Source organism: Pseudomonas sp. MYb118, assembly GCF_040947875.1.
Classification (GTDB): domain Bacteria; phylum Pseudomonadota; class Gammaproteobacteria; order Pseudomonadales; family Pseudomonadaceae; genus Aquipseudomonas.
Genome location: NZ_JBFRXN010000002.1, coordinates 2,678,182 through 2,732,920, shown reverse-complemented (window position 1 = coordinate 2,732,920; position 54,739 = coordinate 2,678,182). Strand labels below are relative to the sequence as shown.

The 54,739-nt window shown below is 61.7% G+C and carries 58 protein-coding genes (2 of these 58 running past the window's edge); 26 read left to right on the top strand and 32 right to left on the bottom strand.

Annotated features, from left to right (window positions below; translation table 11 throughout):
- Positions 1-51, bottom strand: the 5' portion of a protein-coding gene (locus ABVN20_RS18290) for a Glu/Leu/Phe/Val dehydrogenase dimerization domain-containing protein (RefSeq protein WP_368557107.1). It extends 969 nt beyond the left edge of the window; 51 of the gene's 1,020 nt are visible here — the first part of the coding sequence; the start codon lies at positions 49-51; the stop codon falls past the left edge of the window.
- A gap of 173 nt (positions 52-224) precedes the next feature.
- Here ABVN20_RS18290 and ABVN20_RS18285 point away from each other — a divergent pair, with 173 nt between their 5' ends.
- A complete protein-coding gene (locus ABVN20_RS18285) occupies positions 225-1,028 on the top strand; it encodes a SirB1 family protein (RefSeq protein WP_368557106.1) in 804 nt (267 codons plus the stop codon).
- Positions 1,029-1,181: 153 nt separating this feature from the next.
- On the opposite strand, the gene maiA is transcribed toward ABVN20_RS18285, so the two are convergent.
- Genes maiA through hmgA form a run of 3 tightly spaced genes read right to left on the bottom strand, consistent with a single transcriptional unit; the run spans position 1,182 to position 4,442 of the window.
- On the bottom strand, positions 1,182-1,817 hold the full coding sequence (gene maiA / locus ABVN20_RS18280; RefSeq protein ID WP_368557105.1) for a maleylacetoacetate isomerase: 636 nt from the start codon (positions 1,815-1,817) through the stop codon (positions 1,182-1,184).
- 12 nt (positions 1,818-1,829) lie between these two features.
- A complete protein-coding gene (gene fahA / locus ABVN20_RS18275) occupies positions 1,830-3,134 on the bottom strand; it encodes a fumarylacetoacetase (protein ID WP_368557104.1) in 1,305 nt (434 codons plus the stop codon).
- 3 nt (positions 3,135-3,137) lie between these two features.
- Positions 3,138-4,442: a homogentisate 1,2-dioxygenase gene (gene hmgA / locus ABVN20_RS18270; RefSeq protein ID WP_368557103.1), complete on the bottom strand. Its 1,305-nt coding sequence runs from the start codon at positions 4,440-4,442 to the stop codon at positions 3,138-3,140.
- Positions 4,443-4,606: 164 nt separating this feature from the next.
- Here hmgA and ABVN20_RS18265 point away from each other — a divergent pair, with 164 nt between their 5' ends.
- Complete coding sequence (locus ABVN20_RS18265) at positions 4,607-5,416, top strand: IclR family transcriptional regulator (protein ID WP_368557102.1); 810 nt, start codon at positions 4,607-4,609, stop codon at positions 5,414-5,416.
- On the opposite strand, the gene ABVN20_RS18260 is transcribed toward ABVN20_RS18265, so the two are convergent.
- From ABVN20_RS18260 to ABVN20_RS18245, 4 genes are all read right to left on the bottom strand, one after another.
- Entirely contained in the window at positions 5,394-6,074 is a 681-nt protein-coding gene (locus ABVN20_RS18260) for a hypothetical protein (RefSeq protein ID WP_368557101.1), read from the bottom strand. The two genes, ABVN20_RS18265 and ABVN20_RS18260, sit on opposite strands and share 23 nt — an antisense overlap.
- Before the next feature lie 182 nt (positions 6,075-6,256).
- The gene (locus ABVN20_RS18255; protein WP_368557100.1) at positions 6,257-8,803 is read right to left on the bottom strand and encodes a LuxR C-terminal-related transcriptional regulator; all 2,547 of its coding nucleotides are present in this window, start codon (positions 8,801-8,803) and stop codon (positions 6,257-6,259) included.
- 140 nt (positions 8,804-8,943) lie between these two features.
- Complete coding sequence (locus tag ABVN20_RS18250; protein ID WP_368557099.1) at positions 8,944-10,311, bottom strand: DUF1329 domain-containing protein; 1,368 nt, start codon at positions 10,309-10,311, stop codon at positions 8,944-8,946.
- Positions 10,312-10,334: 23 nt separating this feature from the next.
- Positions 10,335-12,128: a DUF1302 domain-containing protein gene (locus ABVN20_RS18245; protein ID WP_368557098.1), complete on the bottom strand. Its 1,794-nt coding sequence runs from the start codon at positions 12,126-12,128 to the stop codon at positions 10,335-10,337.
- 82 nt (positions 12,129-12,210) lie between these two features.
- Here ABVN20_RS18245 and ABVN20_RS18240 point away from each other — a divergent pair, with 82 nt between their 5' ends.
- Complete coding sequence (locus ABVN20_RS18240) at positions 12,211-12,453, top strand: hypothetical protein (RefSeq protein WP_368557097.1); 243 nt, start codon at positions 12,211-12,213, stop codon at positions 12,451-12,453.
- Between the two features lie 296 nt (positions 12,454-12,749).
- Positions 12,750-13,517 (top strand): N-acetylmuramoyl-L-alanine amidase, encoded by a 768-nt coding sequence (locus tag ABVN20_RS18235; RefSeq protein ID WP_368557096.1) that lies wholly within the window; start codon positions 12,750-12,752, stop codon positions 13,515-13,517.
- Positions 13,518-13,653: 136 nt separating this feature from the next.
- On the opposite strand, the gene ABVN20_RS18230 is transcribed toward ABVN20_RS18235, so the two are convergent.
- The 5 genes from ABVN20_RS18230 to ABVN20_RS18210 form a co-directional block, all read right to left on the bottom strand.
- A complete protein-coding gene (locus ABVN20_RS18230; protein WP_368557095.1) occupies positions 13,654-14,565 on the bottom strand; it encodes an SDR family oxidoreductase in 912 nt (303 codons plus the stop codon).
- A gap of 234 nt (positions 14,566-14,799) precedes the next feature.
- A complete protein-coding gene (locus ABVN20_RS18225; protein ID WP_368557094.1) occupies positions 14,800-15,702 on the bottom strand; it encodes an alpha/beta fold hydrolase in 903 nt (300 codons plus the stop codon).
- Entirely contained in the window at positions 15,702-16,484 is a 783-nt protein-coding gene (locus tag ABVN20_RS18220; protein ID WP_368557093.1) for a class II aldolase/adducin family protein, read from the bottom strand. Before ABVN20_RS18220 ends, ABVN20_RS18225 begins: the two co-directional genes overlap by 1 nt.
- Positions 16,485-16,616: 132 nt before the next feature.
- Entirely contained in the window at positions 16,617-17,303 is a 687-nt protein-coding gene (locus tag ABVN20_RS18215) for an LrgB family protein (RefSeq protein ID WP_368557092.1), read from the bottom strand.
- Entirely contained in the window at positions 17,293-17,679 is a 387-nt protein-coding gene (locus ABVN20_RS18210) for a CidA/LrgA family protein (RefSeq protein WP_368557091.1), read from the bottom strand. The genes ABVN20_RS18215 and ABVN20_RS18210 overlap by 11 nt, the downstream gene beginning before the upstream one ends.
- 94 nt (positions 17,680-17,773) lie before the next feature.
- Here ABVN20_RS18210 and ABVN20_RS18205 point away from each other — a divergent pair, with 94 nt between their 5' ends.
- Positions 17,774-18,670: a LysR family transcriptional regulator gene (locus tag ABVN20_RS18205; RefSeq protein WP_368557090.1), complete on the top strand. Its 897-nt coding sequence runs from the start codon at positions 17,774-17,776 to the stop codon at positions 18,668-18,670.
- Here the strand turns inward: ABVN20_RS18205 and ABVN20_RS18200 are convergent.
- Positions 18,651-19,106, bottom strand: a complete 456-nt coding sequence (locus ABVN20_RS18200) for a flavodoxin (RefSeq protein ID WP_368557089.1) — start codon at positions 19,104-19,106, stop codon at positions 18,651-18,653. The genes ABVN20_RS18205 and ABVN20_RS18200 overlap by 20 nt on opposite strands.
- A 101-nt stretch (positions 19,107-19,207) precedes the next feature.
- Here ABVN20_RS18200 and ABVN20_RS18195 point away from each other — a divergent pair, with 101 nt between their 5' ends.
- Together ABVN20_RS18195 and ABVN20_RS18190 are read left to right on the top strand one after the other, a co-directional pair.
- On the top strand, positions 19,208-19,666 hold the full coding sequence (locus ABVN20_RS18195; RefSeq protein WP_368557088.1) for a PAS domain-containing protein: 459 nt from the start codon (positions 19,208-19,210) through the stop codon (positions 19,664-19,666).
- 76 nt (positions 19,667-19,742) lie between these two features.
- Positions 19,743-20,348 (top strand): hypothetical protein, encoded by a 606-nt coding sequence (locus ABVN20_RS18190; RefSeq protein WP_368557087.1) that lies wholly within the window; start codon positions 19,743-19,745, stop codon positions 20,346-20,348.
- A gap of 1 nt (position 20,349) precedes the next feature.
- Here ABVN20_RS18190 and ABVN20_RS18185 read toward each other — a convergent pair whose 3' ends face one another.
- On the bottom strand, positions 20,350-21,306 hold the full coding sequence (locus ABVN20_RS18185) for a MerR family transcriptional regulator (protein WP_368557086.1): 957 nt from the start codon (positions 21,304-21,306) through the stop codon (positions 20,350-20,352).
- 211 nt (positions 21,307-21,517) lie between these two features.
- On the opposite strand from ABVN20_RS18185, the gene ABVN20_RS18180 reads away from it, so the two are divergent.
- From ABVN20_RS18180 to ABVN20_RS18150, 7 genes are all read left to right on the top strand, one after another.
- Positions 21,518-22,075: an antibiotic biosynthesis monooxygenase gene (locus ABVN20_RS18180; protein ID WP_368557085.1), complete on the top strand. Its 558-nt coding sequence runs from the start codon at positions 21,518-21,520 to the stop codon at positions 22,073-22,075.
- Positions 22,076-22,266: 191 nt separating this feature from the next.
- Positions 22,267-22,977: a dihydromonapterin reductase gene (folM, locus tag ABVN20_RS18175; RefSeq protein WP_368557084.1), complete on the top strand. Its 711-nt coding sequence runs from the start codon at positions 22,267-22,269 to the stop codon at positions 22,975-22,977.
- 18 nt (positions 22,978-22,995) lie between these two features.
- A complete protein-coding gene (gene folE, locus ABVN20_RS18170) occupies positions 22,996-23,571 on the top strand; it encodes a GTP cyclohydrolase I FolE (RefSeq protein ID WP_368557083.1) in 576 nt (191 codons plus the stop codon).
- Between the two features lie 2 nt (positions 23,572-23,573).
- Positions 23,574-23,945: a dihydroneopterin triphosphate 2'-epimerase gene (gene folX, locus ABVN20_RS18165; protein ID WP_027924563.1), complete on the top strand. Its 372-nt coding sequence runs from the start codon at positions 23,574-23,576 to the stop codon at positions 23,943-23,945.
- Between the two features lie 68 nt (positions 23,946-24,013).
- Positions 24,014-24,310: a DUF1244 domain-containing protein gene (locus ABVN20_RS18160; protein ID WP_192309761.1), complete on the top strand. Its 297-nt coding sequence runs from the start codon at positions 24,014-24,016 to the stop codon at positions 24,308-24,310.
- Positions 24,303-24,641 (top strand): HopJ type III effector protein, encoded by a 339-nt coding sequence (locus ABVN20_RS18155; RefSeq protein ID WP_368557082.1) that lies wholly within the window; start codon positions 24,303-24,305, stop codon positions 24,639-24,641. Before ABVN20_RS18160 ends, ABVN20_RS18155 begins: the two co-directional genes overlap by 8 nt.
- 287 nt (positions 24,642-24,928) lie before the next feature.
- A complete protein-coding gene (locus ABVN20_RS18150) occupies positions 24,929-26,179 on the top strand; it encodes an aspartate aminotransferase family protein (RefSeq protein WP_368557081.1) in 1,251 nt (416 codons plus the stop codon).
- A gap of 165 nt (positions 26,180-26,344) precedes the next feature.
- Here the strand turns inward: ABVN20_RS18150 and trxB are convergent, their stop codons facing one another.
- Complete coding sequence (trxB, locus tag ABVN20_RS18145; RefSeq protein ID WP_368557080.1) at positions 26,345-27,307, bottom strand: thioredoxin-disulfide reductase; 963 nt, start codon at positions 27,305-27,307, stop codon at positions 26,345-26,347.
- 313 nt (positions 27,308-27,620) lie between these two features.
- Here trxB and cysZ point away from each other — a divergent pair, with 313 nt between their 5' ends.
- Complete coding sequence (gene cysZ / locus ABVN20_RS18140; RefSeq protein WP_368557079.1) at positions 27,621-28,373, top strand: sulfate transporter CysZ; 753 nt, start codon at positions 27,621-27,623, stop codon at positions 28,371-28,373.
- A gap of 40 nt (positions 28,374-28,413) precedes the next feature.
- Positions 28,414-29,613 (top strand): glycosyltransferase family 4 protein, encoded by a 1,200-nt coding sequence (locus tag ABVN20_RS18135; protein WP_368557078.1) that lies wholly within the window; start codon positions 28,414-28,416, stop codon positions 29,611-29,613.
- 99 nt (positions 29,614-29,712) lie between these two features.
- On the opposite strand, the gene ABVN20_RS18130 is transcribed toward ABVN20_RS18135, so the two are convergent.
- The 3 genes from ABVN20_RS18130 to ABVN20_RS18120 all read right to left on the bottom strand — a co-directional run bounded on the left by ABVN20_RS18130 (position 29,713) and on the right by ABVN20_RS18120 (position 32,140).
- Positions 29,713-30,816: an NADH:flavin oxidoreductase gene (locus tag ABVN20_RS18130; RefSeq protein ID WP_368557077.1), complete on the bottom strand. Its 1,104-nt coding sequence runs from the start codon at positions 30,814-30,816 to the stop codon at positions 29,713-29,715.
- 233 nt (positions 30,817-31,049) lie between these two features.
- Positions 31,050-31,532 (bottom strand): glutathione peroxidase, encoded by a 483-nt coding sequence (locus ABVN20_RS18125; RefSeq protein WP_368557076.1) that lies wholly within the window; start codon positions 31,530-31,532, stop codon positions 31,050-31,052.
- Positions 31,533-31,654: 122 nt separating this feature from the next.
- Positions 31,655-32,140: a peptidylprolyl isomerase gene (locus ABVN20_RS18120; RefSeq protein WP_368557075.1), complete on the bottom strand. Its 486-nt coding sequence runs from the start codon at positions 32,138-32,140 to the stop codon at positions 31,655-31,657.
- On the opposite strand from ABVN20_RS18120, the gene ABVN20_RS18115 reads away from it, so the two are divergent.
- The 3 genes from ABVN20_RS18115 to ABVN20_RS18105 all read left to right on the top strand — a co-directional run bounded on the left by ABVN20_RS18115 (position 32,109) and on the right by ABVN20_RS18105 (position 35,511).
- Positions 32,109-32,447 carry a DUF3565 domain-containing protein gene (locus ABVN20_RS18115; RefSeq protein WP_368557074.1) on the top strand — a complete coding sequence of 113 codons (339 nt, stop codon included), beginning with the start codon at positions 32,109-32,111 and terminating at the stop codon, positions 32,445-32,447. The genes ABVN20_RS18120 and ABVN20_RS18115 overlap by 32 nt on opposite strands.
- A 61-nt stretch (positions 32,448-32,508) precedes the next feature.
- A complete protein-coding gene (pta, locus tag ABVN20_RS18110) occupies positions 32,509-34,608 on the top strand; it encodes a phosphate acetyltransferase (RefSeq protein ID WP_368557073.1) in 2,100 nt (699 codons plus the stop codon).
- Positions 34,609-35,511, top strand: coding sequence for an acyltransferase (locus tag ABVN20_RS18105; RefSeq protein ID WP_368557072.1), 903 nt, complete (start codon positions 34,609-34,611; stop codon positions 35,509-35,511).
- A gap of 166 nt (positions 35,512-35,677) precedes the next feature.
- Here ABVN20_RS18105 and cysN read toward each other — a convergent pair whose 3' ends face one another.
- The 3 genes from cysN to ABVN20_RS18090 all read right to left on the bottom strand — a co-directional run bounded on the left by cysN (position 35,678) and on the right by ABVN20_RS18090 (position 39,955).
- On the bottom strand, positions 35,678-37,576 hold the full coding sequence (gene cysN / locus ABVN20_RS18100) for a sulfate adenylyltransferase subunit CysN (protein ID WP_368557071.1): 1,899 nt from the start codon (positions 37,574-37,576) through the stop codon (positions 35,678-35,680).
- 9 nt (positions 37,577-37,585) lie between these two features.
- Positions 37,586-38,503 carry a sulfate adenylyltransferase subunit CysD gene (gene cysD / locus ABVN20_RS18095; protein ID WP_368557070.1) on the bottom strand — a complete coding sequence of 306 codons (918 nt, stop codon included), beginning with the start codon at positions 38,501-38,503 and terminating at the stop codon, positions 37,586-37,588.
- 693 nt (positions 38,504-39,196) lie between these two features.
- A complete protein-coding gene (locus ABVN20_RS18090) occupies positions 39,197-39,955 on the bottom strand; it encodes a Nif3-like dinuclear metal center hexameric protein (protein WP_368557069.1) in 759 nt (252 codons plus the stop codon).
- Between the two features lie 102 nt (positions 39,956-40,057).
- On the opposite strand from ABVN20_RS18090, the gene algW reads away from it, so the two are divergent.
- The 3 genes from algW to ABVN20_RS18075 all read left to right on the top strand — a co-directional run bounded on the left by algW (position 40,058) and on the right by ABVN20_RS18075 (position 44,143).
- The gene (gene algW / locus ABVN20_RS18085) at positions 40,058-41,218 is read left to right on the top strand and encodes a Do family serine endopeptidase AlgW (protein ID WP_368557068.1); all 1,161 of its coding nucleotides are present in this window, start codon (positions 40,058-40,060) and stop codon (positions 41,216-41,218) included.
- Positions 41,219-41,305: 87 nt separating this feature from the next.
- Positions 41,306-43,411, top strand: coding sequence for a TonB-dependent siderophore receptor (locus ABVN20_RS18080; RefSeq protein ID WP_368557067.1), 2,106 nt, complete (start codon positions 41,306-41,308; stop codon positions 43,409-43,411).
- Positions 43,412-43,423: 12 nt separating this feature from the next.
- Positions 43,424-44,143 (top strand): DUF4198 domain-containing protein, encoded by a 720-nt coding sequence (locus ABVN20_RS18075; protein ID WP_368557066.1) that lies wholly within the window; start codon positions 43,424-43,426, stop codon positions 44,141-44,143.
- 117 nt (positions 44,144-44,260) lie between these two features.
- Here ABVN20_RS18075 and hisC read toward each other — a convergent pair whose 3' ends face one another.
- The 10 genes from hisC to ABVN20_RS18025 all read right to left on the bottom strand — a co-directional run bounded on the left by hisC (position 44,261) and on the right by ABVN20_RS18025 (position 52,211).
- Positions 44,261-45,313, bottom strand: a complete 1,053-nt coding sequence (hisC, locus tag ABVN20_RS18070) for a histidinol-phosphate transaminase (RefSeq protein WP_368557065.1) — start codon at positions 45,311-45,313, stop codon at positions 44,261-44,263.
- 2 nt (positions 45,314-45,315) lie between these two features.
- On the bottom strand, positions 45,316-46,653 hold the full coding sequence (hisD, locus tag ABVN20_RS18065; RefSeq protein WP_368557064.1) for a histidinol dehydrogenase: 1,338 nt from the start codon (positions 46,651-46,653) through the stop codon (positions 45,316-45,318).
- A 125-nt stretch (positions 46,654-46,778) separates the two neighbouring features.
- The gene (gene hisG / locus ABVN20_RS18060; RefSeq protein ID WP_368557063.1) at positions 46,779-47,414 is read right to left on the bottom strand and encodes an ATP phosphoribosyltransferase; all 636 of its coding nucleotides are present in this window, start codon (positions 47,412-47,414) and stop codon (positions 46,779-46,781) included.
- Between the two features lie 126 nt (positions 47,415-47,540).
- Positions 47,541-48,806, bottom strand: a complete 1,266-nt coding sequence (gene murA, locus ABVN20_RS18055) for a UDP-N-acetylglucosamine 1-carboxyvinyltransferase (RefSeq protein WP_368557062.1) — start codon at positions 48,804-48,806, stop codon at positions 47,541-47,543.
- A gap of 22 nt (positions 48,807-48,828) precedes the next feature.
- Positions 48,829-49,068, bottom strand: coding sequence for a BolA family protein (locus ABVN20_RS18050; RefSeq protein WP_368557061.1), 240 nt, complete (start codon positions 49,066-49,068; stop codon positions 48,829-48,831).
- Positions 49,069-49,182: 114 nt separating this feature from the next.
- A complete protein-coding gene (locus ABVN20_RS18045) occupies positions 49,183-49,488 on the bottom strand; it encodes a lipid asymmetry maintenance protein MlaB (protein WP_368557060.1) in 306 nt (101 codons plus the stop codon).
- The gene (locus ABVN20_RS18040) at positions 49,485-50,126 is read right to left on the bottom strand and encodes a phospholipid-binding protein MlaC (protein ID WP_368557059.1); all 642 of its coding nucleotides are present in this window, start codon (positions 50,124-50,126) and stop codon (positions 49,485-49,487) included. The genes ABVN20_RS18045 and ABVN20_RS18040 overlap by 4 nt, the downstream gene beginning before the upstream one ends.
- Before the next feature lie 11 nt (positions 50,127-50,137).
- Positions 50,138-50,605 carry an outer membrane lipid asymmetry maintenance protein MlaD gene (mlaD, locus tag ABVN20_RS18035; RefSeq protein WP_368557058.1) on the bottom strand — a complete coding sequence of 156 codons (468 nt, stop codon included), beginning with the start codon at positions 50,603-50,605 and terminating at the stop codon, positions 50,138-50,140.
- Positions 50,605-51,402 (bottom strand): lipid asymmetry maintenance ABC transporter permease subunit MlaE, encoded by a 798-nt coding sequence (gene mlaE, locus ABVN20_RS18030; RefSeq protein ID WP_368557057.1) that lies wholly within the window; start codon positions 51,400-51,402, stop codon positions 50,605-50,607. Before mlaE ends, mlaD begins: the two co-directional genes overlap by 1 nt.
- Positions 51,402-52,211, bottom strand: a complete 810-nt coding sequence (locus tag ABVN20_RS18025) for an ATP-binding cassette domain-containing protein (protein WP_368557056.1) — start codon at positions 52,209-52,211, stop codon at positions 51,402-51,404. Before ABVN20_RS18025 ends, mlaE begins: the two co-directional genes overlap by 1 nt.
- A 275-nt stretch (positions 52,212-52,486) precedes the next feature.
- Between ABVN20_RS18025 and ABVN20_RS18020 the strand changes: the two genes are divergently transcribed.
- The 4 genes in view from ABVN20_RS18020 to lptA are tightly spaced (at most 7 nt apart) and all read left to right on the top strand, a layout consistent with a single transcriptional unit that may run on beyond the window.
- Positions 52,487-53,461, top strand: coding sequence for a KpsF/GutQ family sugar-phosphate isomerase (locus ABVN20_RS18020; protein ID WP_368557055.1), 975 nt, complete (start codon positions 52,487-52,489; stop codon positions 53,459-53,461).
- Positions 53,461-53,985: a KdsC family phosphatase gene (locus tag ABVN20_RS18015; protein ID WP_368557054.1), complete on the top strand. Its 525-nt coding sequence runs from the start codon at positions 53,461-53,463 to the stop codon at positions 53,983-53,985. The genes ABVN20_RS18020 and ABVN20_RS18015 overlap by 1 nt, the downstream gene beginning before the upstream one ends.
- Before the next feature lie 7 nt (positions 53,986-53,992).
- Complete coding sequence (gene lptC / locus ABVN20_RS18010; protein ID WP_368557053.1) at positions 53,993-54,565, top strand: LPS export ABC transporter periplasmic protein LptC; 573 nt, start codon at positions 53,993-53,995, stop codon at positions 54,563-54,565.
- Positions 54,552-54,739 carry the beginning of a lipopolysaccharide transport periplasmic protein LptA gene (lptA, locus tag ABVN20_RS18005; RefSeq protein WP_368557052.1) on the top strand. The gene runs 361 nt beyond the window's last position, so only the first 188 of its 549 coding nucleotides appear in the window; the start codon lies at positions 54,552-54,554; its stop codon lies off the right edge, out of view. Before lptC ends, lptA begins: the two co-directional genes overlap by 14 nt.

The window sequence follows — 54,739 nt, the reverse complement described above, 5'->3', positions numbered from 1 at the left end:
GACGCTCAGATGCAGCGATTCAAGGCGAGTGCTTTGCATGAGAGCGAACATCGTAAAGGCTCCCGAATCACTTCTTGTAGTCGCCAGTATAGGCTTGCGCCCAAAAATTGCTGAAGCGCACCGGAATAAGCGGCGCCGCGAACAGGGGATTCGGACATAACCCGGCGAGCCACTGGACGAACGCCGCAGACGAGGCTAAAACGAGGCATTCCCCGGAGATTTTGATGACACCTCGCCAACATTTCTTCGACTGCCTGCAACGATCACCGCCCGCGCTGTTCGAAGCGGCGCTATGGATCGCCGTCGAGCACGACAAGGAGGTGGATCCGGCGACGGTGATGGCCCACTTTCGCGACCTGCAACAGCGCGTCAGTTATGGCTTGCCGATGCTGCCGGTGAGCGAACTGGCGCAACCGCTGCTACGGCGGATGAATGATCTGGGTTTCGCCCAGGACGACTTCTCGCCCTTGCGCCCGCAGGCGGCGTTGCTCGACAAGGTGCTGGAGCGCCGACGCGGGCAACCGCTGGCCCTGGCACTGATTGCCCTGGAGCTGGCCAGGGGCCTGGAAATCCCGCTGGCAGGCGTCAACTTCCCCGGGCATTTCCTCCTGCGTGTGCCGGGTGCCGACCATCTGCTCGACCCGTGCGGCGGGCGCCGCCTGTACCCCAACGATTGCCGCGAACTGCTGCATCGCCAGTACGGCCCGAACATGAAACTCAGCGCCGAGCACCTGGTCACGGCCGAACCGGCGCAGATGCTGCAGCGGTTGTCGCGCAACCTGCGCCAACTGTACCTTTCCCACGATGACTACATCGCCGCATTGATTGATGCCGAGCGCGTGCTCGAACTGGGCGACGGCACGACCGCCGACTACCTGGCCCGGGCCAGCCTCTACCAACGACTGGATTGCCCCAACGCCGAGCGCTTCGACCTGGAGCGTGCGTTGCTGCTCACCGAGGACCCGATCCAGCGGATTCGCCTGACGGAACGGCTGGGGCATTTGCCGCCCAATACCATTGTGCATTGAGCACACATCCCCCTGGGCATGCATCCCCCCTCCTGTGGGAGCGAGCCTGCTCGCGATAATCGTCAACGATGACGCGGGGTCGCTGATACTCCGCGGTGTCCTTGCGTTCATCGCGAGCAGGCTCGCTCCCACAGGGGGAATCAACAAAGTCTGTCAGGGGGTGTCTGGCTGATTCGCCGGATGCGCCTTGATGAACGCTGGATGATGTTCCGCCAAGTCAGCCACCCGCTGGATCCGCGGGTAGGCCGCCAATGACACATTGAAGCGCTGCGCCGCATACAACTGCGGAATCAGGTAGACATCCGCCAGCCCGGGCGTTTCGCCGAAACAGAAGCCCTGATCGCCGATCAACTGCTCCACTGCCGTCAGCCCCTGGCCGATCCAGTGGCCGATCCACTCGTTCACCCGGGCTTCATCCTGCCCCGACTGGCGCAGGCGGTTGAGCACGCTGACGTTGTGCAGCGGGTGCACGTCGCAACCGATCAGCGCCGCCACGCCGCGCGCCCGGGCGCGGGCGACGAGGGCTTGCGGCAGCAACGGCACCTGTGGATAACGTTCCTCCAGGTACTCGATGATCGCCGGTGACTGCACCAGCAGCTCGCCGTCATCGGTGCGCAGGGCCGGCACCCGGCCTTGCGGGTTGATGGCAAGGTACGCAGGCTGGCGGTGCTCGCCACCGTCAGGCGCGATGAGGTTGACCGGCAACGCCTGGTAATCCAGGCCCTTGAGTGCCAGCGCAATGCGCACCCGATAGGACGAGGTCGAACGGTAGTACGTGTAGAGTTCCATGCCCGCTTCCCCTTAACGCGCCGGCAGCACTTTGCCGCGACATTCGCCAAAGCCGATCGAGGCGAAACCCTCGCGGCGGCAGCGGGCGCGCAGGATGATTTCGTCGCCATCCTCGAGGAATTTCCGCACCTCGCCAGAGGCCAGTTCGATCGGCTTTTTACCGCCTTCGGTGATTTCCAGCAGGCTGCCGAACTGCCCCGCTTGCGGCCCCGACAAGGTGCCCGAACCAAACAGGTCACCGGCCTGCAACTGACAGCCGTTGACGCTGTGGTGCGCGACCATCTGCGCCACGGTCCAGTACATGTACTGGCTGTTGCTCAGGGTCAGGCGATGGGCCGGCAGCTTCTGTTCACGCAGGCCTTCGGTGAGCAGCAGTACTTCCAGTTCGATGTCCAGGGCACCGGCGTCCTGATCGCGACGGTCGAACAGGTAAGGCAACGGCTGCGGGTCGCCTTCCGGGCGCGCAGGTTGTGCACAACGGAACGGCTGCAGTGCTTCGGCGGTGACCACCCACGGCGAAACGCTGGTGATGAAGCTCTTCGACAGGAACGGCCCCAGCGGCTGGTATTCCCAGGCCTGGATGTCGCGCGCCGACCAGTCGTTGAGCAGGCAGAAACCGGCGATGTGCTCAGCGGCGTCAGCGATGGCGATCGAGTCGCCCATCTCGTTGCCCTGGCCGATCCAGATGCCCAGCTCCAGCTCGTAATCCAGGCGCGCGCACGGGCCGAAGGTCGGTTCGCTCTGGCCGGCCGGCAGGGTCTGGCCCTTGGGCCGCCGAACGTCGGTGCCGGAGGGGCGCACGGTCGATGCGCGACCGTGGTAGCCAATCGGTACGTGTTTGTAGTTGGGCAGCAGCGGGTTATCGGGGCGGAACAGTTTGCCGACGTTTTGCGCGTGCTCGATGCCGACGTAGAAGTCGGTGTAGTCGCCGATGCTGGCCGGCAGGTGCATTGCACAATCGGCGGCCAACGGCAGCAGCCTGGCGCCCTGGGCTTCGATCTTGCCGTGCAGGGTGCTGCCCTCGCGCAGCAATTCGATCAGGCGTTCACGCAGGGCCACGCGGGCCTCACGCCCCAGCGCGAAGAAGCCATTGAGCTGGCCGCCACGGGTGGCTTCGACGGCGACCTTGGCCGCCCCCTCGAACAGCCCCACATCCAGTGCCGCCTCCAGATCGAAGATGTGCTCACCGATGGCCACCCCGCTGCGCGGCGCCGAACCCTTCACGCTGAACACTCCCAGCGGCAGGTTTTGCAGGGGGAAATCGGCATGGTCGTTGGCGGAAGCAACCCAGCTGCGAGTGATGGAAGTCTGTGTCATGGGTTATCTCCGGGTCGGGTCGAAAGTGGCGGGCAGCGACGCCCAGCAAGCATCGTAACGGGGTTGCAGTTGCGGGCAGTCGAGGGCGAAGCGGCTCGGGCGCAGCACCTGGCTGGTCTCGAACATGAAGGCCATGGTGTTGTCGATCTTGGCCGGGGCCAGCTCGGCGTTGATCGCCCGGGTACAGGTCTCGCCGTCCGGGCCGTGGGCACTCATGCAGCTGTGCAGCGAAGCACCGCCAGGCACGAAGTCCTCAGCCTTGGCGTCGTACTCGCCCTTGATCAGGCCCATGAATTCGTTCATCAGGTTGCGGTGGAACCACGGCGGGCGGAAGGTGTTTTCCGCGACCATCCAGCGTGGCGGGAAGATCACGAAATCGAGGTTGGCCAGGCCATGCACGCTGGTCGGCGAAGTCAGTACCGTGAAGATCGACGGGTCAGGATGATCGAAGCTGACCGTGCCGATGGTGTTGAAGCGCCGCAGGTCATACTTGTACGGCACGTTGTTGCCGTGCCAGGCGACCACGTTGAGCGGCGAATGATCGAGTTCGCAGCCCCACAACTGGCCGAGAAATTTCTGCACCAGGGTGGTGGGTTGCGTGAGGTGCTCGTAGTGCGCGACCGGCGCCAGGAAGTCTCGCGTATTGGCCAGGCCGTTGCTGCCGATGGGGCCCAGGTCCGGCAGGCGCAGCGGCGCGCCATGGTTTTCAGCGACGTAACCGCGTGCCTGCGGGTCGAGCAGTTCGACACGGAATTTCACCCCGCGCGGCAACACGGCGATTTCCAGCGGCTCGACTTCCAGCACCCCCAGCTCGGTGACGATGCGCAGCCGGCCCAGTTGCGGCACCAGCAGCATTTCCCCGTCGGCGTTGAAGAACACCCGTTGCATCGACTGATTGGCGAGGTACTGGTGAATGCTGATGCCCGCCGGTTTGTCGGCGCTGCCGTTGGCGGCCATGCTGATCAGGCCGTCGATGAAGTCGGTCGGCTGGGTCGGCAATTCCAGGGCATTCCAGCGCAGGCGGTTGGGCGTCACTTCCCCCAGCGGCCCGCCGGCCAGTTGCCGCTCGAGTTTGACGAACGCCGGGTGATTGGCCGACGGCTGGATGCGGTACATCCAGGTGCGTCGCGCTTCACTACGCGGCATGGTGAAGGCGGTGCCGGACAGCAATTCGGTGTACAGGCCGTAGGGGGCTTTTTGTGGGGAGTTCTGGCCGACCGGCAGCGCGCCGGGCAACGCCTCGCTGGAAAATTGGTTGCCGAAGCCCGACTGATAAGCCAGCGCTGGCGCCGTTGAATCGAGGTTCATGGAGCCTCCTGAACAGGGAGCAGGCAATGGCCCGTCACTCTGTCGCAGAGGTTCTGGCACGCCTGGGTTGTTTTTATCGTAATTCAATTACGCTTAACGTAATTTGATCGCTATTGACCGTCAAGCTATAAAGACGCCCATTTGTTACGGATCAGACCGCCATCATGGAAACGCCGCGCAGCAACGATAAACAGAAAGTCCGCTCGGCCGAGGTCGGCACCGACATCCTCAAGGCGCTGGCCGAGTTGTCGCCCTCGACGAGCCTGTCGCGCCTGGCCGAACATGTGCAGATGCCGGCGAGCAAGGTTCATCGCTATTTGCAGGCGCTGATCGCCAGCGGTTTCGCCGAACAGAACACCGCCACCAACCATTACGGCTTGGGGCGTGAAGCCCTGCGTGTCGGCCTGGCGGCACTCAACAGTATGGACGTGCTGAAAGTCGGCGCCCTGCCCCTGGCCGAGTTGCGCGACGAACTGAACGAAACCTGCTTTCTGGCGGTGTGGGGCAACCAGGGCGCCACCGTGGTGCACATCGAACCGGCGGTGCGCGCGGTGACGGTGGTGACGCAACTGGGTTCGGTGTTGCCGCTGCTCAGTTCATCCACCGGGCTGGTCTTCGGCGCCTTTCTGCCCAAGCGCGAAACCATCGAATTGCGTGAGCAGGAATTGCAGAGCGCCAAGACCCATGCCCTGGCCGACGAGCAGACCTATGCGCAGTTGGGCGAACAGATTCGCCAGCGTGGCCTGCACCATGTCCATGGCTTGTTGATGCCGGGCGTCGACGCGCTGTCTGCCCCGGTGTTCAATGCCCTGGGTAACGTGGCGGCGGTCATGACTGTCGTGGGTCCGACTTCATTGTTTCACGCAGACGAAAACGGCCCGGCGGCGCAGCGATTGCTGGCGGCGACGCGGGCCGTTAGTTGGCGCATGGGTTATCAGGACCCCATCGGGATCAGACCAGGAATACAGGAATGATCGCGACCACCATTTGGCTGATGTCACTTTTGCTCAATTGAGGATGGCGATATTGTTCTTCAAGAGTGCCGCGCACTGTGTAAACACCGCCCTCACCATAATAGTAAGGAATTTCATTATGTTGAAAGCTGCTGTAAATATCTTCGACGATACTTTTCGATTCAACAGCTATCAGCTCACCGCCGGACATCCCCGACGTCGTCAAGTACACTTCATCAATATTAACGCTGGTCACGTCGCGCAACGCAACGCGAACATCTTCGACCGTGACCGATTTGATATTGCGCTTTAAAGTATTGATCGAAGGTTCCGCGGTCAACGCCTTGACAATATCACTCACGATGCTCTCGAAGACAATGACCGTCAAACCGTCGATCAGGTCCTTGGGCTCCCTGGAATATCGTGCACGGGATATCAACATGGTATTTCGCGCGTAATCAGGAACCGCTTCTTTTTCGACCCAAGCGAGTGCCTCGTCGAAGAGCGAAGTAGCGGCTGTCACCTGATCACTGCTGACATCGATCGAATTCAGGAAGGTAACATGCGGATTGACTCCGAACTTCTGAAGACGCTCAACCAATAACACATAAACCGCAAAATCCGCCCGGGTATTCTTTAACTGCCCAATTTTGCCTTGCGAGAAAAAACTATCACTCATACATACTTCCTGTCATGCCTTCAGCGTCGAACACCCTGTTCGACTCGGCGATAAAATTAGAGGTTCACAATCACAATCGGCGTCGTATTGCCGACTGATTGAAAATATACAACGAGCGACCAGAATTTTAAAACCGACAACTTGTATGCATTCGTAAAGATCAATTCAGCACAACCAAAATTTTAACTTACAACGCCCATCTCCTTAACTTTTGCCACTGCTTGAGTACGCCGCGCCACACCCAATTTCCCATAAATACGCCGCGCGTGGGTTTTCACCGTATGCAAGGAAATAAATAGTTGTTCGGCGATCTGCTGATTGGAGTTGCCGTGGGCAATCAGCGTGATAACTTCAACTTCTCGAGCGCTCAACCGGGTAGTATCGGTGGCCGGCTCGGTCGCTTGCGTATTACAACGCAAGCGGCTTTGGAGGCTCGGCTGGCGCAGGGTCAAATCACGTATCGCTTGCTGTGCATTGCAGCGCTCAACTAATGCGAGGCCTGCGGCCATGGCTGTCCTGGCCTGCTCGGTGTGCCCGCTCAGATCAGCCACCTCAGCGCACGCCAGTTGCAATTCCGCTTCCAGGGACAGCATCGCGTGGTGCCGTGCGTGATCGAGCAGGGGTTGCAAGCGCTCCAGTGGCCGTTGAGTCAATTGCAGTTGCGTCTCTGCGAGCACCAATTGGTACTCGACCCGCGCGACCAACGACAGCGTGGCTGGCGGTGCCTGAAGTGCATTGGGTCCGCGATAGTGACGCAGCAATCTATTCAGGGCTTCTCGAGCCAGTTCCGGGCGGCCCTGCTGCAACCAGAAGTGACTGCTGACCTGCAACAACACGCCACGGTAGACCGTTTCCGGAATCCGCCGCTGCTGCATCAGCCTTTCTGCATCACGCAACAGCACAAATGCCTGGGCATAATCCAGGCGGTTGGCAGCGAGTTGCGCCAAGCCGAGAAAACCGTACAACGCGCGCTTGTCATGACTGCGCAGGGAGAGTTTCAGGCCATTCTCGAACTGCACAGCCGCCAGCGTTTCCTCGCCCTGGGACAGGAGAAGTCGCCCGCAACGCAAGGCAATACGCCCCAACAACGGCTCTGCGCGCGGTTGTTGCTCGATGAGTAATCCGTGCATGTTCGCCAGGAGCTGCTCTGCCCGGGCGAGCGCCCCTCGTTGCTCCAGCAGTTGCGCATGGTCGAGCTCCAGCAAACCTTCGAACACGAGCGAGCCCTGCTCGCGTGCCAGGCACAATGCATCACGGTTGAGCGCTTGGGCGATGTCAAGCTCACCCGTCAGCAGCGCCTGCTGGGTCAGCCCCGACAGGCACATCAAACGGACGCTCCAGAGAGGTGCCCCGAGGACCTCGAGCGCCTCCAGGAAATGCGCCCGCGAAGCCTGCATGCAACCCTGCAAATGCAAGCGCCAGCCCTGCAACGTCTGCCACCGGGCGATCAGTTGCTGCTGCAACAGTACCGATGGCTGGGGCAGAAAACGCGACAGGTTGTCGATGCATTCCCCCGCCTGTTCGAAGCGTCCGGCGATGAGCAAGGCCGAACTGATCAGCCCGACCAGTTGCGGCGACCCGAGCATCAGGGCATCCCCTTTGCGCTCATGCAGACGCAACAGCAGCACCACCGTCTGTTCCTCGAACAGGTGCTCGAAACTGAAATGCTGCAACAGGCTGACGGCCACTTCGAATTCCTCAGCCAGCAAGGCCTGTTCGAAAGCCGCCTTCCAGTCGTGCTCGGCGCTGAACCACTGGCAGGCACGGCGATGCCAGGAGCGTGCCTGTGGCCACTGCTCCTCGCGCATCAGGCGCGTCAGCGGCGCGAAGATCTGCAACCAGTCGGTGGAATCACGCCAGGGTTCGATGAAGCAACCCAGGGCCTGCAAGGTACTCAGGTACTGCGCGCCCTCGCCCGCGCCGAACAGGTGTTCGCACAGGCGGGCATTGAAGCGCGGCAGATGCGCCAGCACTCGCCAGGCTTCACTCAACTCCGGGGTGAGCATGCTGAACAGTTCATGTTCGAGGTAGTTGTGCAAGGTGTCCGCTCGACCGTGCAATTGCTCGTTGCGCGACCAGTCGCACTTTTGCAGCAGGGCGATCCGCACGCCTGCGCACCAGCCGCCACTTAATTCGACAATCCGGCTGGCACGCCTGGCTGCGTGCGCAGGTTCCAAGTGGTGCAGCAGCGCGGCGATCTCGCTGTGGGTGAACGCCAGGGTCTCGCGTTCGCAGTCGTAGAGTTCGTCGGCGAGCAACAGCCGCGGCCAATTGCACGCGGGAAGGCGGCGCGCACTCAACCACCAGGTGACGGCCGGGCTGCTGAACGACAACAGCCGGTCGAGCAACGCATCCAGCTCCGGGTTGGGCGTGCGGCAAAAATCATCCACGCACAGCCAGATCGGCATCGACGGCCGCGCCAGGTACGCGAGCAGGCCGGCTTCGTCCGTCGCGTCTGCTCCCAGCGCCTGGGCCAGGCGCTGGAGAAATTCATCGGCACTGATCGAGGCCCCCGCCAACGGCAACCAACAGACGTGACATGACGCCGGAGCGCGCAGCAGGCACTCGATCAGCAGCGCACTCTTGCCGCTCCCCGCCGGGGCACACAGCAGTTTCACCCGTGCCATCGAGGCCAGCAGCGGCTCGATCAGCCGATCCCGAGAGCGGTGATGGGAAGATAAACGGGGCAGGAATCCAGGACGGTCCGGCCATGCTGTCATGGCGGTCATTAGCACAGGCCTTGTTATTTTTGTTGCACCACCCTAGCCCTGTGCACACGGCTTGTTGAAGAAGTATTCAACACGCTGATCAATGCCAATAAAAAAGGTGACTATTAAGTCACCTTTTTCCGAAGGCTATGTAGGAATCATCACCTGACCCCTGTACTCCGCAGTGCAGCAGGTGTGTAGTCACCCGCTTTAGCTTCGATACCGAACTCGAAACTGCGCTTCTCTTCGTTCTTCATGCCCAGGGCGATATAGCGTCCGGCAATCAGGTCATACAGCGCTTCGACGGTATAGGCCGGCACCTGGTGATCGTAGTAGTTCTGCGCATGCCCTTCGGCAACACGCCACAGTTGCCCGCGACCGTCGTAGTGGTCTGCCAATGCCACCTGCCAGGTGTCTTCGTCGATGTACATGTGGCGCTTGGCATACACGTGCCGCTCGTTGGGCTTGACCGTGGCGACCACTTCCCAGACCCGGTGCAGCTCGTAGCGGGTCAGGTCCTGGTTGATGTGCCCGGCCTTGATCACATCGGTGTATTTGAGGTCGGGCGAGTCGAGCTTGTAGCTGTTGTAGGGGATGTACATTTCCTTCTTGCCGATCAGCTTCCAGTCGTAGCGATCCGGCGCGCCGGAAAACATGTCGAAGTTGTCGGTGGTGCGCAGGCCGTCGGACGAAGTGCCGACGCCGTCATACGCCACCTGCGGCGCACGGCGCACACGACGCTGGCCGGCGTTGTAGATCCAGGCCTTGCGCGGTTCCTTGACCTGGTCGAGGGTTTCGTGGACCAGCAGCACGTTGCCTGCCAGCCGTGCCGGAGCGGTCACTTCCTGCTTGAAATAGTTGAGCACGTTGTCGTCGCTGCCCGGCTTCAGGTCGCCCAGCAGGGACGGCACCGCCACTTCATCCTTGAAGCGGATCACCGTGAAATCGCCGTTGGACTGCGGCGTGGCCTGGGTGATGGTGCGCCGCAGGTTGCCACCGTGGTAACGGGTGATGTGGTTCCAGATCACTTCGACGCCGTTCTTCGGAATCGGAAAGGCGTAGTAACGGTTGCCGGTGAAATTGGCCAGGCCGTTGCCGTCGTTGATCGGCGTCACGTTCAAGGCGCTGCGCTTGGCCGACTCGTAGATCTCCGTGGGCAAGGCTGCCGTGCGGTGGCTTGGGTAGACCGGGATTTTGTAGGTCTGTGGGTAACGCTTGAACATCGCGACCTGGCCGTCGGACAGTTTGTCCTTGTACTGGTCGACGTTCGCCGCGGTAATGGTGAACAGCGGCTTTTCGTTGGCGAACGGGTCGGCCAGAAAGCCCTTGCTGTCCACCGCCCCGGCATTTTTCGGCAGGCCGCCGGTCCAGGCCGGGATCGAGCCGTCGGCGTTACCGGCCTTTTCGGCGCCCAATGGCGTCAGGCTGGTGCCCAGTTTGTTGGCTTCTTCGGGCGACACCGCCGCCATCACATTGGCAGCCAACAGGCCGAGGGCCAGAACGCTGCATTGCAAAATCATCTTGCGCATCAAAATCATCCTTCTCAGCCAGATCAGAAGTTCACGCCAAAGCTCAACGCCAGGAAGTCACGGTCTTCCAGGGTGTTGTAGTCACCACCGAAGAAGTCGGTGTAACTCAGGCTCGCGGTGTAGGTGTTGCGGTAGTCGGCATCGACGCCGACGCTGATTGCCTTGGCGCCTTCGTTGAACAGGCCGTTGGGGCCATAACCGTTGACGTCGTGGGACCACGACAGGTTGGGTTTGAAATTGATCCCGGCGATGACGTTGTTGTATTCGAGGATGGCTCGGGCGCGGTAACCCCAGGACGTCGAGGTGACAAAACCGTCGGTGTCGCCACCGAAGCCGTATTGGCCGTAGACCGAATCGCGGCCGTAGCGCAGCTTGCTTTTATCCTCCAGCCCAGCGACATGCACCACCGCCGCTTCACCCACCAGGGTCAACCGGTCGGCGCCGGCGACCTGATCAATGAAGTGCGTCAGGCTGCTCTGTATCTGGGTCACTTCCTTGCGGCGATAGCCCTTGTTGTCGGCCCCCGGCGCCGTGGCGATCGGCGAGGCCGTGCCGCCGGCAATCGGGTTGACCATGGCCAGGGTCAGGTCGGTGCTGTTGATCTGCACCGGCAGGTTGGGCCGATAGCTGATCTCGCCGGTCCAGGCGGTGCCGGTGGGCAGGGTGGTGGAGAAGCTCGCGCCATACAGACGAATGTCTTCCGGGTATTCGAGGTAGTACTGGCCACGACCGAGCATCACGCTCTGGGCCAGCCCTGCACCACTGCCGGGAGCGATGGCGTTGGCGGCGGCGATGATTGCCGGCAGTCGCGCCAGGGTGCTCAGCCCGGCGGTGCTGGTGCTGACATACGGCGAGCGGCTGTGATAGTTCATGAAGTACAGGCCGTACTCGGTGTCGTCGCCCAGCCAGCGCAATGCCGTGCCCCATTGCCCCGAGTCACGGGCATCGCGGTCGCCGCCACGGGGCACGATCACGCCTTCCCTGCTGACCTGGAAACCCTGGCCGAATGCCGCGGCAATCGGCTGCAACGGGGCGATCGCCGGGCTGGCGACGGTGTAGCCGGTGGTGCAGCCATCGGCCGCCACGTCACCACCGAAGAAGGTGCCGCAGTTGTCGAGGACGGTCTGGTCCCACTCCAGCTGGTAGAAACCTTCCACGGTCAGCTTGTCGGTCAGGCCCTGGGAGGCGAACAGCATGTTCACCGGAATCAGGCCTTCCTTGATCTCGGCGCCCGGCCGGCGAAACGCCGAAACGTCGATGGGGTTGATGCTGTTGATCGAGTTGCCGATGAAGGTGCTTTCCCCCCAACTGACCACCTGCTTGCCGGCGCGCACGGTGCCCGGCAGCTCGCCGATGGAGTAGTTGTGGTAGACGAAGGCATCGAGGATCTCCGCCCCCGCCGACTTGGAGCCTTCCTTGCGGTTGTGGTCGCTGATGGGCTTGAACGGCCGGTTTTCGTCCTTGAGTTCGAAGTCGTACCAGTACTTGCCTCGCACGAATACGCCGGTGTCGCCGTACTTGAGTTCGAGGTCGTGAATGCCCTTGAAAATCTTCGAGAAGGTTTCGCCCTTGGTGAAGTTCTGGCGGCCATCGTCACCGGTCGACGCCTGGCCGCTGCCGCCATTGACTGTCCCCACCAGCGACTGCTTGGCATCGCGCATGCCCCAGCTCGCGCCCACGGACAGCGAGGAATCGAACGTGGCTTCGATCTCGCCAATGTTGAATGAAACGGCCTGCGCCTGGGCACAGCAGCCCAAGGCCACCGCAGCGGCCAGCGCCTGCGGCGTGAAGATGGCGCGCATTGTTGTTTTTGTCATGCGTCTTCCCCGGTGAGTGACAGAAGGCCACACCCTACTGCCGCCGCCAGGAGGCGATAAGCGCACGAAGGAGGTATTTGCGGTGTCGCTCGAAAGGATGAACAGCCTTGCCGCGCAGGGGTTTGAGCGCGGTATGGATGCAGTGGATGGTGGCCGATCAGTCAGGCGCATGATGGAACGGACCCGCTGCAATCCTGCGCGGCGGACTGTTGCTCAGCCTGCAACACTGCTTGTCTGGAATCGCTATTTTTCCTTTCCGCTCAGGGGTTTATTCTTGCCTGGCTTTCACGAAAAGCCGCTGAAAGCCCGCTTCGACGGTGTGTGACCCGCCCACACCGCCGGCGCCAGAATTCAGATGATTCGAAGGTTTCGACTCATCCCCCCGGTGTGCACCTGACGTTGATTTGTAGCTCCTTGATCCAACGTCTTACCTTGGCCGCTGCGTTTGCAGCGGCTTTTTTTTGGCCTGGTTTTTCCTGCTGGCGCGCTTGAGGGCATCGCGAGCACCTACATCACTTGCCGAATGTGACTACGAGAATCGGTAACCATGTGAAATGCCGAATGATGAAAGCTGATGACTGCGCCCATCGCGCCATCAACTGATCATGGAAGAGCATTGTTATGAAACCGATTCTGTACAACAAATCCCGCGCCATCAGAAGCTACAACAGCCGAATCCGCTTTCTGGTTTTTCACTACACCGCCGGTAACTTTTCCAGCTCCCTCAGTGCCCTGACGGGGCCGAACGTGAGTGCCCACTATCTGATCCCCGACGTCACGGACCCGAGTTATGTGAAGGCCGGTTATACCGAGCAGGAAGTCTTCAACCTCGTCGATGAACAGCACCGCGCGTGGCACGCGGGTGTCAGTGCCTGGGGCGATCGGACCAGTTTGAACGACACCTCGATCGGCGTGGAAATCGTCAACCTCGCGTCCTACAAGGATGGCGTGTTCACCTTCCCGCCCTATCACCCGGCGCAGATCATCGCGATCGAGGAGCTGGCGCTGAACATCCTGGGTCGCTATCCGGACATCAGCCCGACTCAGGTGCTGGGGCACTCAGACATTTCCATCGGACGCAAAAGCGACCCAGGCCCGGCGTTTCCCTGGCATGCGCTGTATTTGAAGGGGGTGGGGGCCTGGTTCGATGACGCGACCCGACAGGCTTTCCAGGATCGCTACGCACAGACCGGGATGCCCGAGCGGGCTGAACTGCTCAAGCTGTTCAAGACTTACGGGTATGACGTCAGCAAGGCATCAACGGCACAAGGCTACAACCAACTGGTGCGGGCGTTTCAGTTGCATTTTCGTCCGGCAAATTACAGTGGCGTCATGGATGTGGAGACGGCGGCAAATCTGGCGGCGTTGGTGAGCAAGTATTTTCCATAACCCACCCACGTCCCCCCTGTAGGAGCGAGCTTGCTCCGGGCGGCGTTCCGACGATGCGGTGTGTCAGTTAAGAATCAGTCGACTGACACTCCGCCATCGCGAGCAAGCTCGCTCCTACAGGGGACCGATAGAGCTTTTAGATGGCGTAACGCTGCAAATTGCTCATCATTTCCTTGAGCGCTTCGATGTTGTCCTTCGGATGCGCCGCGCCTTCGAAATCGCAGATCTGTTGCCAATTCGCAGCCACGTCTTCCGGGGTGAACCCGGCTCGTGGGTCGAACCCGGCACCGAGGCTGCGCTCCCAGCGCACCTTGCCCATCCAGCCGCCACCGACTTCGAACAACCCGGAGGTTTCCTGGCATTGCTCACTGGCGAGGTACACCACCAGCGGGCTGACCAGTTCCGGTTTGAGCTGTTCGAACACCTGTGGCGGAATCAGGCCTTCGGTCATGCGGGTGCCGCCGGTGGGGGCGATGGCATTGACCAGGATGTTGTTCTTGCGGCCTTCGATGGCCAAGGTGCGGGTCAGGCCGTAGAGGCCGAGCTTGGCCATGCCATAGTTGGACTGGCCGAAGTTGCCGTAGATGCCCGAGGTCGAGGCGGTGAAGATCACCCGACCGTAGTTTTGCTCGCGCAGGTGCGGCCAGGCGGCGCGGGTGACTTTGTAGGCGCCTTCGACGTGGACACGGTAAACCAGGTCCCAATCGGCGTCGTCCATCTTGTGGAAGGTCTTGTCGCGCAGGATGCCGGCGTTGTTGACCACGACATCGACACGGCCGAAGGCGTCGAGGGCGTTCTGGACGATTTTTTCGCCGTCGGTGACGGAATCATGGTTGGCCTCGGCGATGCCGCCCGCCTCGCGAATTTCCGCGACCACCCGGTCGGCGGCCGACGCATTGGCGCCTTCGCCCTGGGTCGAGCCTCCCAGGTCGTTGACCAGCACCCTGGCCCCCTGCTTCGCGAACAATAACGCGTGGGCACGCCCCAGGCCACCGCCGGCTCCGGTGATGATCACGACTTTATCTTCGAAGCGTACAGACTCGTTCATTGCGGGACTCCAGCAGGCCAGGGACTATGAGTCCGAGTGTCTGCCACGCGAGTGCGCGCCACAATGATCTTGGGCAAGGCTGAATGGTAGGCGATAAGGCCTGAGGATGATGCACGATCACCCTTTTCCTGTAGGAGCGAGCTTGCTCGCGATGCGGTGTGTCAGCTGAGAATCAGTCGACTGACACTCCGCCATCGCGAGCAAGCTCGCTCCTACAGGGGGCGATGCTGGGATTCAGGAGCAAGCGACCTTCAGCGTTGCCGGCGTCAGCCGGTCGCGAAATGCCAGGTAGTGCTCCAGCACTTGCCCTGGTGCCTCGGTCTGCGGGTAGTGGCCGATGCCCGGCAACAACACGGTGTCGGGGTTCGGAATCAGTTGCCGATAACGCTGGACCATGTGCCCGCCGGAGATCGGGTCGACCTCGCCGTCGATCACTCGCAGCGGCACGCCGCCACGCTGCATGGCATGGACCCAGCGGTCGCGCTGGGCCCGTCGTTCCGGGATGTAGCTGATCAGTTTGTGCAGGATCCTCGGGCCACGATTGCTGTCGACCAGACTCCAGAAGTCGTCCATTTCGCTTTCGCTCGGACGGCTCTGCGGGCCGAAGATCTGGCGGAAACTCTTCACCAGCGCGTCACGTGAGAACGCCCGGCCGATCATCCAGCCCAACGGGCTGAGCAACAGTTTCTGCATCAGCACCGGACGATGGGTTTCCGGAAACAGGCCGCCATTGAGGAACACGCAACTGGCCAGGTTGAAACGTGCTTCATAGTGCCGGGCCAGCAGTTCCTGCGCCACGCTGTCGCCGTAATCGTGGGCCAGCACGTGCACCGGTTGCCGGATACTCAAGTGCTCCAGCAATGCCTGTTGCAGATCGGCTTGCTCGAGCAGGCTGTATTCATGGTTCAGTGGCTTGGCCGAATCGCCGAAGCCAAGCATGTCGCAGGCAATCAGGCGATAACGCTGGGCCAGCGGCTGCCACAGGTAATGCCAGTCCCAACTGGCGGTGGGGAAGCCATGGATCAGCAGCAGCGGCTCACCCTGCCCCGCCGTCCAGTAACGCACGGTGTGGCCCTGGAACTGGAACGACTGGGCGCGCTTGCGCCAGACACACAGAGGAATCTCGGCAAGAGGCATCAGAATTTGTATCCCGCGTCTTGTTGATCGAGTTTGCGCAGCAGCGCTGGCCAGGCCAGTGCACCGCCCATCCCTTGAGCACTTTTGGTGACGCCGGCGATCATCGCCCTGGCGCCCGCCAGAATCTGCGGGTCGATGCTGATCAATTCGGCACCGCCGCTCGAAGCCATGACCTGGATATCGCAGGTGCGCTGGAAAATGAACATCATCAGGAAGGTATCGGCAACCGTGCCCCCACAGGTCAGCAGACCGTGGTTGTTCAGCATCAGGAAATTGTTGTCGCCGAGATCGGCCTGTAAGCGCGCCTTCTCTTCGTGGTTCAGCGCAACGCCTTCGTAGGCGTGATAAGCCAGGCTGGAGAGGACGAACAGCGACTGCTGGCTGATCGGCAAAATGCCCTGCTTCTGCGCCGACACGGCAACACCCGAAGCCGTGTGGGTGTGCAGCACGCACGCCACATCGTGACGCACTTCATGCACAGCGCTGTGGATGGTGTAACCCGCCGGATTGATCTCGTAGGGGCTGTCCATCAGCTTGTTGCCGGCCTGGTCGACCTTGACCAGGCTCGACGCGGTGATTTCGTGGAACATCAGCCCGAACGGGTTGATCAGGAAGTCTTCGGTGCCGGGCACCTTGGCGGAAATATGGGTGAAGATCAGATCGTCCCAGCCATGCAGGGCGACCAAACGGTAACAGGCGGCGAGATCGACACGGGTCTGCCACTCGGCGGCGCTGACCTGATCTTTGACACTGTGGGGCGATTGGACGGGGGCTACGCTCACGGCAAGGAACTCCTGTTCTTATTATTTTGCTCACGTGAACCAGTCTAGTCAGGCTAGTAGTTTAGTAGTAGTTGCATTGGCAGCCAGCTTGATGACCGAGCGAGTCAGGACGCGCGCCCGTGTGGATCCAAGTCAGAGAAGCGACGCCAGCAATGGCGCGGCGAACAGATTCAGCAAGCCCGTCAGCACCATCACCAACCCCGCCACCGAGCCTTCCTCGCCGCCCACCTCATGCGCCCGACTGACCCCGGCGCCGTGCGCACCGACGCCAAACAGCGCACCGCGAGCCAGGGCACTGCGCAGCGGTAGCCACTTGAGCAGAATGCCGCCGAGCATCGCCCCGAACACGCCGGTGAACATGACGAACACCGCCGTGAGCTCCGGCACGCCACCCAGGTCGTGGGCCAGGGGCATGGCGAAAGGCGTGGTAATCGAGCGCGGCACCAGCGACATCGTGATCGAACTGTCCAGTGCCAGGGCCCTGGCCAGGCCGAACGAACTGCCGATGGACGCCGCACTGCCGGCCAGCATCCCGAGCAGAAGCGCCGACCAATGGCGCATCAGCATCTGCCGCTGCTGCCAGATCGGCACGGCGAAAGCCACCGTCACCGGGCCCAGCACCAGCATCAACCAATGGGTGTTGCTCGAATATTCGGCGTAGGCAGTGTGCATCGGCACCGCAAGCGCCAGCAGCAAGGCCGGAACCAGAATCAGCGGCGACAGCAGATACCGGCCCGTGCGTGCGTAAATCCAGCGGCTGAACCCGTATGCGAGCAAGGTGACGGCCAGCCAGAACATCGGCATCCACTCAAGCTTCACGGGACCTCCTCAACCGCACCACCAGCTCCACGGTGAATGCGGTCACCAACATCACCATCAAGGTGCTGACGCCGATTACCAGCAGAATCCGCCAGCCTTCGTCGCGCAACAGGCCGCCGTAATCGAGCAGGCTCATCAACGCCGGGATGAAGAACAGCAGCATCTCGGCCATCAGCAGGCCGGCGCCTTTCTGCAACGTCGCCGGTTTGACCACCCCGAGCGCGAACGCCAGCAGCAACAGCGCCATGCCGATGACCCCACCGGGGATCGGCCAGCCCGACCAGACCGCCAACTGACAGCCCAGCCAATAAATAGCCAACAACACCGCCAGTTCAGTGGCCAGGCGGCCCAGGTTCTTCAGGGTAGATGCATTCATGTCTTCAATTCCTCGCCCGATCATTTTACGGAGCGGGCTGTCATCCCCGAAGCGAATTGTTAGACTCAAAGCTATTCCGGAATGGAATTGCACAATGGAATTCAAACAGCTACGAAGCTTCGTCGAAGTCATGCACCAGGGCGGCTTTACCCAGGCCGCCAAAACCCTGCACATCAGCCAGTCAGCCGTGAGCAAACAGGTCGCCCAACTGGAACAGAGCCTGGGTATGCCGCTGCTCGAGCGCCTGGGTTCGCAATTGCGCCTGACCGACGCCGGGCGCGTGGTCCTGCAACGGGCCGAAGGCATGCTGCGCCTGCGCAACGAATTGCTCAGCGAACTCGACGACCTGAGCCATCTGGCCCGTGGCGAATTGCGCCTGGGCTTGCCGCTGCTGGGCAGTGATGCGCTGTTTGCCGAGCTGTTCGCCGAATACCGGCGGCGCTACCCCAACATCAGCATTCATTTGCTCGAAGGCGGCAGCCTGAACATCGAGCAAGGGGTGTTGAACGGTGAGCTGGAGCTCGGTGGCGGCCTTTTGACCAAAGACCCGCAGTTCGCCTTCCAACGGTTTTGCGATGAACCGCTGGATGCCCTGTTGCCCACCGATCATCCCCTGGCGAACCGGGCGGTCATCGGGCTGGAGGAATTGGCCGATACGCCGTTTCTGCTGTACCAACGCAGCTTCGTGCTCAATGACCGGGTGCTGCAAGCCTGCCAGCAGGCAGGCTTCACCCCCAGGGAAGGCGGGCGCAGCGGTCAGGCCGACTTTCTTGCCGCGCTGGTGGCGGCCGGGCAAGGCGTGGTGCTGTTGCCGCGGTTGGTCGCGCGCGGGCTGGAACGGCCAGGCGTGGTGCGCCTGACCCTGAATGCGCCGGACTACCTGCGGTGGGACATCGCCTTCATCTGGCGCCAGGGTGCCTACTTATCGAAAGCGGCACAGGCCTGGCTGGCGCTGCTGCGTGAACGGCCGATCAGCCGCGCAGAGCGCTGATCAGGTCCGCCAGCCAAGGCTCGGCGTCGGTTTCCGGGGTCACGCTTTCGCTGGCGTCCAGGCGCAACATCGGCAGCACTTCGCGAACCCCCATTTCACCCAGCAGCTCGCGCATCAGTTCACCGCCACCGCAGAAGGTGTCGCCGTAACTGGCGTCGCCCAGAGCGATCACCGCGCCCGGCAGACCGCGCCATTGCGCCGGCAGCTGATCGCGGATGGCGAAGTACATCGGTTGCAGGTTGTCCGGCAACTCGCCAAGACCGGTGGTCGAGGTCACGGCCAGGAACGCTTCGGGGCCGAAGGCCTGGACATCGGCGTAGCTGGCGCGAGGGTTGTGGAATACCTCGAAACCCGCAGTTTTCAATAGGCTCGCGGCGTGGCGGGCGACTTCTTCAGCCGTGCCGTAGACCGAGCCGGAAAGGATGGCGACTTTCATCAATCTGATCCTGAAGCTGTGTAAAAGAGTCGGATATTAACAGCACAGCCTCGAATGTTCTTTTAGACTTCAGACGTCCAACCGCCAGGAAAAAACCTTACATGATCAACGCCCAACTGCTGCAGATGGTGATCGACGCGTCCAACGACGGCATCGTGATCGCCGAACGAGAAGGCGAGCACGACAACATCCTGATTTACGTCAACCCGGCTTTCGAACGCCTGACCGGCTACAGCAGCGAAGAGATCCTGTATCAGGATTGCCGCTTCCTGCAATCGGGCGATCGTGACCAGCAAGCGCTGGACACCATTCGCGACACGCTGGCCCGCGACGGTTCCTGCCGCGAAGTGCTGCGCAATTATCGAAAGGACGGCACGCCCTTCTGGAATGAGCTGTCGCTGACGACCGTGAAAAACGCGAACGACGGCCAGACGTATTTTGTCGGTGTGCAAAAAGACGTCACCGTTCAGGTCAAGGCGCAGCAGCGGGTTGCGCAGCTGGAAGCACAGGTCGCCGAGCTGCAACGCGAACTCGCCCAATTAAAAGCGACGAACGGCTAAAACAAAATAAAGAATTGAATGTCATTAACTACAATCACCGTTGAATGCCTTTGTAACTTAATCTTTCGAGCCGATCATGCACCGTGACGCACTCCTGACCCAGGACGAGCTGGATTACATCCAGTCCATGCAACACAACCCGAAACTCAACGTTCGGGATGCGAACTCGAGTCTGCTCGTCAACGGTGGATCGCAAATCCGTGACCTGCTCACACGCCTCGCGGCCCATGAGCAAGTCACCATTCAGGCGAATTTCGAAAACCAGCAAATGACCTTTCCACTGCACCTGGTGGAAGACGAGTTTCATGCGCTGCATTTGCGCCTGGGCGTGCCCAGCATCTATGAAGATGGCCCGTCGGTGCGGCCATGGCGGCTGGTACTCGACGAACCGGTCGCCCTGGAAAACGCCAATGGCCAGCCCGGCACGCTGTGGGTGCACGAGGTGTCTTTCAAAGGCGTTCTGCTGGAAGTGCGCAACAAGACCAAGCCACCCAAGCATTTCGCCCTGTGGTTCAGCCCGTCAGGTTATGAACGCATTGCGATGCGCGGCACCTTCGAGAAAGAAGCCGAAAATGGTTTCTATGCCTATCAACTGAACCAGAGCGACACGGACGAAACCGAGCGCCTGCGCCAGTTCATCCTGCAGCAGCATCGGCTGACCCATCCCGCCCTGCACCTCTGATTCAGGTATCCAGGTTACCCGCAAGGAACTGCCGCAGACGCTGGCGCATTTCCATGCCTTCGTTACCCAGACAGCCGATGGACGTTCCGGCCAGGCTGTCCTCGGCCAGATCGGACGCGTCCCCGGCCAGCATCAACTGACAATCCAGACTCATGGCCAGCCGGTTCAGCCGTCGCGGCAAGTCGGGCGCCGGTGCGTGATTGGAAAAGAGGACCAATGCCTGTGGCTTGATCTTTTCGCAGACCAGCGTCAGTTCATCGAGGGGCTGGCCGATGGTCAGCAAGCGCACGCCCATGTCGTTGCCGCTGAGGAACAACGCCGCCACCAGCAATTCAAGCTCGCGACATTGCCCGGCCAGGGCGCTGATGATCACCCGCCGCGGCGAATTGCGCATCAGCAGCAGCCGTTGCAGGACCCGCGTGCGCAGGTAGCCATCGTAAAACAGCCACTCGCTGGTCTGGCCGAACTGATCCTGACGCTGTAGCAACTGTTTCCACAGCGGGATCAGGATGTCCTGGAACACCACCGACTGGGAGTAGCTGGAAAAGATCTGCCCGTAGACCTGATCGAGTTGAATATCGTCGAAGGCGCTGACCGCGGCATGCACCTGTTGCTGCCATTGCGCGTAGTCGGCCTGCACCAGTTCATCGGGAATGATGTGCGAGAGCGCCTGGAGCGGCGAGACCTTGGCCAGGATCTTGCCGACCTTGCTCACCGCAACGCCACGGTCGAGCCAACCCAGAATGCTGTGGACCCGCTCGATATCGGCCAGGGCATACAAACGATGCCCGCTTTCGGTGCGCGTGGGCTGGATCAGGCCATAACGGCGCTCCCAGGCGCGCAGCGTGACCGGGTTGACGCCAGTGAGCCGGGACACTTCGCGAATCGGAAACAGCTCGTCCTGCGCTGAAGGAACAGCTGCTGGGGAACCCGTGACATCGTCAATCAGTACAGGCATTGGGCGGACAACGCTATTGTGCAAATTGGATCCTATCTTACCTCGCCTACCCCCTCCCTATTCAAGGCATTGCTCGATGACGATTCCCGGGCGCATAACCTGTAGAATCCGGCGTATTCCTTGCTTGTACCGAGACGCAGCCCACCACCCCGGCGCTGCGCCTGGCGAAACTCCTATCCGGAGTGGCGCGATAGACCTACGGAGTTACACAATGACTACCTCACCCGTCACGCTGATGGTTGCCCGCCGCGTCGCCGATGGACGCTATCAGGACCTGATGACCTGGTTGCGCGAAGGCGAACAACTGGCCACCGACTTCCAGGGCTACCTGGGCTCCGGCGTACTCGCCCCGCCACCCGATGGCGACGAATTCCAGATCATCTTCCGCTTCGCCAACGAGCAGACCATGCACGCCTGGGAACACTCCGCATCGCGCACGGCCTGGCTGGCCCGGGGCAGCGACCTGTTCGCGCACAAGACCGAACACCGCGTGAGCGGCATCGAAGGCTGGTTCGGCGCCGCCGGCGCACGACCACCACGCTGGAAACAGGCGGTGGCGATCTGGCTGGCGTTCTTCCCGGTGTCGCTGCTGTTCAATTTTGTCCTGGGCCCGCTGCTCGGCGAGATGAGCCTGCTGCCCAGGGTGATGATCAGCACCCTGTGCCTGACGCCGCTGATGGTGTACTTCTTCATTCCGTTGTCGACAAGGTTGCTGGCGGGGTGGTTGAACGCCACGCCGATCCGCCGCTCGCCCGCGGAAGCTCGCTGACACTGCGACGCCCCCCCCTGTAGGAGCGAGCTTGCTCGCGATGGAGTCACTGACACCGCTGTGTGTCAGGCAGACATCGTCATCGTTGGCGATCAATCGCGAGCAAGCTCGCTCCTACAGGAACGCGGTAGATCTGTGGCCGTGGCGGTTGCGCTGGTATAGTTTTACCCTCACCGCGACGCGAGCCGTTCATGACCTCTTCTTCCGCTCCGATCCTCATCACCGGCGCTGCCCAGCGCGTCGGCCTGCATTGTGCGCAGCGGTTGCTCGAAGACGGGCATGCCGTGATCTTCAGCTATCGCAGCGAACGCCCAGGTGTACAGACCCTGCGCGACCTGGGCGCAACGGCAGTGTTCGCCGACTTGTCCAGCGAAGCCGGCATCCTGGCGTTCATCAACGAACTGAAGACTCACACGCACAGCCTGCGCGCGATCATCCACAACGCGTCGGAATGGCTGGCCGAGACACCGGGCAGCGAAGCGCAGGTGTTCACTCGCCTGTTCAGCGTGCACATGCTCGCGCCCTACCTGATCAACCTGCACTGCGCCGACCTGCTGCACCGCTCGCAGCCTGCCGACATCGTGCACATCGGCGATGACGTCACACGCAAGGGCAGCAGCCAGCACATCGGCTACTGCGCCAGCAAGGCCGGGCTCGACAGCTTGACCCTGTCCTTCGCCGCCCGTTACGCGCCGGCGATCAAGGTCAACGGCATCGCCCCGGCCCTGCTAATGTTCAATACGCACGACGACGCGGCGTACCGCGCCAAGGCACTGGCCAAATCGGCAATGGGCATCGAGCCCGGCAGCGAAGTGATCTACCAGAGCCTGCGTTATTTGCTCGACAACCCGTATGTCACCGGCACGACCCTGACCGTCAATGGCGGGCGGCACCTCAAGTAGGCCACGCAGAGGATCATCATGACGTTAGCCCCGGCTCAAAATGCCCTGTCCCACAGTTATCGCGAGATTCTCGTCGGCCTGGGCGAGAATCCCGACCGCGAAGGCCTGCTCGACACCCCGATGCGCGCAGCCAAGGCCATGCAGTACCTGTGTCACGGCTATGGGCAGAGCGTCGAGGAAATCGTCAACGGCGCGCTGTTCGCCTCCGACAACGATGAAATGGTGATCGTCGACAACATCGAGTTGTACTCGCTTTGCGAACATCACATGCTGCCCTTCATCGGCAAGGCGCATGTGGCTTATATTCCCACGGGCAAGGTGCTGGGCCTGTCGAAGATTGCGCGGCTGGTGGATATGTTCGCCCGGCGCCTGCAAATCCAGGAAAACCTCACCCGGCAGATCGCCGACGCGGTGCAGCAAGTCACCGGGGCGGCCGGTGTCGCGGTGGTCATCGAGGCACAGCACATGTGCATGATGATGCGCGGCGTCGAAAAACAGAATTCGACCATGAACACCTCGGTGATGCTCGGCGCCTTCCGCGAGTCGAGCAACACCCGCCAGGAGTTCCTGCAATTGATTGGACGGAGCAAGTAGTAATGCCACAACTTCAACCAGGCATGGCACGCATCCGGGTCAAGGACCTGTGCCTGCGCACCTACATCGGCATCAACGAGGACGAGATCCTCAACAAGCAGGACGTGCTGATCAACCTGACGATCCTGTACGCCGCCCAGGAAGCGGTGCGCGACAACGACATTGATCACGCGTTGAACTACCGCACCATCACCAAGGCGATCATCGCCCACGTCGAGGGCAATCGTTTTGCTCTGCTCGAACGCCTGACCCAGGAAATCCTCGACCTGGTCATGGCCAACACCTCGGTGCTGTACGCGGAAGTGGAAGTCGACAAGCCCCACGCCCTGCGTTTTGCCGAGTCGGTGTCGATTACGCTGGCCGCGAGCCGCTGAACGCGTCTGGCGCATCGTGCGCCAGGCTTCTATCATCGCCCGCCCCCCAAGAACTCACAGAGCCCATCATGACCGAGCAACAACGCCTCGAACTTGAAGCCGCCGCCTTCCGCCGGTTGGTCGCGCACCTGGACAGCCGCAAGGATGTGCAGAACATCGACCTGATGAACCTCTCGGGTTTCTGCCGCAACTGCCTCTCCAAGTGGTACAAGGCCGCTGCCGACGAGCGCCAGATCGAGGTCAGCCTCGATGACGCCCGTGAAGTCGTCTACGGCATGCCCTACGCCGAGTGGAAAGCCCAATACCAGAAAGAAGCCAGCGCCGAACAACAGGCGGCGTTCGCCAAAGGAAAACCCCATGACTGATCTGAATACCCTGCGCGCCAGCCTCAACAGCGGCGAACACGTCTTCGCCGAGACCCTGGCCTTCATCGCCGCCGGCTACGATTACCAGCCGCAGGCTTTCAACAACGGTGGCGTGGAAAACGCCGCCGGCCAGAACGAAGGCTCGTGCAAGACCCTGGGCCTGGCCCTGCTCGAAGGCCTGAGCGATGAAGAAGCGCTGCTGGCGTTCGGCGAGCACTACCGTTCGGTGCTCGCCACCCCGGAAGGCAGCGACCACGGCAACATCCGCGCCCTGATCGCCCACGGCCTGGCCGGGGTGAAGTTCAGCCAGCCGCCGCTGACACGCCGCTAAGGCGAAAGCTGCACCTGAAACTGTATTGAACCTGTGGGAGCGAGCCTGCTCGCGATGATCGTCAACGATGACGCTGGGTACCTGATACCCCGCGGTGTTCTTGAGACCATCGCGACGGTTCGACGCCTCGACAGGCTCGCTCCCACAGGTTTCAGGTTTCAGGTTTCACGGATTCAAGCGCACATCCCGACTTTTAAGATTGACCCGGCAACTTTATTTCGTTTGCCCGCCACCGCTGCTCGCGGCTTAGATGAACGCCAGTTCTCCACCTTGCGAGCCGGTCCTCCATGAGCAGCGAATCCATCAGTCAGTCGATCAACATCGTGCACCCTGTCACCCTCAGCCACGGCAGGAACGCCGAGGTCTGGGCCACCGATGGCAAACGCTATATCGACTTCGTCGGCGGCATCGGTGTGTTGAACCTCGGCCACTGCCACCCGCGCATCGTCGAAGCCATCCGCGAGCAGGCCACCCGGCTGACGCACTACGCGTTCAACGCAGCCCCGCACACGCCTTACCTGGACTTCATGGAGCGCCTGGCCGGGTTCATTCCGGTGAGTTACCCGGTCAGCGGCATGCTCACCAACAGCGGCGCGGAAGCGGCGGAGAATGCCCTGAAGATCGTCCGTGGCGCCACCGGTCGCAGCGCGGTGATCGCCTTCGATGGCGCCTTCCACGGTCGCACGCTGGCCACGCTCAACCTCAACGGCAAGGTCGCGCCGTACAAACAGAAGGTCGGCGTACTGCCCGGCCCGGTGTATCACCTGCCCTTCCCGAGCAAGGACAACGGCGTGAGCTGCGCCGAGGCGTTGAAGGCGCTGGATCGGCTGTTCAGCGTCGAAATCGATATCGCCGACGTCGCCTGCTTCATCGTCGAACCGGTGCAGGGTGAAGCCGGTTTCCTCGCCCTGGACATCGAGTTCGCCCAGGCGCTGCGTCGTTTGTGCGATGAAAAGAACATTGTGTTGATCGCCGATGAAATCCAGTCCGGGTTCGGCCGCACCGGCGAACGCTTTGCGTTTTCGCGCCTGGGCATCGAGCCGGACCTGATCCTGCTCGGCAAGAGCATTGGCGGCGGCGTGCCGTTGGGGGCGGTGGTCGGGCGCAAGGCGCTGCTCGACACCTTGCCCAAGGGCGGGCTCGGCGGCACCTACTCGGGCAACCCAATTGCCTGCGCAGCCGCACTGGCGACGCTGGACGAAATGAGCGACGCCAACCTGCACGTCTGGGGCGCGCAGCAGGAGCAGGCGATCGTGCGCCGCTACGAAGCCTGGCTCGCGGGCAACGTCTCGCCGTACCTGGGCCGCCTGACCGGTGTCGGTGCCATGCGCGGTATCGAACTGGCCAACGCCGACGGCACACCCGCCCCGGCACAACTGACGCAACTGCTGACCCTGGCGCGGGACGCCGGCCTGCTGCTGATGCCCAGCGGCAAGTCGCGGCACATCATCCGCCTGCTGGCGCCGCTGACCACGGAGCCGGCGGTGCTGGAAGAAGGCCTGGACATCTTCGAGGCGTGCCTCAAGAAACTGGTGTGAACACCCCAACCCTGTAGGAGCGAGCTTGCTCGCGATGGACGAACAGGCACCGCTGTGCGTCAGGTAGCCAGCGTTATCGTTGACGCCCATCGCGGGCAAGCCCGCTCCTACAGGAAACCAGACACAAAAAAACCGGCCTAAGCCGGTTTTTTCATTTCAACACCCTCAGAACGAAGCGTTCTGCAGGCCGTCGAGGTAACGCTCGGTATCCAGTGCCGCCATGCAGCCGGCGCCGGCCGAGGTGATTGCCTGGCGGTACACGTGGTCAGCCACGTCACCGGCGGCAAAGATGCCTTCGACGCTGGTCGCCGTGGCGTTGCCGTCGCGGCCGCCCTGCACGACCAGGTAACCGTCTTTCAACGTCAGCTGGCCTTCGAACAGCGAGGTGTTCGGGGTGTGGCCGATGGCGATGAACACGCCGTCGACTTTCACTTCGTCGAAGCTGCCGTCGTTGTTCTTCAGGCGGGCACCGGTCACGCCCATGTTGTCGCCCAGCACTTCGTCCAGGTTGGAGTTGAGCTTGAGGATGATCTTGCCTTCGGCCACGCGAGCGTTGAGCTTGTCGATCAGGATCTTCTCGGCGCGGAAGGTATCGCGACGGTGGATCAGGGTCACGGTGCTGGCGATGTTGGCCAGGTACAGCGCTTCTTCCACGGCGGTGTTGCCGCCACCGACCACAGCCACTGGCTTGTTGCGGTAGAAGAAACCGTCGCAGGTCGCGCAGGCCGAAACGCCCTTGCCCATGAACGCTTCTTCCGATGGCAGGCCCAGGTAACGAGCGCTGGCGCCGGTGGCGATGATCAGGGCGTCGCAGGTGTAGGTCGCGCTGTCGCCGGTCAGGGTGTAAGGCTTGGCAGCGAAGTCCACGGCATTGATGTGATCGAAGACGATCTCGGTCTCGAAGCGCTCGGCGTGTTCACGCATACGTTCCATCAGCACCGGACCGGTCAGGCCATGGACGTCGCCCGGCCAGTTGTCGACTTCGGTGGTGGTGGTCAGTTGACCGCCGGCCTGCATGCCGGTGATCAGCAGCGGCTTGAGGTTGGCACGGGCGGCATAGACCGCAGCGCTGTAACCGGCAGGGCCGGAACCGAGAATAATCACTCGCGAATGACGGACTTCAGACATGACCTGCTCCTGTTGACCGGCCCAAAACATCTGGCGCGGAACGCCGGATCACCGGCGTGAATAAAAAAGGACCATTGAAAGCACTTGGGGAAGGCTTGAACTCGACAGTCCTGTAAAAGAATGGGTGCAGCGTATCGAGGGGGCGAAGATTAAGGAAATACGGTTTAACAATCCAGCTCATAGGTGGTCTCTATCCTGTTACCGATCGTTTATAGGCGCCTTTGTTACAGCTGATGTCGATCCATACACCGCGCTTTCGCACCTTGGGCAAAGCCGGTAAGGTCGGCGCGTTTCCCCTCTCTCGGAGCACAATATGCCCGCCCCTGTTCTGTCCGGCCCGCAATACCTGCGCGAAGGCCTGAAACTGGTGCTCAGCCCCAGCCTGCGTCTTTTCGTATTGCTGCCACTGGTAATCAACCTGGTGCTGTTCGTCGGATTGGTCTATCTGGCCGGCCATCAATTCAGCCTGTGGGTCGATGCGCTGATGCCGACCCTGCCCGACTGGCTGAGTTTCCTCAGTTACATCCTCTGGCCGATTTTTGTGGTGCTGGTGGTGTTGATGGTGTTTTTCACCTTCACCATGCTGGCGAACATCATCGCCGCCCCGTTCAACGGTTTCCTCGCCGAGAAGGTCGAGGTGGTGGTGCGTGGCACCGATGACTTCCCGGCGTTCAGCTGGGGCGAACTGATCGCCATGGTCCCGCGCACCTTCGCCCGGGAAATGCGCAAGCTCGGCTACTTCCTGCCCCGGGCCATCGGCCTGTTCATCCTGTCGTTCGTGCCGGTGGTGAACATCATCGCCGCCCCGCTGTGGCTGTTGTTCGGCGTGTGGATGATGGCCATCCAGTACATCGACTACCCGGCGGACAACCACAAGCTGGGCTGGAACGAGATGCTCGCCTGGCTGCGGCAGAAGCGCTGGCAGAGCATGAGCTTCGGCGGCATCGTTTATCTGGCGCTGCTGATCCCGCTGGTGAACATCCTGATGATGCCGGCGGCCGTGGCCGGCGCCACCCTGTTCTGGGTGCGTGAACGTGGTGCCGAGAACCTCGTGACCCAACGCTGAGGCGTTCACAAATCCATCATCAAACAGCCACACCGGCGACATGGCCTCAGTCGACACTGAGGTCATGACGACAGCTCTGCATATCACCCTGATCACCGAAACCTTCCCTCCCGAAATCAACGGCGTGGCCAATACCCTTGGCCGTCTGTGCGACGGTTTGCGCGCGCGCGGGCATCAGGTGGAACTGGTGCGACCTCGCCAGGGTTGCGACCAGCAACTGGGCAGCGACGATGAACTGTTGCTGTGCCGTGGCTGGCCGTTGCCGGGCTATCCGGGTTTGCAATGGGGCCAGTCGTCGATGCACAAGCTGCTGCGACGCTGGACGCGCCAGCGCCCCGACGTGCTGTACATCGCCACCGAAGGCCCGCTGGGGTTGTCGGCGTTGCGGGCGGCGCGGCGCCTGGGGATTTCCGTGGTCAGCGGCTTTCACACCAATTTCCAGCAGTACTCCAACCAGTACGGGCTGGGTCTGCTGACGCGCCTGCTGACCCACTACCTGCGCTGGTTTCACAACCGTTCCAACCTGACGCTGGTGCCCAGTGTCAGCCAGCGCATGGAACTGGAGCGTCGGCATTTCGAGCGTCTGGCGTTGTTGTCCCGAGGGGTCGACAGCCAGCTGTTCCACCCAAGCAAACGCATTCAATCGCTGCGTGAACAATGGGGCCTGGGCGAAAAGGACATCGCCGTCCTCCACGTCGGACGCCTGGCACCGGAGAAGAACCTCGGGTTGCTCAAGCGCTGCATCGACACCCTGACGGCGAGTTATCCACAGCGGAACATCAAACTGATCATCGTCGGTGACGGCCCGCAACGGGCGGCACTGGAGAAGGAGCTGCCTGAGGCGATTTTCTGTGGAGCACAACGGGGCGAAGCCCTGGCTGCCCACTATGCGTCGGGCGATGTGTTCGTGTTTCCCAGCCTCACCGAAACCTTTGGCAACGTAGTGCTCGAGGCGCTGGCGTCGGGGCTTGGGGTGGTGGCTTACGACCAGGCGGCTGCGGCCCAGCACATTCGCCATGGCTACAACGGCGTGCTGGCGATGCCCGGCGATGAAGCGGCGTTCTGCGATGCCGCGGTGTGGTTGCTGGAGGAACGCGAGACCTTGCGCTGCGTGCGGCTCAATGCGCGTCAGCATGCCAGTCGCCAGGGCTGGGCGGCGATCATCGAGCAGTTCGAGGGGCAGTTGCGGGGGGCTTGTGTGGGGGAGGCGGTGGTGCCTGGCGCTGCTTCCCTGCCTTGAGATTTTTGTTGGGGCCATCGCGAGCAAGCTCGCTCCTACAGGAGCAATGAGACCCTGTAGGAGCGGGCTTGCCCGCGATGAGGCCCTGACAGGCGCCGCTTAAACCAGCGTCATCAACGCCTCACGGCTGAACGGCAGGATGTCCTGCTCGCGCCCGTCACGCACTTTCTGCGCCCAGTCCGGGTCCACCAGCAGTGCACGCCCTACCGCCACCAGGTCGAACTCGTCGTTGTTCAAACGCTCCAGCAGTTTTTCCAGGCTGGCCGGTTGTGCCACCTTGTCGGTATTGACCATGAATTGCAGGAACTCGCCATCCAGGCCAACGCTGCCCACGGTGATGGTCGGCTTGCCGGTCAGCTTGCGCGTCCAGCCGGCCAGGTTCAGCTCGGAACCGTCGAACTCCGGCTCCCAGAAACGGCGCGTCGAGCAGTGGAAAATGTCCACGCCAGCGTCGGACAACGGCTTGAGGAAGTCACCCAGCGCCTCGGACGTCTGCACCAGGCGCGCGGTGTAATCCTGCTGCTTCCACTGCGAGAAGCGGAAGATGATCGGGAAGCCTTCACCGACGGCGGCACGCACCGCCTGGATCAGCTCGATGGCAAAACGCGAACGGTTGGCCAGGCTGCCGCCGTATTCGTCGGTCCGCTGGTTGCTGCCCTCCCAGAAGAACTGGTCGATCAGGTAACCGTGGGCGCCGTGGATTTCCACGCCGTCCATGCCGATGCTTTTGGCATCCTTGGCGGCCTGGGCGAACGCGGCGATCACGTCCTGGATGTCCTGCTTGCTCATGCCGTGCACCACGACCTGGCCATCCTTGAGTTTTTCCGACGGGCCGTAGCCTGGCACGCTGGCGTCCGGCTCGGTGCCGATGCGCCGCACACTGCCGACATGCCACAGTTGCGGCACGATCTTGCCGCCTTCGGCGTGCACCGCGTCGACCACTTTCTTCCAGCCGGCCAACGCGCCTTCACCGTAGAAATGCGGCACGTTCGGGTAACCGTTGGACGCCTTGTGCCCGACGGTGGTGCCTTCGGTGATGATCAGGCCGACGCCGGCCGCGGCGCGACGACGGTAATACTCGATGACTTTGGAATTGGGCACGCCACCGGGCGAGAACGAACGGGTCATGGGCGCCATGACCACACGGGTCGGCAGTTCGAGGGTGCCAAGGTGGAACGGTTTGAACAGGGCTTGAACGGGCATGGGTGCGCTCCACGGGGTAGACTTTATGACGGCGATAATATGGAGGTTCGCGGGCGCTGGGAAGGATTATTGATTTGCGTGATTAAGGGTCAAAACCTGCGGATACCCCGCCGCACCTGTAGGAGCGAGCTTGCTCGCGATGGAATCACTGACACCGATGGGCGTCAGGCTGTCAGCGTTATCGTTGACGTCCATCGCGAGCAAGCTCGCTCCTACAGCTACAGGGAATGGCTTCAGCCCAGGGCTTTTTCGATGGCCTGGATGACCGAGGGATCATCCGGTGCGGTGCGTGGCGAGAAGCGTGCCAGTACCCGGCCGTCCTTGCCCAGCAGGAATTTTTCGAAGTTCCAGGTGATGTCACCGGGAAACTCGGCGCCCTCGCCGGCCAGCAGGCGATACAACTGATGACGCTCGTGGCCGTTGACTTCCAGCTTGCTGGACAACGGAAAGGTCACGCCATAGTTCAGGCTGCAGAAATCCTGGATTTCCTGCTCGGTGCCCGGCTCCTGTCCGGCAAACTGGTTGCACGGCAGGCCCAGCACACTGAAGCCCTTGTCCTTGTATTGCTGATACAGGTTTTCCAGCGCGGCGTATTGCGGGGTCAAGCCACATTTGGAGGCCACGTTGACCACCAGCACGACGTTGCCCTTGAAAGGCGCCAGTGGAAGTTCCTGACCATTCAGGGCTGTCAATTTCAGGTCGTGAAAAGCACTCATGACGTACTCCAGATTCCCGTGTTTTTCTCGAAACAGCTTCTTGGCGATACTGCCATGGACAGCCGCGGACTAAAAAGGCGCCCTCGGGCGCCTCTCCAGTTCTCTGAGCTTAGCGCAGAAAATCAGTGGTGATGGCCACCTTCGCCATGGATGTGACCATGGGCGATTTCTTCCTGGCTGGCGTCACGGATGGCAACGATCTTGACCTGGAAGTTCAGGCGCTGACCGGCCAGCGGGTGGTTGCCGTCAACGGTGACATCGTCGCCGTCCAGGTCACGGATGGTCACGATCTGCATCTGGCCGTCCGGTGCGGAAGCGTGGAACTGCATGCCCACTTCCAGTTCGTCGACGCCTTCGAACATGCTGCGGTTCAGGGTGCTGACCAGTTCGGCAGCGTATTCGCCGTAGGCATCTTCAGGTTCAACGGCCACGGTCAGCTCTTCGCCGACACCTTTGCCTTCCAGGGCTTTTTCCAGGCCTGGGATGATGTTGCCTGCGCCTTGCAGGTAAACCAGCGGTGCGCCGCCGGCGGAGCTGTCGATGACCTCACCAGCGTCGTTGGTCAGGGTATAGTCGATGGAGACAGCCTTATTGGCGGCGATCAGCATGGGGCGAGACCTTTTGCAGAAGAATATTGAAGGGCCAAGTCTAGCGAAGCCATCGTCCGAAAGCGAACACAACCCGGACAAACGGACCGCGACACCCGACTCGAACATCACAGGCTTTCACCAGGATGAGGACGGCCACTGGGTGGCCGAGCTGTCCTGCGGCCATACGCAGCACCTGCGTCACCAGCCGCCCTGGCAATCGCGGGCCTGGGTGCTGGACCCTGCACAGCGGGCGGCAAAAATCGGCCAGCGCTTTGCATGCGGTTGGTGCGCTCAAGGCGCGGTTAGCGATAATCTTGGCGACTGAATCCCGGTAGAACGTCAGAGATAGACGCTCACCTTTGCCATGCACCCTTACGAGAATCCGCATGCAAACTTTTTTTATCGCGCCCACCGATTTTGGCGTGGGCCTGACCTCCATCAGCCTTGGGCTGGTGCGTACCCTTGAGCGCGCGGGCCTCAAGGTCGGCTTTTTCAAACCGATTGCCCAGCCCCATCCCGGCGACACCGGGCCCGAGCGCTCCACCGAACTGGTGGCGCGCACCCACGGCTTGAAACCGCCGCAGCCGCTGGGCCTGGCCCACGTCGAGCGCATGCTCGGCGACGGTCAGCTCGATGAATTGCTCGAAGAAATCATCACCCTGTATCAGCAGGCCGCCATCGGCAAGGACGTGCTGATCGTCGAAGGCATGGTCCCGACCCGCAGCGCCAGCTACGCCGCACGGGTCAACCTGCACCTGGCCAAGAGCCTCGACGCCGAGGTGATCCTGGTCTCGGCGCCGGAAAACGAAGTGCTGACCGAACTCTCCGGTCGCGTGGAATTGCAGGCGCAATTGTTCGGCGGCCCGAAAGACCCGAAGGTCCTCGGCGTGATCCTCAACAAGGTCAAGACCGATGAAAGCATGGAGGCCTTCGCCGCCCGCCTGCGCGAGCATTCGCCGTTGCTGCGCAGCGGTGATTTCCGCCTGCTCGGCTGCATCCCCTACCAGCCGGAACTGAACGCGCCGCGCACCCGCGACGTCGCCGACCTGATGGGCGCGCAGATCCTCAATGCCGGTGATTACGAAACCCGGCGCATGACCAAGATCATCATCTGCGCCCGCACCATGCGCAACACCGTGGAGCTGCTCAAGCCCGGCGTGCTGGTGGTGACGCCCGGCGATCGCGACGACATCATCCTCGCCGTCAGCCTCGCGGCCATCAACGGCGTGCCGCTGGCCGGCCTGCTGCTGACCAGCGACACCCTGCCCGACCCGCGCATCATGGAGCTGTGCCGTGGCGCCTTGCAGGCCGGCCTGCCGGTGTTGTCGGTGAGCACCGGTTCCTACGACACCGCCAACCTGCTCAACGGCCTGAACAAGGAAATCCCGATTGACGACCGCGAGCGAGCGGAAATCATCACCGACTTCGTCGCCGGCCATCTCGACGCCAACTGGCTGCACCAGCGCTGCGGCACCCCACGGGAAATGCGCCTGTCGCCGGCGGTGTTCCGTTATCAACTGATCCAGCGCGCCCAGGGCGCCAACAAGCGCATCGTCCTGCCCGAGGGCAGCGAGCCTTTGACCGTGCAGGCGGCAGCGATCTGCCAGGCCCGGGGCATTGCCCGCTGCGTGTTGCTGGCCAAACCGGCGGACGTCGAAGCCGTGGCGCGCGCCCAGGGCATCGAGCTGCCGCCGGGGCTGGAAATCCTCGATCCGGACCTGATCCGCGAACGCTACGTCGAGCCGATGGTGGCCCTGCGCAAGAGCAAGAGCCTCAACGCACCGATGGCCGAACAGCAACTGGAAGACCCGGTGGTGATCGGCACCATGATGCTGGCGCTCGACGAAGTCGATGGCCTGGTGTCCGGGGTCATTCACTCCACCGCCAACACCATCCGCCCGGCCCTGCAACTGATCAAGACCGCACCGGGCTGCACCCTGGTGTCGTCGGTGTTCTTCATGCTGTTCCCCGAAGAGGTGCTGGTGTACGGCGACTGCGTGATGAACCCGCACCCGAGTGCCGCCGAACTGGCGGAAATCGCCCTGCAAAGCGCCGACTCGGCCGCCGCCTTCGGCATCACCCCGCGCGTGGCGATGATCAGCTACTCCAGCGGCGAATCGGCCAGCGGTGAAGAAGTCGAGAAAGTCCGCGAAGCCACCCTGCTCGCCCACGAGCAACAGCGGGCGCTGCTGATCGACGGCCCGTTGCAATACGACGCCGCCGCCAACGAAGCCGTGGCCCGGCAACTGGCGCCCAACAGCCAGGTGGCCGGCCGTGCCACGGTGTTCGTGTTCCCCGACCTCAATACCGGCAACACCACGCACAAGGCGGTACAGCGCAGCGCCGACTGCGTCAGCCTCGGGCCGATGCTGCAAGGCCTGCGCAAACCGGTGAACGACCTGCCGCGTGGTGCCCAGGTCGACGACATCGTCTACACCATCGCCCTGACCGCGATTCAAGCCGCCAACCGACCTGTGGATATTTAAATGCTGGACTTTCTTCCTGCACCGGCACGCGGTGTGATCGCGTCTTTGCTGCTGGCGCTGAACACCATCGCGTTGTGCTCGTTCCTGTTCTGCGTGGCCTTGATCAAGGTCCTGCCGTTCGCCTTCACCCAACGCCTCGCCGGCTGGCTGATGAGCCACACCCACGAAGCCTGGATCAGCCTCAACAAGGGCTGGATGAACCTGGTGCGGCGCACCCGCTGGCACATCAGTGGCCTGCAAGGGCTGGACTACCGGCACTCGTACCTGATCACCAGCAACCACCAGAGCTGGGTCGACATCATGGTGCTGCAATACGTGCTCAACCGCCGTATCCAGCCGTTGAAGTTCTTCCTCAAGCAGGAACTGATCTGGGTGCCGGTGATTGGCCTGGCGTGGTGGACGCTGGGCTTCCCGTTCATGAAGCGCTACACCAAGGCCTACCTGGAAAAGCACCCGGAGAAGAAAGGCAAGGACCTGGAAACCACCCGCAAGACCTGCGCGAAATTTCGCAACAACCCGGTGGGCATCTTCAACTTCGTCGAAGGCACGCGCTTCACCGACGGCAAGCACGCCCAGCAGCAGTCACCGTTCAAGTACCTGCTCAAGCCCAAGGCCGGTGGTATCGCGTTTGTGCTGGATGCCATGGGCGAGCAGCTGGAGTCCATCGTCAACGTGACCATCCACTATCCCGGCGGGCGTCCGGGGTACTGGGACCTGCTGTGCGGGAACGTCAAGGACGTGGTGGTGCACTTCGAAGAGCTGAAGATCCCGCCGCAGTTCATCGGCAGGAACTATGACCAGGACGGCGAGTACCGCCTGCAGTTCCAGGGCTGGATCAACCAGTTGTGGCAGGACAAGGATGCTTTGCTGGAGCAGATGCATCGGGAGTATCCGGGCAGGTAATGGGGTTGTCTGGTCTGGCCTCATCGCGGGCAAGCCCGCTCCTACAGGGGTTCGTGCGCACCGCTACACCCTGTAGGAGCGAGCTTGCTCGCGATAGCCATATCAAGGGCACAAAAAAACCCGCCGATGATCACTCACCGGCGGGTTTTTATTTGACCGCGAGGGCCTAGATCGCCCCGTGCTTGCGCAGCAGGTCCAGCACTTGCTTGACGCCCTCTTCCAGCGACACGGACTGGGTGTCGATCACCAGATCGGCATCCAGCGGCACATCGTACGGGAAGGACTCACCCGGGATGTTGTCCCCTCCGGCAGCGTACAAGCCTTGCGGGTCACGCTCCGCGCACACCGCTGGCGAGGCCTGGACGTAGACCGTCAGCAGACGCTCCTTGCCGATCAGGTCCTTGGCCTGCTCGCGACCTTCGGCACTCGGTGCGACGAACGCGGCCAGGGTCAGCAGGCCGGCTTCGTTGAACTGACGCGCCACGTGCGCGGCACGCCGCCAGTTCTCGGTACGCCCGGCGCGATCCTGTGGCAGGCCCTTGTTCAGGTCATGACGCAGGTTCTGGCCATCGAGGACGAACACCGCACGACCGAGGTCGAACAGCTTGCGCTCGACCGCGTAGGCCAGGGTGCTCTTGCCCGCGCCCGACAGACCGCTGAACAGCACGGTGGCCGGCTGCTGGCCGAAGCGCTGTGCACGCTCTTCGGTGGCCACGTGGGCCAGCTTGCCGTGGTGGGTGCTGGTGCCATGCGCCAAGGGTTGCGCGACGATCATGCCCGCGCCAACGGTGCCGTTGGTCAAGCGGTCAATGACGATGAAGGCGCCGGTGGTGCGGTTGCTGTCGTAACCGTCGAGGGCAATCGGCGCATCGAGCGCGATCTTCACCTTGCCGATTTCGTTCAGTTGCAACGCGCTGGCCGAACCTTCTTCCAGGGTGTTTACGTCGACCTTGTTGACGATGCTGGCGATGGAGCCCGGCACGTAACTGGTGGCGCGCTTGATGTCGTATTTCTTGCCCGGCAGCATCGGCTCTTCAGCCATCCACACCAGCATCGCTTCGAAGCTGTCGGTCACCGGTGGGACGTTGTCGGCGTGCACCAGCAGGTCGCCACGGGAGATGTCGATTTCGTCTTCCATGGTCAGGGTGACCGCCTGGCCTGGACCGGCGTGCTCCAGCTCACCTTCGAAGGTGACGATGGACTTCACGCGGCTGCTCTTGCCCGATGGCAACACCACGACTTCGTCGCCTTTCTTGACGATGCCACTGGCCAGGGTGCCGGCGAAACCGCGGAAGTTCAGGTTCGGACGGTTGACGTACTGCACCGGGAAACGCAGGTCGGTGAAGTTGCGATCGCCCGCCACTTCCACGGTCTCGAGAATTTCCATCAGCGACTGGCCGGTGTACCACGGCGAGCGCTCGGACTTGTTCACCACGTTGTCGCCCTTGAGGGCAGACATCGGCACGAAGTGCAGGCTGGTCGGCTGCAGTTTCAGGCCCTCGGCGAACTTCAGGTAGTCGGCCTTGATCGACTCGAACACGTCCTGGTCGAAACCCTTGAGGTCCATCTTGTTGATGGCGACGACGATGTGCTTGATGCCCAGCAAGGAGGCGATGAAGCTGTGGCGGCGGGTCTGGGTCTGCACGCCGTAACGGGCGTCGACCAGGATGATCGCCAGGTCACAGGTGGACGCACCGGTGGCCATGTTGCGGGTGTACTGCTCATGGCCCGGAGTGTCGGCAATGATGAACTTGCGCTTGGCCGTGGAGAAATAGCGGTAGGCAACGTCGATGGTGATGCCCTGCTCACGCTCGGCCTGCAGGCCGTCGACCAGCAACGCCAGATCAATGTCTTCGCCGGTGGTGCCGACTTTTTTCGAGTCGCGGGTGATCGCTTCCAGGTGATCTTCGTAGATCATCTTGGAGTCGTGCAGCAGGCGCCCGATCAGGGTGCTCTTGCCGTCATCGACGTTACCGCAGGTCAGAAAGCGCAGCAGCTCTTTACGTTCGTGCTGGCCCAGGTAGGCGAGGATGTCCTCGCTGATCAAATCAGATTGATGCGACATGACAGCCCCTTAGAAATAACCTTGACGTTTTTTGTCTTCCATCGAGCCTGCGCCATCGTGGTCGATGACACGGCCCTGGCGCTCGGAAGTTCGCGTCAGGAGCATTTCCTGAATGATGTCCGTCAGGCTTTCGGCCTCGGACTCCACCGCGCCCGTCAACGGGTAGCAGCCAAGGGTACGGAATCGCACTTTCTTTTTGACGATGCGTGCTTTGTCTTCCTCGCTCAGGTGCTCAAGGATGCGCTCGTCGTCGATCATGATCAGGGTGCCGTTCTTCTCGATGACTTCACGCTCGGCGGCGAAGTACAGCGGCACGATCGGGATGCCTTCGAGGTAGATGTATTGCCAGATGTCCAGCTCGGTCCAGTTCGACAGCGGGAAAACACGGATCGACTCGCCCTTGTTGACCTTGCCGTTGTAGACGTTCCACAGCTCCGGACGCTGGTTTTTCGGGTCCCAGCGGTGCTTGCTGTCGCGGAACGAGTACACGCGCTCCTTGGCGCGGGACTTCTCTTCGTCGCGGCGCGCACCACCGAAGGCGGCATCGAAACCATGCTTGTCCAACGCCTGCTTGAGGCCTTCGGTCTTCATGATGTCGGTGTGCTTGGCGCTGCCGTGGGTGAACGGGTTGATGTTCTGCGCCACACCATCGGGGTTGATGTGGGTGATCAGGTCCAGGCCCAGGTCGGCCACCATCTTGTCGCGGAAGGCGTACATCTCCTGGAATTTCCAGCGAGTGTCGACGTGCATCACCGGGAACGGCAGCTTGCCGGGGAAAAATGCCTTGCGTGCCAGGTGCAGCATCACGGCGGAGTCTTTACCGATGGAGTACAGCATCACCGGGTTGTCGAACTCGGCGGCCACCTCGCGGATGATGTGGATGCTTTCCGCCTCCAGCTGTTTCAGATGCGTCAGTTTGTCGACCATGGCTACTCACGAAAACTTTCTTATGAACGGCCAGCGGGCCGTGTTCGAGCGAGGAATCCTAGCACAGCGACCTCTTCTAATCAGGACGCCAGCTAGATCGAAAGGGTATATGAATATACCCCCTCGTTTGGGCGGTAAGACCCAATTCCTGTAGGAGCGAGCTTGCTCGCGATAGGGCCGCCACATCCAGCATCATCAGCGCCTGACCTACCGCCATCGCGAGCATGCTCGCTCCTACAGAAACAGAACAGCGATCTCATAGGCGCCGCAGATTGCCCCGTCGGAAGGCCGAGTGGAGGTTCTGCGCAGTGGGCAACCCGGCATGGATGCCGGGTTAGCCGCCCTCGGCCAAGGATGGCCGATGGCGGCGCGCCCACGGAGCAGGACCGGAGCGAGGGAACCCTGAGCGCCAGCGAAGGGCCGTACGTCAGGGGCCGAGCGTTTTGGTGACTTTGGCGCCCAAAGTCACCCGCCGTAAAGGCGGAACCAAAAAGCGGCCGTTCCCGCAGAAATGGATATGTACACCGGAAGGCCGCCATCGCGGGCAAGCTCGCTCCCACACGAACACCACCATACCTGTGGGAGCGGGCTTGCTCGCGAAAGGGCCGGCACATCCAGCAGCATCAACACCTGACACACCGCTATCGCGAGCAGGCTCGCTCCCACAGTATTGAAATTGAAGCGATCTGACTGTCAGATCGGATTCGGACAATCAATAAAGATGTGCTCAAGGGCAAACCGACGAGCCAGATAATCACCCAGCGCCTGCACCCCATAGCGCTCGGTGGCATGGTGCCCGGCGGCGATAAAGCTGATGCCGTTTTCGCGAGCACTGTGGAAAGTCTGCTCCGACGCTTCGCCACTGAGATACAGGTCGACGCCGGCCAGCACGGCCTGGTCGATATACCCCTGGCCGCCACCGGTGCACCAGCCGACCCGACGAATCATCTCGCTGCCTTCGATCAACAGCGGCTCACGGCCCATGACTTCCTGCACACGGCGAGCGAAGTCCCGGGGTGTCGCCGGCTCGCTCAGGGAGCCCACCAGCCCCACCACTTTCAGGTTGTCCGGATCGAGCGGCCCTTCGACCGTTATGTCCAGCTGCCGAGCAAGCTGCACGTTATTGCCGACCTCCGGATGCAGGTCCAATGGCAGGTGGTAGGACAGCAGGCTGATGTCGTGCTTGAGCAGGGTTTTCAAGCGGCGCTGCTTCATGCCGGTGATGCACGGGTTCTCGCCCTTCCAGAAATAACCGTGATGCACCAGCACCAGATCGGCCTGCGCCTCGACGGCGGCGTCCAGCAGCGCCTGGCTGGCGGTGACGCCACTGACGATGCGCATCACCTGCGGGCGACCTTCGACCTGTAACCCGTTGGGGCAATAATCGGCGATTCTGGCGCTGTTCAGATAACGGTCGGCTTCTTCGACGAGTGTGCTCAGGGCGACGGCCATAAAAGACTCCTAAATATCCCGTTCAGAGGCGCGCGCGGCCTCGTATAATGCGCGACATTATCGGCGGTCTCATGCCGCCTGCAAACTCTCAGGACGTGCTTAATGCTCAAGGCGCTGCGTTTTTCCGGCTGGCCGTTGTTGGCTGGCGTGCTTATCGCTCTGTTGATTATCCAGCGTTACCCGGAGTGGGTCGGCCTGCCGAGCCTCGACGTCAACCTGCAGCAAGCCCCGCAAACCACCGCCGTGCAACAGGGCCCGGTGTCCTACGCCGACGCCGTGACCATCGCCGCACCGTCGGTGGTCAACCTGTACACCACCAAGGTCGTCAACAAACCGAATCACCCGTTGTTCGAGGACCCGCAGTTCCGCCGTTTCTTCGGCGACAACTCGCCCAAGCAGCGGCGCATGGAATCGAGCCTCGGCTCCGGCGTGATCATGAGCCCGGAAGGCTACTTGCTGACCAACAACCACGTGACCAGCGGCGCCGACCAGATTGTCGTCGCCCTCAAGGATGGCCGTGAAACCCTGGCGCGCGTGATCGGCAGCGACCCGGAAACGGACCTCGCCGTATTGAAGATCGACCTGAAGAACCTGCCTTCGATCACCGTCGGCCGCTCCGACAACATCCGCATCGGCGACGTCGCGCTGGCCATCGGCAACCCGTTCGGCGTTGGCCAGACCGTGACCATGGGCATCATCAGCGCCACCGGCCGCAATCAACTGGGCCTGAACAACTACGAAGACTTCATCCAGACCGACGCGGCGATCAACCCGGGCAACTCCGGCGGTGCACTGGTGGATGCCAATGGCAACCTGACCGGCATCAACACGGCGATCTTCTCCAAGTCCGGCGGCTCGCAGGGCATCGGCTTCGCCATTCCGGTGAAACTGGCGATGGAAGTGATGAAGTCGATCATCGAACACGGCCAGGTGATTCGTGGCTGGCTGGGGATCGAAGTTCAGCCGCTGACCCAGGAGCTGGCAGAGTCGTTTGGCCTGTCGGGCCGTCCGGGCATCGTGGTCGCCGGGATTTTCCGCGACGGCCCGGCGCAAAAAGCCGGCCTGCAATTGGGCGACGTGATCCTGACCATTGACGGCGAACCGGCCGGTGACGGCCGTCGCTCGATGAACCAGGTGGCGCGGATCAAGCCGACCGACAAGGTCACCATCCAGGTGATGCGCAACGGCAAGGAGCTCAAGCTCACCGCCGAAATCGGCTTGCGTCCACCGCCGGCGCCCATGAAAGAAAAAGAAGAGAACTAAGCCAGTCGCGAGTCATACACGCTACTGGAAGAAATTCTCATTAGGCATGTTATATTATTTCAATTCTCGCAATTGGAACAACATAACATGTCGTCTCGAAAAAGGGCCTCCCTGCTGGGCCTGACCCTTGGATTGCTGGCCGAACCCGCGTTCGCCGAAGAACCGCCAAGCCTGGAACTCGACGCCATCCGCGTCACTTCCGACTACGAATCCCCCACCGGGCCGGTCAAGGGCTATCGCGCCACCCGCTCCTCCAGCGCCACCAAAACCGACACGGCCATCGTCGACATTCCGCAGGCCATCAGCGTGGTGCCGGCCAAAGTGCTCGATGACCTGGGCAGCACCAGCGTCGAACGCGCCCTGGATTTTGCCGGCGGCGTGTCCAAACAAAATGATTTCGGCGGCCTGACGCTCTACGAATACAGCGTGCGCGGCTTCACCACCTCGGAGTTCTACAAGGACGGCTTCAGCGCCAACCGCGGCTACCCGAGCACTCCGGACGTGGCCAACATCGAACGCATCGAAGTGCTCAAGGGCCCGGCTGCCAGTCTCTACGGCCGAGGCGATCCGGGCGGTACGGTGAACATCGTCACCAAGAAACCGCAGCCCGAAGCCTTCACCACCCTGCAAACCAGCGCCGGCAGTTGGGATCGCTACCGCACCGCGCTGGACGTCAACACCCCGCTCGACGAACAAGGCGATGTGCTGTCGCGGGTCAACCTCGCGGTGGAAGACAACCACAGTTTTCGCGATCACGTCGGCAGCCAGCGGGTGTTCGTCGCGCCCTCGTTCAGTTGGCAGTTGAACCCGGACACTCACCTGTTGGTGGAAAGCGAATTCGTCCGCCACAGCTCGACGTTCGATCGCGGCATCGTCGCGCCGAACAACCGCTGGAGCGGCGTCTCGCGTTCGACCTTCCTCGGCGAGCCCGGCGATGGCGACATCGACAACCACAACAACATGCTCCAGGCCGCCCTCGAACATCATCTGAACGACAGTTGGAAGTTGCGCCTGGCCAGCCATTACAAGGAAGGCAAGCTGTGGGGCAACGCCAGCGAGCAGCGTGCGCTGAACGCCGATGGCCACACGGTCAACCGCCGTTACCGCGAACGTGACAACACCTGGCATGACAGCATCACGCAACTGGAACTGCGCGGTCTGTTCGACCTCGGCAGTTGGCAGCACGAACTGCTGATCGGCAGCGAGTACGAGAACTATCGCAAGGATGAGCGCGTCACCACCGTCGCTGGCGGTGCCTACCCTATCGACATCTACAACCCGGTCTACGGCCAGCCCACACCCAACGGCGCGCGCTCGGGAACCGACTTTTTCGAGCACATCCAAAGCCACGCGCTGAACCTGCAGGACCAGATCATCTTCACCGACAAACTGCGCGGGATGATCGGCGCACGCTTCGAGCATTTCGACCAGCGCATCGACGATCACAGCCGTGCGGCCACCAGCCGCCAGCGCCACGATGCCCTGACCCAACGCACCGGCCTGCTCTACCAACTGACCCCGCAGACCGGCGTGTTCGCCAACGCCTCGACCTCTTTCAAACCGAACAACGGACTGGACGCCAGTGGCAAATCCTTCGACCCGGAAGAAGGCGTCGGCTATGAAGTGGGGATCAAGAACCAACTGTTCGACGACCGCCTGAGCAGCACCCTCGCCTTCTTCCACATCGACAAGGAAAACGTCCTCGCCCTCGATCCGGGCACCGACACCAGCCGCGCCATGGGCAAGGCCCGCAGCCGGGGTTTCGACCTGCAAGTCAGCGGGCAAGTGACCGACGCCGTACGCCTCATCGGCGCGTTTGCCTACATCGACGCCGAAGTGACCCAGGGCGATGCGGTGATCCCCACCGGCAGCCGCATCCTCGGCGTGGCCAAACGCAGTGGCAGCCTGCTGGGCGTCTATGAGTTCCAGGACGGCCACCTGCGCGGTTCGGACATTGGCGCTGCGTTCACCTATGTCGGCGACCGCTCGGGTGAAGCCGGTAGCGATTTCGAACTGCCGGCGTATCACACCGTGGACCTGCTGGCCCACTACAAGGCCGGCGACAACGTCACCGTCGGCCTGAACCTGAACAACGTTTTCGACGAGAAATACTTCGAGCGCTCGTACAGCAACTACTGGGTCAACCCCGGCGAGCCGCGCAACTTCACCGTCAGCCTGACCCTCAAACTGTAAAAGGACGTCACCATGCTCCCTCGCAAATCCCTGGCCGTGCTCGGTCTGCTGTTCGCCACCCAGGTCTCGGCCCACGGCCTGTGGACCGAACAACGTCGCGGCAACATCGAAGTGGTCTATGGCCACGGCGCCGAAGACAACGCCTTCAAGGCGCAGAAAATCAGCGGCGCCTGGGCCTATGACGCCAGCGGCAGGATGATCCCGGTGACGGTCCAGCGCCTGGCCGATCACGCTCGCCTGCAACCGCTGAAACCTCCGGCCGTGATGGCGGTAGCCCTGAACAACGGCATGTGGTCGCAGACGGCGGACAAAAAATGGATCAACGAAGGGCGCAGTAAGGTACCAGGGGCGATCGAGTCGACGCAGACCTTCAAGTACAGCCTGGCGATTTACCAGCCCGGGGCGAAGTTGCCGAAACTGGATCAGATCAAACTGCTGATTTTGCCGGAAGTCGATCCGCTGACCGTCGGCCCCGGCAATCCGCTACCGGTCCGGGTGCTGGTGGATGGCCAACCGGCCGCCGGGGTGAAGTTGATCGGCGACTATCGCAACGCGCCGAGCACCTTGAGCAGCGAAACCGACAAAGACGGCCGCGCGCAGGTGGTGGTGCGTAACGAAGGGTTGAATGTGATTGCGGCGCAGGTGGAAGTGCCGGTGAAGGACAGCGCCGATGTCAGCAGCCGGGGGCTGTTCAGCTCGCTGACGTTCCTTGGCGAGCCGCATCACGAATAAATCAGCGGCGCCCCTGTAGGAGCGGGCTTGCCCGCGATGCGATTCAGACTCCAACATTGATGTTGAATTGAAAATGGCATCGCGAGCAAGCTCGCTCCTACAGGGGGGTGTCAGCGTTTAGAGGTCGCCCAGGCCTTCGATCAACGCCTGATTCTGCTCCGGCGTACCGATGGAGATCCGCAGGAACTGCGCAATACGCTCCTGCTTGAAGTGACGGACGATCACGCCCTGCTCACGCAGCTTCGCCGCCAGCCCGGCCGCATCATGTTGCGGGTGACGGGCGAAGATGAAGTTCGCAGCCGATGGCAGCACCTCAAAACCTTTGGCCTGTAGCTGCGCCGTCACCCATTCGCGACTTTCGATGACCAGTCGGCAGGTCTTGTCGAAGTATTCGCGATCGTCGAAAGCGGCGGCAGCACCAACATTCGCCAGGCGATCCAGCGGGTAGGAGTTGAAGCTGTTCTTGATCCGCTCCAACGCCTCGATCAGGTCCGGATGCCCCACCGCCAGGCCCACCCGCAGGCCGGCCAGGGAGCGGGACTTGGACAGGGTCTGGGTCACCAGCAGGTTCGGGTAGCGGTCCACCAGGCTGATCGCGGTTTCGCCACCGAAGTCGATGTAGGCCTCGTCGACCACCACCACCGATTCCGCGTTGGCCTTGAGGATCTGCTCGACCGCGTCCAGCGCCAGCAGGCAACCGGTCGGGGCGTTCGGGTTGGGGAAGATGATCCCGCCGTTCGGCCTGGCGTAATCCGCCGGGTCGATCTGGAACTGTGCGTCCAGCGGCACGGCATCGAAGGCGATGCCGTACAGCCCGGCATACACCGGGTAGAAGCTGTAGCTGATGTCCGGGAACAGCAGCGGTTTGTCGTGTTGCAACAAACCGTGGAAAACATGCGCCAGCACTTCATCGGAACCGTTGCCGAGGAACACCTGGTTGCTGTTCACGCCGTAGTAGCGAGCGACGGCGTTCTTCAACAGATCGCTGTTGGGGTCCGGATACAGGCGCAGGTTGTCGTTCAGTTCGGTCTGCATCGCGGCCAGGGCTTTTGGCGAAGGACCATACGGGTTTTCGTTGGTGTTGAGCTTCACCAGTTTCGCCAGCTTCGGCTGCTCGCCCGGCACGTAAGGCACCAGGTCCTTGACGAACGGGCTCCAGAATTTACTCATGTTCAGTTCCCCTGACCTGGTACGAAGTCTTTATCGAGAATGCGGTATTCGGCGCTGCGTGCGTGGGCGCTCAGCGATTCGCCACGGGCCAGCACCGAAGCGGTCTTGCCCAGCTCCGAGGCACCATCCTGAGAGCAGAAGATGATCGACGAGCGCTTCTGGAAGTCGTACACGCCCAGCGGCGAGGAAAAGCGCGCGGTGCCCGACGTCGGCAATACGTGGTTGGGGCCCGCGCAGTAATCGCCCAGGGCTTCGGAGGTGTGACGGCCCATGAAGATCGCGCCGGCGTGGCGGATCTGCGGCAGCCAGGCCTGCGGGTCGGCGACCGACAACTCCAGGTGCTCCGGCGCGATGCGGTTGGCCACTTCGATGGCCTGCTCCATGTCCCGCACCTGGATCAAGGCACCGCGGCCATTGATCGAGGTTTCGATGATGGTGGCGCGGTCCATGGTCGGCAGCAGCTTGGCGATGCTCGCGGCCACCTGATCGAGGAACGCGGCGTCCGGGCTGACCAGGATCGCCTGGGCGTCTTCGTCGTGCTCGGCCTGGGAGAACAGGTCCATGGCGATCCAGTCCGGATCGGTCTTGCCGTCGCACACCACGAGGATTTCCGAGGGGCCGGCGATCATGTCGATGCCCACCTGGCCGAACACGTGGCGCTTGGCGGTGGCTACGTAGATGTTGCCAGGGCCGACCACCTTGTCCACTTGCGGCACGCTTTCGGTGCCGTAGGCCAGCGCGGCAACCGCCTGGGCACCACCGATGGTGAACACGCGGTCAACCCCGGCGATGCACGCCGCGGCCAGCACCAGCTCGTTGATTTCACCGCGCGGGGTCGGCACCACCATGACCACTTCAGCCACGCCGGCGACCTTGGCCGGAATCGCGTTCATCAACACCGAAGACGGGTACGACGCCTTGCCGCCCGGCACGTACAGGCCGGCGCGATCCAGCGGCGTGACCTTCTGGCCGAGGACGGTGCCGTCGGCCTCGGTGTAGGTCCAGGAGTCCTGCTTTTGCTTTTCGTGGTAGCTGCGCACCCGGGCTGCGGCCTTTTCCAGCGCTTCACGCTGGGGCACGGTGATTCGGGTCAGGGCCAGTTCCAGGCGCTCGCGCGGCAGGATCAGGTCAGCCATGGACGCTACGTCCAGGCCGTCGAACTGGCGGGTGTAATCCACCAGCGCCGCATCGCCACGCTCGCGTACAGCCTTGATGATGTCCAGCACGCGCTGATTGACCGAGTCGTCAGACACACTTTCCCAGCTCAGCAGATGATCCAGATGATGCGCGAAATCCGGGTCAGCAGCGTTGAGTCGGCGAATTGCAGTCGGTGCGGTCATAGCGAGAGCCTCATAGGATTGGCGAAAAACTCAGGCGCCCAAAGCTAACGTTTAATCCGCTTGGGCACCTGAGAATTCTGGCTATGAGGCGGATAGACGGCGCGACCTCGGGTCGCGCAGGTGAATCAGCCGCGGTGTCGAGACTCCACTGCGTTGCGCAGGGTGTCGATCAACGCCTGGATCCGGGCGTGTTGCATTTTCATCGAAGCCTTGTTGACGATCAGCCGGGAGCTGATTTCGGCAATGAATTCCTGTGGCTCCAGGCCGTTGGCCCGCAGCGTGTTACCGGTGTCGACGACGTCGATGATCTTGTCGGCCAGGCCGATCAGCGGGGCCAGCTCCATCGAGCCATACAGCTTGATGATGTCGACCTGACGACCCTGCTCGGCGTAGTAGCGCTTGGCGACGTTGACGAACTTGGTGGCGATCCGCAGGCGCCCCTTGGGTTCCACCGCACCGACCTTGCCGGCCGTCATCAGCTTGCAACGGGCAATCTTCAGGTCCAGCGGCTCGTACAGGCCTTGGCCACCGTATTCCATCAGCACATCTTTACCGGCGACGCCGAGGTCAGCGGCACCATGTTCGACGTAGGTCGGCACATCGGTGGCGCGCACGATCAGCAGGCGTACATCTTCCTGGGTCGTGGGGATGATCAGCTTGCGGCTCTTGTCCGGATTCTCGGTCGGCACGATGCCCGCTTCAGCCAGAAGCGGCAGGGTGTCGTCAAGGATGCGGCCCTTGGACAGTGCGATGGTCAACATGGGAAACGTCAGTCCTTATCAAGGTACTCATGCCCGGTCACAATCGGCGCCGGACACAGATCGAGGGTGCAACCACCCTCGACTGGAACAATTCAACGGGCATGTCCTTATGCCCATGCAGCAGTACTAGCCCGGCACGCGACGGATCTTGGCGCCCAGCATCTGCAGTTTTTCCTCGATGCACTCATAACCACGGTCAATGTGGTAGATGCGGTCGATCAGGGTATCGCCCTCGGCGATCAGCGCCGAGATCACCAGGCTGGCCGAAGCACGCAGGTCGGTGGCCATGACTGGCGCGCCCTTGACTTTCTCGGTGCCGGTGACGATGGCGGTGTTGCCTTCGACCTGGATCTTGGCGCCCATGCGGTGCAGTTCGTAGACGTGCATGAAGCGGTTTTCGAAGATCGTCTCGATCACCGCGCCAGTGCCTTCGGCGATGGCGTTGAGCGAGATGAACTGCGCTTGCATGTCGGTCGGGAATGCCGGGTACGGAGCGGTGCGCACGTTCACGGCTTTAGGCCGCTTGCCATGCATGTTCAGCTCGATCCAGTCGTCGCCGGTGGTGATTTCGGCACCCGCTTCGCGGAGCTTTTCCAGTACGGCTTCGAGGATGGTCGGATCGGTGTCCTTGACCTTCACACGACCGCCAGTCACTGCCGCGGCCACCAGGTAGGTGCCGGTCTCGATACGGTCGGGCATCACTTTGTAAGTGGTGGTGTGCAGGCGCTCGACGCCATCAATGGTGATGGTGTCGGTGCCGGCGCCGGAAACCTTGGCGCCCATGGCGTTCAGGAAGTTCGCCAGGTCGACCACTTCCGGCTCGCGCGCGGCGTTGGCCAGGACGCTGCGGCCCTTGGCCAGGGCAGCGGCCATCATGATGTTCTCGGTACCGGTCACACTGACGGTGTCGAAGAAGAAGTGCGCACCGCGCAGGCCACCTTCAGGCGCCTTGGCCTTGATGTAGCCGCCTTCGACGTCGATCACCGCGCCCATGGCTTCCAGGCCGCGGATGTGCAGGTCCACCGGACGCGAGCCAATGGCGCAACCGCCAGGCAAGGCGACTTCGGCTTCACCGAAACGGGCGACCATCGGGCCCAGTACCAGGATCGACGCACGCATGGTTTTAACCAGTTCGTACGGAGCGACCAGGGTCTTGATGGTGCGCGGGTCGATTTCGACCGCCAGCTTCTCGTCGATCACAGGCTCGATGCCCATGCGGCCGAACAGCTCGATCATGGTGGTGATGTCGTGCAGGTGCGGCAGGTTGGCGACCGTGACCGGGCCATCGCACAGCAAAGTGGCGGCCAGGATCGGCAGGGCAGAGTTCTTTGCCCCGGAGATGCGGATTTCGCCATCAAGACGAGTGCCGCCGGTAATAATCAATTTATCCATAAGAATCTCGACGCCCTTGGGCTCAGGTGCGCTCGGCCCAGGCCGCGCTGCTGAAAAATTTCATAGTGACCGCATGGATGCTGCCATCGGTGATCCACGGGTTCAAATGGGCATAGACCTGCTGCTGACGCTTCACCGGGCTCAACGCCGCCAGTTCATCGCTAATCACGTTCAGCTGGAAATTGCAGCCTTCGCCTTCAACTTCCACTTTCGCGTTCGGCAGCTTTCCTTCAAGGAAGCTCTTAACTTCTACGGCCTGCATGCTCAACCTCAATCGGGCGCCCAGTGCGCGCGGGTCGGACATCATACAAAAAAGCCCCGCGCCTGCGAACCCCGCGAAACAGGACTCTGACGGAGGGCTTCCTTATAGATGCTGTTAGGGATGCGTCAAAAGCTCGGTCAGATCGCTGACCTGGGCAATTTCACGCATGTCTTCGGGCATCGCACGGATGCTCAGCGTCTTGCCGGCTTCCTGTGCGTCACGCATGAAACACAGCAACAGCGACAAGCCGACACTGCTGGACTTCAGCACGCCCGAGCAATCCACCACCAGGGCAGCGGCCTTGCTCGCCTTGATCAGCGCCCGGCCCTGCTTGCGCAGGCCGGGGCCGGTGCGGTAATCCAGCATGCCGCTGAGCATTACCTCGCCGGAATCGGTCATGCGAATCGCCGACACACTCATTGCGGCGACTTCTCGCTGGCTTGCTTGGCCTTGGCGACTTCACCGGCCCAACCATTGATGGTCTTGTCCAGGTCGTTGCCATTGCGCTGCATCGCATCCGCGAACTGATCGCGGAACAGCTTGCCGATGTTGATGCCGTTGATGATCACGTTACGCAGCTTCCACTCGCCGCCGATCTTCTCCAGGGTGTAGGACACCGGATAGATCGCGCCATTGTTGCCTTTGACGGTCATGCCAACGCTGGTGCGCTCGCCCGACTCATCCTTGGGCGGATCGACGACGATCCCCTGGTTGTTGTACTCGAGCAGGGCGTTGCCATAGAACTGGAACAGGCCGCGCTTGAAGTTCTCCTCGAAGGTCTTCATCTGCGCCGGCGTAGCCTTGCGCGAGTACTTGACCGTCATGATGCTCTTGGAGATGCCTTCGGCGTCCACGACCGGACCGACGATTTCATTCAGCGCCGCGTAAAAGTCGTTCGGGTCCTGCTTGTACTTTTCCTTGTTGGCCGACAGGTCTGCCAACAGGCGATTGGTGGTGTCCTCGACCAGATCGTGCGCGGAAGGCGCCGCCACCGCATGTGCCATCAGCGGCAGGGCCGCGAGTAATACCAACAGGCCGCGTCGTAAGGTGGAAATCATTCAAAAGCTCCTCATTTAGCGTCTTTGCTAACGGTATTGAGCAGGAATTTACCGATCAGGTCCTCGAGCACCAGCGACGACTGGGTGTCATGAATGGTCCCACCCTCCTTGAGCAGGGCTTCTTCGCCACCCACGCTGATGCCGATGTACTTCTCGCCCAACAGGCCAGCCGTCAGAATAGATGCAGTAGAGTCAGCCGGCAGGTTATCCACGCGCTTTTCCAGCTGCATCGTCACCCGACCGGTGAAACTGTCGCGGTCCAGATCAATTGCCGTCACCTTGCCGATGGTCACACCGGCCATGGTCACTTTAGCTCTGACCGTCAAACCGGCGATATTGTCGAAATACGCATAAAGTTTATAGGTTTCGGTGCTCGGGCTCGGCGACAGGCCACTGACCCGCAAGGCCAGCAGCAGCAAAGCCAGGATGCCAGCCAGCAGGAAAAGGCCGACACCGATTTCCAGGGTGCGGTTTTGCATCAGAAATCTCCAAACATCAAGGCGGTCAAAATAAAGTCCAGGCCGAGTACAGCCAGCGAGGCATACACCACGGTCTTGGTAGTGGCACGACTGATCCCCTCGGATGTGGGCTCGCAGTCATAGCCTTGGAATACGGCGATCCAGGTCACGACAAAGGCAAAGACGACACTTTTGATGATGCCGTTGAGCACATCGTCGGTGAACGTCACGCTGTTTTGCATGTTGGACCAATAGGAACCTTCATACACACCCAGCCAGTCGACGGCTACCCACGAACCGCCCCAGATACCCACCACGCTGAAAATCATCGCCAGCACCGGCAGGGAAATGAAGCCGGCCCACAGGCGCGGGGCGATGATGTACTTGAGCGGGTCGACACCGATCATTTCCAGGCTGGACAACTGCTCGGTGGATTTCATGTTGCCGATTTCCGCCGTCAGGGCCGAACCGGCACGACCGGCGAACAGCAACGCCGTGACCACCGGGCCCAGTTCCCGCAGCAGGGTCAGGGCGACCATCTGCCCGACCGCCTGCTCCGAACCGTAGCTGGAGAGGATGTTGAAGCCTTGCAGCGCCAGCACCATGCCGATGAATATCCCGGAGACGACGATGATCACCAGGGACATCACACCCACCGAGTGCAGCTGCCGGACCAGCAGGCCGAACCCGCCGCCAATGCCGCCGCGCCCCAGCAGGGCGTGGAACAGGAAAATGGTCGAACGACCGAACGCCGCCAGCACGTCGATGCCGGCGTGGCCGAAACGGCGAATGCGTTCCAGGAGAGAAGTCTTGCGCATCAACGCTTCCCCAGAAGATCTGCGCGGTAATCCGTCGCTGGAAAGTGGTATGCGACCGGGCCGTCGGGTTCGCCGGTCATGAATTGGCGAATCCGTGGCTCCTGCGAGTTCAGCAACTCTGCGGGCGTGCCCTGCCCCAGGACCTGGCCCTCACCGACGATATAGATGTAGTCGGCGATGCTCGCGGTCTCGGCCAGGTCGTGGGAAACCACGATACTGGTGATGCCCAGGGCATCGTTGAGCAGACGGATCAGGCGCACCAGCACGCCCATGGCGATCGGGTCCTGGCCAACGAACGGTTCGTCATACATGAGGATCTGCGGGTCCAGGGCAATCGCCCGGGCCAGTGCGACACGACGCTTCATGCCGCCGGACAGTTCCTCGGGCATCAGGTCGATGGCGCCGCGCAGGCCGACTGCCTGCAATTTGAGCAGCACGATGTCGCGGATCATTTCTTCCGGCAGCTCAGTATGAACCCGTAGCGGAAAGGCGACGTTCTCGAACACATCGAGGTCGGTGAACAGCGCGCCACTCTGGAACAGCACACCCATGTGCTTGCGTGCATCGAACAGATCGCTGCGCGACAACTTCGGCAGGTTCTGACCGTTGACCCAGACTTCGCCCTTGGTCGGCCGCAACTGGGCCCCCATCAAACGCAACAGTGTGGTCTTGCCACACCCGGAAGGCCCCATGATGCCGGTGACCTTGCCGCGCGGAATGCGGATATCGACGTTATTGAAAATGCTGCGCGCACCGCGCTTGAAGGTCAGTCCCTTCAGCTCGACCGCGTAGGCGTTATCGGCACTCATCTAAACTCCTTGCGATGCAGCCTTTCACTCGGACGCCTGTGTTGCTGACCACAGCACAAACCTACCGGGCGGGCCGAACTGGCGGCGAACTATATCACTGCAAAGGTCGGCCCCCCAAGCGCCAAGCCGGCCATGTTCAACCACCGGGTAGAAAAATTGACGTCAAATGTAGGCAATCGGTTACAAGGAATGACAAAGCGTGACGAACTTGCGTGAGGGTTTCGCTCATTGTCGCTATAATCGCCGCCTTTTCATCAGGCTAAACGATTTCTGACATGAGCCAATCCAGCGACCTGATTCAATCGGCACAACGCACCATCCGCCTCGAAATGGAAGCCGTACAAGGCTTGCTGCCCCACATCGACGCGGATTTCGTACGCGCTTGCGAGATGATTCTGGCCAGCAAAGGCCGCGTGGTTGTGGTCGGCATGGGTAAATCGGGGCACATCGGCAACAAGATTGCCGCCACACTCGCCAGCACCGGCACCACTGCGTTTTTCGTGCACCCGGCTGAAGCCAGCCACGGTGACATGGGCATGATCACCCGTGACGACATCATTCTGGCCCTGTCGAACTCCGGTTCCACCAATGAAATCGTCACCCTGCTGCCCCTGATCAAGCGCCTGGGCATTCAACTGATCAGCGTCACCGGCAACCCCGACTCGCCGCTGGCCAAGGCTGCCGAAGTCAATCTCAACGTGCATGTCGAGCACGAAGCCTGCCCGCTGAACCTGGCGCCGACGTCCTCGACCACCGCCGCGCTGGTCATGGGCGACGCCCTGGCCGTTGCCCTGCTCGAGGCCCGTGGCTTCACCGCCGAAGACTTCGCGTTCTCCCATCCGGGTGGCGCACTGGGCCGGCGCCTGCTGCTGAAAGTGGAAAACGTCATGCACGCCGGCGACGAGTTGCCCAAGGTCCAGCGCGGCACGCTGCTCAAGGATGCGTTGATGGAAATGACCCGCAAGGGTCTGGGCATGACCGTCATCCTGGAAGCCGACGGCAAGCTGGCCGGGATCTTCACCGACGGTGACCTGCGCCGCTCCCTGGACAAGTCGATCGACGTTCACCACACGACCATCGACGCCGTGATGACGGCGCACGGCAAGACCGCCCGCGCCGAGATGCTCGCCGCCGAGGCCCTGAAAATCATGGAAGACAACAAAATCAGCGCCCTGGTCGTGGTTGACGGTGACGATCGTCCGGTCGGCGCCCTGAACATGCACGACTTGCTGCGTGCGGGAGTAATGTAATGAGTGCGGACCTGCTGCAACGCGGCAAACAGATCAAACTGGCCGTCTTCGATGTCGATGGCGTGCTGACCGACGGCCGCCTGTACTTCCTTGAGGATGGCAGTGAATTCAAGGCATTCAGTACCCTCGACGGCCAGGGCATCAAGATGCTGATGGCCGCCGGCGTGCAGACAGCCATCATCAGTGGCCGCAAGACCCCGGTGGTCGAACGTCGGGCGAAAAACCTCGGCATTCCCCATGTTTTCCAGGGGCGCGAAGATAAACTGGTGGTGCTCGACGGACTGCTCGCCGAGCTCAAGCTGAGTTACGAAAACGTTGCCTACCTGGGCGACGACCTGCCTGACCTGCCGGTGATCCGCCGTGTCGGCCTGGGCATCGCGGTTGCCAATGCCGCCAGCTTTGTCCGTGAACACGCGCACGGCGTGACCCAGGCCCGTGGTGGCGAAGGTGCCGCTCGCGAATTCTGCGAACTGATCCTGCGCGCCCAGGACCGCCTCGACGCGGCCAACGCCGCGTACCTGTGAGCCAACTATGCTGAGCAAGAAAATTCGCAATACGCTGATATTCGGTTGCATCGCTGCGATCTTCGCTGCGGTCGGCTACTGGAACATCAGCCCGGAACGCTTTCTCGACAAGCCGGTGGCCAAGGTCGAAGACAGTCCCATCGACTGGTACGCGACCAACACGCACACCCTGCAATACCTTGAAGACGGGCGCGTGCAGTACGAGATGACGTCCGACAAGGCCGAGCACGTCAAGGCCACCGATATCACGCTGGTCACCAAGCCCGACCTGAACATGTACCGTGGCACCGATTACCCCTGGCACGTGACCAGTGACCGTGGCGAAGTGAACCCCGGCGGCACCGAGGTCGAGCTGATCGACAACGTACGCGTCAAGCGCACCGACGAAAAGAACCGCGACACCCTGATCACCTCCACTCGCATGACGGTGTTCCCGCAGGAGCAATATGCGCAGACCCAGCAACCCGTTAGAATCGACGGCGCTGGTGGCGTATCGACTGGCGTAGGAATGAAAGCCTATTTGAAGGACAGCAGGATTCACCTGCTATCGAACGTAAGAGGACAGTATGAGGCTCGTTAAAACCCTCCCTATTTTGCTCGGTCTGAGCGCAGCACTGGGAAGCGTGAGCGCCTGGTCTCTGCCGAACGATCAGCAGCAGCCTATCCGTATCCAGGCCGACGATGCCCAACTGGACGACAAGAATGGCGTTGCCACCTACACCGGCGACGTGATCATCACCCAGGGCTCGATGAA

What these genes read in the sequence shown, in the direction of transcription:
- hisG (WP_368557063.1), bottom strand. Translation starts at nt 47,414, where the DNA reads ATGTTGACCATCGCACTGTCCAAGGGCCGCATCCTTGACGACACCCTG.
- ABVN20_RS18020 (WP_368557055.1), top strand. Translation starts at nt 52,487, where the DNA reads ATGAGCCAATCCAGCGACCTGATTCAATCGGCACAACGCACCATCCGC.
- ABVN20_RS18045 (WP_368557060.1), bottom strand. Translation starts at nt 49,488, where the DNA reads ATGAGTGTGTCGGCGATTCGCATGACCGATTCCGGCGAGGTAATGCTC.
- cysZ (WP_368557079.1), top strand. Translation starts at nt 27,621, where the DNA reads ATGCCCGCCCCTGTTCTGTCCGGCCCGCAATACCTGCGCGAAGGCCTG.
- cysD (WP_368557070.1), bottom strand. Translation starts at nt 38,503, where the DNA reads ATGGTCGACAAACTGACGCATCTGAAACAGCTGGAGGCGGAAAGCATC.
- lptC (WP_368557053.1), top strand. Translation starts at nt 53,993, where the DNA reads ATGCTGAGCAAGAAAATTCGCAATACGCTGATATTCGGTTGCATCGCT.
- folM (WP_368557084.1), top strand. Translation starts at nt 22,267, where the DNA reads ATGACCTCTTCTTCCGCTCCGATCCTCATCACCGGCGCTGCCCAGCGC.
- mlaE (WP_368557057.1), bottom strand. Translation starts at nt 51,402, where the DNA reads ATGCGCAAGACTTCTCTCCTGGAACGCATTCGCCGTTTCGGCCACGCC.
- ABVN20_RS18115 (WP_368557074.1), top strand. Translation starts at nt 32,109, where the DNA reads ATGGAGACAGCCTTATTGGCGGCGATCAGCATGGGGCGAGACCTTTTG.
- ABVN20_RS18210 (WP_368557091.1), bottom strand. Translation starts at nt 17,679, where the DNA reads ATGAATGCATCTACCCTGAAGAACCTGGGCCGCCTGGCCACTGAACTG.
- ABVN20_RS18180 (WP_368557085.1), top strand. Translation starts at nt 21,518, where the DNA reads ATGACTACCTCACCCGTCACGCTGATGGTTGCCCGCCGCGTCGCCGAT.
- ABVN20_RS18125 (WP_368557076.1), bottom strand. Translation starts at nt 31,532, where the DNA reads ATGAGTGCTTTTCACGACCTGAAATTGACAGCCCTGAATGGTCAGGAA.
- ABVN20_RS18205 (WP_368557090.1), top strand. Translation starts at nt 17,774, where the DNA reads ATGGAATTCAAACAGCTACGAAGCTTCGTCGAAGTCATGCACCAGGGC.
- ABVN20_RS18255 (WP_368557100.1), bottom strand. Translation starts at nt 8,803, where the DNA reads ATGACCGCCATGACAGCATGGCCGGACCGTCCTGGATTCCTGCCCCGT.
- mlaD (WP_368557058.1), bottom strand. Translation starts at nt 50,605, where the DNA reads ATGCAAAACCGCACCCTGGAAATCGGTGTCGGCCTTTTCCTGCTGGCT.
- ABVN20_RS18050 (WP_368557061.1), bottom strand. Translation starts at nt 49,068, where the DNA reads ATGCAGGCCGTAGAAGTTAAGAGCTTCCTTGAAGGAAAGCTGCCGAAC.
- ABVN20_RS18025 (WP_368557056.1), bottom strand. Translation starts at nt 52,211, where the DNA reads ATGAGTGCCGATAACGCCTACGCGGTCGAGCTGAAGGGACTGACCTTC.
- ABVN20_RS18200 (WP_368557089.1), bottom strand. Translation starts at nt 19,106, where the DNA reads ATGAAAGTCGCCATCCTTTCCGGCTCGGTCTACGGCACGGCTGAAGAA.
- ABVN20_RS18040 (WP_368557059.1), bottom strand. Translation starts at nt 50,126, where the DNA reads ATGATTTCCACCTTACGACGCGGCCTGTTGGTATTACTCGCGGCCCTG.
- ABVN20_RS18230 (WP_368557095.1), bottom strand. Translation starts at nt 14,565, where the DNA reads ATGAACGAGTCTGTACGCTTCGAAGATAAAGTCGTGATCATCACCGGA.
- ABVN20_RS18135 (WP_368557078.1), top strand. Translation starts at nt 28,414, where the DNA reads ATGGCCTCAGTCGACACTGAGGTCATGACGACAGCTCTGCATATCACC.
- fahA (WP_368557104.1), bottom strand. Translation starts at nt 3,134, where the DNA reads ATGACACAGACTTCCATCACTCGCAGCTGGGTTGCTTCCGCCAACGAC.
- hmgA (WP_368557103.1), bottom strand. Translation starts at nt 4,442, where the DNA reads ATGAACCTCGATTCAACGGCGCCAGCGCTGGCTTATCAGTCGGGCTTC.
- ABVN20_RS18120 (WP_368557075.1), bottom strand. Translation starts at nt 32,140, where the DNA reads ATGCTGATCGCCGCCAATAAGGCTGTCTCCATCGACTATACCCTGACC.
- murA (WP_368557062.1), bottom strand. Translation starts at nt 48,806, where the DNA reads ATGGATAAATTGATTATTACCGGCGGCACTCGTCTTGATGGCGAAATC.
- ABVN20_RS18195 (WP_368557088.1), top strand. Translation starts at nt 19,208, where the DNA reads ATGATCAACGCCCAACTGCTGCAGATGGTGATCGACGCGTCCAACGAC.
- ABVN20_RS18225 (WP_368557094.1), bottom strand. Translation starts at nt 15,702, where the DNA reads ATGCCTCTTGCCGAGATTCCTCTGTGTGTCTGGCGCAAGCGCGCCCAG.
- pta (WP_368557073.1), top strand. Translation starts at nt 32,509, where the DNA reads ATGCAAACTTTTTTTATCGCGCCCACCGATTTTGGCGTGGGCCTGACC.
- ABVN20_RS18285 (WP_368557106.1), top strand. Translation starts at nt 225, where the DNA reads ATGACACCTCGCCAACATTTCTTCGACTGCCTGCAACGATCACCGCCC.
- algW (WP_368557068.1), top strand. Translation starts at nt 40,058, where the DNA reads ATGCTCAAGGCGCTGCGTTTTTCCGGCTGGCCGTTGTTGGCTGGCGTG.
- ABVN20_RS18080 (WP_368557067.1), top strand. Translation starts at nt 41,306, where the DNA reads ATGTCGTCTCGAAAAAGGGCCTCCCTGCTGGGCCTGACCCTTGGATTG.
- hisD (WP_368557064.1), bottom strand. Translation starts at nt 46,653, where the DNA reads ATGACCGCACCGACTGCAATTCGCCGACTCAACGCTGCTGACCCGGAT.
- folX (WP_027924563.1), top strand. Translation starts at nt 23,574, where the DNA reads ATGCCACAACTTCAACCAGGCATGGCACGCATCCGGGTCAAGGACCTG.
- cysN (WP_368557071.1), bottom strand. Translation starts at nt 37,576, where the DNA reads ATGTCGCATCAATCTGATTTGATCAGCGAGGACATCCTCGCCTACCTG.
- ABVN20_RS18245 (WP_368557098.1), bottom strand. Translation starts at nt 12,128, where the DNA reads ATGACAAAAACAACAATGCGCGCCATCTTCACGCCGCAGGCGCTGGCC.
- ABVN20_RS18075 (WP_368557066.1), top strand. Translation starts at nt 43,424, where the DNA reads ATGCTCCCTCGCAAATCCCTGGCCGTGCTCGGTCTGCTGTTCGCCACC.
- ABVN20_RS18090 (WP_368557069.1), bottom strand. Translation starts at nt 39,955, where the DNA reads ATGGCCGTCGCCCTGAGCACACTCGTCGAAGAAGCCGACCGTTATCTG.
- maiA (WP_368557105.1), bottom strand. Translation starts at nt 1,817, where the DNA reads ATGGAACTCTACACGTACTACCGTTCGACCTCGTCCTATCGGGTGCGC.
- ABVN20_RS18160 (WP_192309761.1), top strand. Translation starts at nt 24,014, where the DNA reads ATGACCGAGCAACAACGCCTCGAACTTGAAGCCGCCGCCTTCCGCCGG.
- trxB (WP_368557080.1), bottom strand. Translation starts at nt 27,307, where the DNA reads ATGTCTGAAGTCCGTCATTCGCGAGTGATTATTCTCGGTTCCGGCCCT.
- ABVN20_RS18155 (WP_368557082.1), top strand. Translation starts at nt 24,303, where the DNA reads ATGACTGATCTGAATACCCTGCGCGCCAGCCTCAACAGCGGCGAACAC.
- ABVN20_RS18130 (WP_368557077.1), bottom strand. Translation starts at nt 30,816, where the DNA reads ATGCCCGTTCAAGCCCTGTTCAAACCGTTCCACCTTGGCACCCTCGAA.
- ABVN20_RS18105 (WP_368557072.1), top strand. Translation starts at nt 34,609, where the DNA reads ATGCTGGACTTTCTTCCTGCACCGGCACGCGGTGTGATCGCGTCTTTG.
- hisC (WP_368557065.1), bottom strand. Translation starts at nt 45,313, where the DNA reads ATGAGTAAATTCTGGAGCCCGTTCGTCAAGGACCTGGTGCCTTACGTG.
- ABVN20_RS18235 (WP_368557096.1), top strand. Translation starts at nt 12,750, where the DNA reads ATGAAACCGATTCTGTACAACAAATCCCGCGCCATCAGAAGCTACAAC.
- ABVN20_RS18150 (WP_368557081.1), top strand. Translation starts at nt 24,929, where the DNA reads ATGAGCAGCGAATCCATCAGTCAGTCGATCAACATCGTGCACCCTGTC.
- ABVN20_RS18265 (WP_368557102.1), top strand. Translation starts at nt 4,607, where the DNA reads ATGGAAACGCCGCGCAGCAACGATAAACAGAAAGTCCGCTCGGCCGAG.
- ABVN20_RS18185 (WP_368557086.1), bottom strand. Translation starts at nt 21,306, where the DNA reads ATGCCTGTACTGATTGACGATGTCACGGGTTCCCCAGCAGCTGTTCCT.
- ABVN20_RS18250 (WP_368557099.1), bottom strand. Translation starts at nt 10,311, where the DNA reads ATGCGCAAGATGATTTTGCAATGCAGCGTTCTGGCCCTCGGCCTGTTG.
- ABVN20_RS18015 (WP_368557054.1), top strand. Translation starts at nt 53,461, where the DNA reads ATGAGTGCGGACCTGCTGCAACGCGGCAAACAGATCAAACTGGCCGTC.
- folE (WP_368557083.1), top strand. Translation starts at nt 22,996, where the DNA reads ATGACGTTAGCCCCGGCTCAAAATGCCCTGTCCCACAGTTATCGCGAG.
- ABVN20_RS18260 (WP_368557101.1), bottom strand. Translation starts at nt 6,074, where the DNA reads ATGAGTGATAGTTTTTTCTCGCAAGGCAAAATTGGGCAGTTAAAGAAT.
- ABVN20_RS18190 (WP_368557087.1), top strand. Translation starts at nt 19,743, where the DNA reads ATGCACCGTGACGCACTCCTGACCCAGGACGAGCTGGATTACATCCAG.